At 47.3% G+C, this 57671-nt stretch carries 56 protein-coding genes and 2 pseudogenes (2 of these 58 running past the window's edge); 14 read left to right on the top strand and 44 right to left on the bottom strand.

Annotated elements, in window-relative coordinates:
* Positions 1-149: the 5' portion of an IS4 family transposase gene (locus OF158_RS12455; RefSeq protein WP_043052472.1), read on the bottom strand. It extends 1213 nt beyond the left edge of the window; 149 of the gene's 1362 nt are visible here — the first part of the coding sequence; it begins with the start codon at positions 147-149; its stop codon lies off the left edge, out of view.
* Positions 150-288: 139 nt separating this feature from the next.
* On the bottom strand, positions 289-999 hold the full coding sequence (locus tag OF158_RS12460) for an Rpn family recombination-promoting nuclease/putative transposase (RefSeq protein WP_052498230.1): 711 nt from the start codon (positions 997-999) through the stop codon (positions 289-291).
* Positions 1000-1794: 795 nt separating this feature from the next.
* Here OF158_RS12460 and OF158_RS12465 point away from each other — a divergent pair.
* Positions 1795-3003, top strand: coding sequence for an MFS transporter (locus tag OF158_RS12465; protein WP_035184169.1), 1209 nt, complete (start codon positions 1795-1797; stop codon positions 3001-3003).
* 68 nt (positions 3004-3071) lie between these two features.
* Here the strand turns inward: OF158_RS12465 and OF158_RS12470 are convergent, their stop codons facing one another.
* Positions 3072-3458 (bottom strand): PaaI family thioesterase, encoded by a 387-nt coding sequence (locus OF158_RS12470; RefSeq protein ID WP_013860109.1) that lies wholly within the window; start codon positions 3456-3458, stop codon positions 3072-3074.
* A gap of 90 nt (positions 3459-3548) precedes the next feature.
* Here OF158_RS12470 and OF158_RS12475 point away from each other — a divergent pair, with 90 nt between their 5' ends.
* Complete coding sequence (locus OF158_RS12475; RefSeq protein ID WP_225620905.1) at positions 3549-3920, top strand: YuzC family spore coat inner layer protein; 372 nt, start codon at positions 3549-3551, stop codon at positions 3918-3920.
* A 737-nt stretch (positions 3921-4657) separates the two neighbouring features.
* Here OF158_RS12475 and OF158_RS12480 read toward each other — a convergent pair.
* Genes OF158_RS12480 through OF158_RS12495 form a run of 4 tightly spaced genes read right to left on the bottom strand, consistent with a single transcriptional unit; the run spans position 4658 to position 8902 of the window.
* Entirely contained in the window at positions 4658-4837 is a 180-nt protein-coding gene (locus tag OF158_RS12480) for a hypothetical protein (protein WP_014097554.1), read from the bottom strand.
* 60 nt (positions 4838-4897) lie between these two features.
* The gene (locus OF158_RS12485; protein WP_035184166.1) at positions 4898-6019 is read right to left on the bottom strand and encodes a GerAB/ArcD/ProY family transporter; all 1122 of its coding nucleotides are present in this window, start codon (positions 6017-6019) and stop codon (positions 4898-4900) included.
* 16 nt (positions 6020-6035) lie between these two features.
* Positions 6036-7244 (bottom strand): Ger(x)C family spore germination protein, encoded by a 1209-nt coding sequence (locus OF158_RS12490; protein WP_225620906.1) that lies wholly within the window; start codon positions 7242-7244, stop codon positions 6036-6038.
* On the bottom strand, positions 7244-8902 hold the full coding sequence (locus OF158_RS12495) for a spore germination protein (protein ID WP_035184161.1): 1659 nt from the start codon (positions 8900-8902) through the stop codon (positions 7244-7246). The genes OF158_RS12490 and OF158_RS12495 overlap by 1 nt, the downstream gene beginning before the upstream one ends.
* 117 nt (positions 8903-9019) lie before the next feature.
* On the opposite strand from OF158_RS12495, the gene OF158_RS12500 reads away from it, so the two are divergent.
* Positions 9020-9247: a hypothetical protein gene (locus OF158_RS12500; RefSeq protein ID WP_035184158.1), complete on the top strand. Its 228-nt coding sequence runs from the start codon at positions 9020-9022 to the stop codon at positions 9245-9247.
* A 48-nt stretch (positions 9248-9295) separates the two neighbouring features.
* On the opposite strand, the gene OF158_RS12505 is transcribed toward OF158_RS12500, so the two are convergent.
* From OF158_RS12505 to OF158_RS12520, 4 genes are all read right to left on the bottom strand, one after another.
* Positions 9296-11314 (bottom strand): leucyl aminopeptidase family protein, encoded by a 2019-nt coding sequence (locus OF158_RS12505; RefSeq protein WP_035184156.1) that lies wholly within the window; start codon positions 11312-11314, stop codon positions 9296-9298.
* A gap of 74 nt (positions 11315-11388) precedes the next feature.
* A complete protein-coding gene (locus tag OF158_RS12510; RefSeq protein ID WP_080738171.1) occupies positions 11389-12003 on the bottom strand; it encodes a 3D domain-containing protein in 615 nt (204 codons plus the stop codon).
* A 256-nt stretch (positions 12004-12259) separates the two neighbouring features.
* Positions 12260-12577 carry a YuiB family protein gene (locus OF158_RS12515; RefSeq protein ID WP_013860119.1) on the bottom strand — a complete coding sequence of 106 codons (318 nt, stop codon included), beginning with the start codon at positions 12575-12577 and terminating at the stop codon, positions 12260-12262.
* Between the two features lie 80 nt (positions 12578-12657).
* Positions 12658-13878 (bottom strand): NAD(P)/FAD-dependent oxidoreductase, encoded by a 1221-nt coding sequence (locus OF158_RS12520; protein WP_035184154.1) that lies wholly within the window; start codon positions 13876-13878, stop codon positions 12658-12660.
* A gap of 354 nt (positions 13879-14232) precedes the next feature.
* Between OF158_RS12520 and OF158_RS12525 the strand changes: the two genes are divergently transcribed.
* Positions 14233-15228, top strand: a complete 996-nt coding sequence (locus tag OF158_RS12525) for an NAD(P)/FAD-dependent oxidoreductase (RefSeq protein ID WP_035184151.1) — start codon at positions 14233-14235, stop codon at positions 15226-15228.
* 44 nt (positions 15229-15272) lie between these two features.
* Here OF158_RS12525 and OF158_RS12530 read toward each other — a convergent pair whose 3' ends face one another.
* The 6 genes from OF158_RS12530 to OF158_RS12555 all read right to left on the bottom strand — a co-directional run bounded on the left by OF158_RS12530 (position 15273) and on the right by OF158_RS12555 (position 18942).
* Positions 15273-15575 (bottom strand): hypothetical protein, encoded by a 303-nt coding sequence (locus OF158_RS12530; RefSeq protein WP_226979844.1) that lies wholly within the window; start codon positions 15573-15575, stop codon positions 15273-15275.
* A 29-nt stretch (positions 15576-15604) separates the two neighbouring features.
* The gene (locus OF158_RS12535; RefSeq protein WP_225620908.1) at positions 15605-16408 is read right to left on the bottom strand and encodes a TcaA second domain-containing protein; all 804 of its coding nucleotides are present in this window, start codon (positions 16406-16408) and stop codon (positions 15605-15607) included.
* A 3-nt stretch (positions 16409-16411) separates the two neighbouring features.
* Positions 16412-17101, bottom strand: a complete 690-nt coding sequence (locus tag OF158_RS12540) for a DUF5105 domain-containing protein (protein ID WP_080666395.1) — start codon at positions 17099-17101, stop codon at positions 16412-16414.
* Complete coding sequence (locus OF158_RS12545; RefSeq protein ID WP_051357540.1) at positions 17022-17483, bottom strand: DUF4352 domain-containing protein; 462 nt, start codon at positions 17481-17483, stop codon at positions 17022-17024. The genes OF158_RS12540 and OF158_RS12545 overlap by 80 nt, the downstream gene beginning before the upstream one ends.
* A 579-nt stretch (positions 17484-18062) precedes the next feature.
* Complete coding sequence (locus OF158_RS12550) at positions 18063-18425, bottom strand: HesB/IscA family protein (RefSeq protein WP_013860122.1); 363 nt, start codon at positions 18423-18425, stop codon at positions 18063-18065.
* A 172-nt stretch (positions 18426-18597) separates the two neighbouring features.
* Positions 18598-18942 carry a YuzD family protein gene (locus tag OF158_RS12555; RefSeq protein ID WP_014097542.1) on the bottom strand — a complete coding sequence of 115 codons (345 nt, stop codon included), beginning with the start codon at positions 18940-18942 and terminating at the stop codon, positions 18598-18600.
* A gap of 141 nt (positions 18943-19083) precedes the next feature.
* On the opposite strand from OF158_RS12555, the gene OF158_RS12560 reads away from it, so the two are divergent.
* On the top strand, positions 19084-19320 hold the full coding sequence (locus tag OF158_RS12560) for a NifU family protein (protein ID WP_014097541.1): 237 nt from the start codon (positions 19084-19086) through the stop codon (positions 19318-19320).
* A gap of 336 nt (positions 19321-19656) precedes the next feature.
* Here OF158_RS12560 and yutH read toward each other — a convergent pair whose 3' ends face one another.
* Positions 19657-20667, bottom strand: a complete 1011-nt coding sequence (gene yutH / locus OF158_RS12565) for a spore coat putative kinase YutH (RefSeq protein WP_014097540.1) — start codon at positions 20665-20667, stop codon at positions 19657-19659.
* A gap of 131 nt (positions 20668-20798) precedes the next feature.
* Between yutH and OF158_RS12570 the strand changes: the two genes are divergently transcribed.
* A complete protein-coding gene (locus OF158_RS12570) occupies positions 20799-21302 on the top strand; it encodes a phosphatidylglycerophosphatase A family protein (RefSeq protein ID WP_014097539.1) in 504 nt (167 codons plus the stop codon).
* A 123-nt stretch (positions 21303-21425) separates the two neighbouring features.
* Here the strand turns inward: OF158_RS12570 and OF158_RS12575 are convergent.
* The 4 genes and pseudogenes from OF158_RS12575 to lipA all read right to left on the bottom strand — a co-directional run.
* Positions 21426-22189 (bottom strand): annotated as a pseudogene (locus OF158_RS12575) (TIGR01457 family HAD-type hydrolase).
* A 26-nt stretch (positions 22190-22215) separates the two neighbouring features.
* On the bottom strand, positions 22216-22656 hold the full coding sequence (locus tag OF158_RS12580) for a DUF86 domain-containing protein (RefSeq protein ID WP_014097537.1): 441 nt from the start codon (positions 22654-22656) through the stop codon (positions 22216-22218).
* A 49-nt stretch (positions 22657-22705) separates the two neighbouring features.
* Positions 22706-22984, bottom strand: coding sequence for a YutD family protein (locus tag OF158_RS12585; protein WP_014097536.1), 279 nt, complete (start codon positions 22982-22984; stop codon positions 22706-22708).
* Between the two features lie 145 nt (positions 22985-23129).
* A pseudogene (lipA, locus tag OF158_RS12590) lies at positions 23130-24053 on the bottom strand (lipoyl synthase); the annotation flags it as partial.
* 191 nt (positions 24054-24244) lie between these two features.
* Between lipA and OF158_RS12595 the strand changes: the two are divergent.
* Positions 24245-25228 (top strand): M23 family metallopeptidase, encoded by a 984-nt coding sequence (locus OF158_RS12595; protein ID WP_014097534.1) that lies wholly within the window; start codon positions 24245-24247, stop codon positions 25226-25228.
* Between the two features lie 27 nt (positions 25229-25255).
* Here OF158_RS12595 and yunB read toward each other — a convergent pair whose 3' ends face one another.
* From yunB to OF158_RS12670, 15 genes are all read right to left on the bottom strand, one after another.
* The gene (yunB, locus tag OF158_RS12600) at positions 25256-25978 is read right to left on the bottom strand and encodes a sporulation protein YunB (protein ID WP_035184145.1); all 723 of its coding nucleotides are present in this window, start codon (positions 25976-25978) and stop codon (positions 25256-25258) included.
* 287 nt (positions 25979-26265) lie between these two features.
* Positions 26266-26568, bottom strand: a complete 303-nt coding sequence (locus OF158_RS12605; RefSeq protein ID WP_014097532.1) for a YunC family protein — start codon at positions 26566-26568, stop codon at positions 26266-26268.
* Positions 26569-26753: 185 nt separating this feature from the next.
* Positions 26754-28124: a bifunctional metallophosphatase/5'-nucleotidase gene (locus OF158_RS12610; RefSeq protein WP_035184143.1), complete on the bottom strand. Its 1371-nt coding sequence runs from the start codon at positions 28122-28124 to the stop codon at positions 26754-26756.
* 264 nt (positions 28125-28388) lie between these two features.
* A complete protein-coding gene (gene sufB / locus OF158_RS12615) occupies positions 28389-29786 on the bottom strand; it encodes a Fe-S cluster assembly protein SufB (protein WP_035184141.1) in 1398 nt (465 codons plus the stop codon).
* Between the two features lie 6 nt (positions 29787-29792).
* The gene (gene sufU / locus OF158_RS12620; protein ID WP_014097529.1) at positions 29793-30236 is read right to left on the bottom strand and encodes a Fe-S cluster assembly sulfur transfer protein SufU; all 444 of its coding nucleotides are present in this window, start codon (positions 30234-30236) and stop codon (positions 29793-29795) included.
* Entirely contained in the window at positions 30226-31455 is a 1230-nt protein-coding gene (locus tag OF158_RS12625; RefSeq protein ID WP_026683851.1) for a cysteine desulfurase, read from the bottom strand. The genes sufU and OF158_RS12625 overlap by 11 nt, the downstream gene beginning before the upstream one ends.
* Positions 31455-32765: a Fe-S cluster assembly protein SufD gene (gene sufD, locus OF158_RS12630; RefSeq protein WP_017552017.1), complete on the bottom strand. Its 1311-nt coding sequence runs from the start codon at positions 32763-32765 to the stop codon at positions 31455-31457. Before sufD ends, OF158_RS12625 begins: the two co-directional genes overlap by 1 nt.
* Positions 32766-32781: 16 nt before the next feature.
* On the bottom strand, positions 32782-33567 hold the full coding sequence (gene sufC / locus OF158_RS12635) for a Fe-S cluster assembly ATPase SufC (RefSeq protein WP_035184137.1): 786 nt from the start codon (positions 33565-33567) through the stop codon (positions 32782-32784).
* Positions 33568-33900: 333 nt separating this feature from the next.
* Positions 33901-34257, bottom strand: coding sequence for a hypothetical protein (locus OF158_RS12640; RefSeq protein ID WP_035184135.1), 357 nt, complete (start codon positions 34255-34257; stop codon positions 33901-33903).
* 247 nt (positions 34258-34504) lie between these two features.
* Complete coding sequence (locus OF158_RS12645) at positions 34505-34813, bottom strand: thioredoxin family protein (RefSeq protein ID WP_035184133.1); 309 nt, start codon at positions 34811-34813, stop codon at positions 34505-34507.
* Positions 34814-34870: 57 nt separating this feature from the next.
* Positions 34871-35254, bottom strand: coding sequence for a glycine cleavage system protein GcvH (gene gcvH / locus OF158_RS12650; protein ID WP_017554848.1), 384 nt, complete (start codon positions 35252-35254; stop codon positions 34871-34873).
* A 70-nt stretch (positions 35255-35324) separates the two neighbouring features.
* A complete protein-coding gene (locus tag OF158_RS12655; RefSeq protein ID WP_014097522.1) occupies positions 35325-35684 on the bottom strand; it encodes an arsenate reductase family protein in 360 nt (119 codons plus the stop codon).
* 103 nt (positions 35685-35787) lie between these two features.
* Positions 35788-37572 carry an acyl-CoA dehydrogenase FadE gene (locus OF158_RS12660; RefSeq protein WP_014097521.1) on the bottom strand — a complete coding sequence of 595 codons (1785 nt, stop codon included), beginning with the start codon at positions 37570-37572 and terminating at the stop codon, positions 35788-35790.
* Between the two features lie 264 nt (positions 37573-37836).
* Entirely contained in the window at positions 37837-39015 is a 1179-nt protein-coding gene (locus OF158_RS12665; protein WP_014097520.1) for an acetyl-CoA C-acetyltransferase, read from the bottom strand.
* A gap of 178 nt (positions 39016-39193) precedes the next feature.
* On the bottom strand, positions 39194-41578 hold the full coding sequence (locus OF158_RS12670; protein WP_035184130.1) for a 3-hydroxyacyl-CoA dehydrogenase/enoyl-CoA hydratase family protein: 2385 nt from the start codon (positions 41576-41578) through the stop codon (positions 39194-39196).
* A 198-nt stretch (positions 41579-41776) separates the two neighbouring features.
* Here OF158_RS12670 and OF158_RS12675 point away from each other — a divergent pair, with 198 nt between their 5' ends.
* The 3 genes from OF158_RS12675 to OF158_RS12685 all read left to right on the top strand — a co-directional run bounded on the left by OF158_RS12675 (position 41777) and on the right by OF158_RS12685 (position 42899).
* Positions 41777-41908: a YuzL family protein gene (locus tag OF158_RS12675; RefSeq protein ID WP_013860151.1), complete on the top strand. Its 132-nt coding sequence runs from the start codon at positions 41777-41779 to the stop codon at positions 41906-41908.
* A 70-nt stretch (positions 41909-41978) separates the two neighbouring features.
* Entirely contained in the window at positions 41979-42233 is a 255-nt protein-coding gene (locus OF158_RS12680; protein ID WP_014097518.1) for a hypothetical protein, read from the top strand.
* Between the two features lie 318 nt (positions 42234-42551).
* Positions 42552-42899 carry a spore coat protein gene (locus OF158_RS12685; protein ID WP_014097517.1) on the top strand — a complete coding sequence of 116 codons (348 nt, stop codon included), beginning with the start codon at positions 42552-42554 and terminating at the stop codon, positions 42897-42899.
* Positions 42900-42934: 35 nt separating this feature from the next.
* Here the strand turns inward: OF158_RS12685 and OF158_RS12690 are convergent, their stop codons facing one another.
* A complete protein-coding gene (locus tag OF158_RS12690; RefSeq protein WP_014097516.1) occupies positions 42935-44089 on the bottom strand; it encodes an FtsW/RodA/SpoVE family cell cycle protein in 1155 nt (384 codons plus the stop codon).
* A 236-nt stretch (positions 44090-44325) separates the two neighbouring features.
* Between OF158_RS12690 and OF158_RS12695 the strand changes: the two genes are divergently transcribed.
* Positions 44326-44646 (top strand): thioredoxin family protein, encoded by a 321-nt coding sequence (locus tag OF158_RS12695; protein ID WP_035184127.1) that lies wholly within the window; start codon positions 44326-44328, stop codon positions 44644-44646.
* A 40-nt stretch (positions 44647-44686) separates the two neighbouring features.
* On the opposite strand, the gene OF158_RS12700 is transcribed toward OF158_RS12695, so the two are convergent.
* Complete coding sequence (locus OF158_RS12700; RefSeq protein ID WP_035184124.1) at positions 44687-46126, bottom strand: phospholipase D family protein; 1440 nt, start codon at positions 46124-46126, stop codon at positions 44687-44689.
* 124 nt (positions 46127-46250) lie between these two features.
* On the opposite strand from OF158_RS12700, the gene OF158_RS12705 reads away from it, so the two are divergent.
* Both OF158_RS12705 and OF158_RS12710 read left to right on the top strand, forming a co-directional pair.
* On the top strand, positions 46251-46406 hold the full coding sequence (locus OF158_RS12705; protein WP_014097513.1) for a lmo0937 family membrane protein: 156 nt from the start codon (positions 46251-46253) through the stop codon (positions 46404-46406).
* Between the two features lie 379 nt (positions 46407-46785).
* On the top strand, positions 46786-49983 hold the full coding sequence (locus OF158_RS12710) for an efflux RND transporter permease subunit (protein ID WP_017552014.1): 3198 nt from the start codon (positions 46786-46788) through the stop codon (positions 49981-49983).
* Between the two features lie 1115 nt (positions 49984-51098).
* On the opposite strand, the gene OF158_RS12715 is transcribed toward OF158_RS12710, so the two are convergent.
* Positions 51099-52130 (bottom strand): EAL domain-containing protein, encoded by a 1032-nt coding sequence (locus OF158_RS12715; RefSeq protein ID WP_014097510.1) that lies wholly within the window; start codon positions 52128-52130, stop codon positions 51099-51101.
* Positions 52131-52437: 307 nt separating this feature from the next.
* Between OF158_RS12715 and OF158_RS12720 the strand changes: the two genes are divergently transcribed.
* The gene (locus OF158_RS12720) at positions 52438-53931 is read left to right on the top strand and encodes a catalase (protein WP_014097509.1); all 1494 of its coding nucleotides are present in this window, start codon (positions 52438-52440) and stop codon (positions 53929-53931) included.
* 500 nt (positions 53932-54431) lie between these two features.
* On the opposite strand, the gene OF158_RS12725 is transcribed toward OF158_RS12720, so the two are convergent.
* The 4 genes from OF158_RS12725 to OF158_RS12740 all read right to left on the bottom strand — a co-directional run.
* Entirely contained in the window at positions 54432-55010 is a 579-nt protein-coding gene (locus OF158_RS12725; RefSeq protein ID WP_035184119.1) for an undecaprenyl-diphosphatase, read from the bottom strand.
* The gene (locus OF158_RS12730; RefSeq protein WP_014097507.1) at positions 55007-55750 is read right to left on the bottom strand and encodes a polysaccharide deacetylase family protein; all 744 of its coding nucleotides are present in this window, start codon (positions 55748-55750) and stop codon (positions 55007-55009) included. Before OF158_RS12730 ends, OF158_RS12725 begins: the two co-directional genes overlap by 4 nt.
* Positions 55726-57009, bottom strand: a complete 1284-nt coding sequence (locus tag OF158_RS12735; protein ID WP_014097506.1) for an MGDG synthase family glycosyltransferase — start codon at positions 57007-57009, stop codon at positions 55726-55728. The genes OF158_RS12730 and OF158_RS12735 overlap by 25 nt, the downstream gene beginning before the upstream one ends.
* A gap of 313 nt (positions 57010-57322) precedes the next feature.
* A protein-coding gene (locus OF158_RS12740; protein WP_013860166.1) for a hypothetical protein crosses the window boundary here: on the bottom strand, positions 57323-57671 show its final stretch. It continues 530 nt past the right edge of the window; 349 of the gene's 879 nt are visible here — the last part of the coding sequence; its start codon lies off the right edge, out of view; its stop codon occupies positions 57323-57325.

The raw sequence follows: 57671 nt of genomic DNA on the forward strand, positions 1-57671 counted from the left end.
CAAAAAATCAATTGAAAAATGTAGGCACAAGAAAAACCAAAGGACTTCGTAATACCGGCGATTCGCAAGTGTTTCAACATATTCAACTCTTTAAATGTTGATTTTATTTCATTTGGTAGTTGATTATTCAGGCTGTTTTTCGCTATCATAGTAGGAGACACCTCTTCTATTTGGTAGTGATTTTCGATAAATCAACTATACCAAAAGTAGAGGTGTTTTTTCATATATTAATTTTACTGTCAAGTGCTGTATCTGAGACGTAATAGACATTAGCCAGCACTGAATTTATTATGATTTTCTAGGTGCGAAAGTTGAGTAATGACTTTCGAGTTTTATCATGTGGTCCATGAAAATGAAAAGTGTCAGTAAATCCTTTTTATCGAGCTGCAAGCGATCTTTCATAACAGTTAAAACCCGGAGCAACTGCTTTTTCAATTCTAATTTGGTTGGCTGTGCAGCTGTTTTTCCATACAGGGCTTTTTTTGCCGCAAGGATTACAAAAGCAAATGGATTAGTCGATTGCAACAATTCATTTTCATCTTGTTCCGCTATTTTATACACATTGTATTCATAACTCAATTTTGTCCCGAAAAAGTTGTGTTCATAACGAGGTGGGGTATACGTTTCGGAGTAATCTTCGGTGTAAATCACAAGCGCAAATATCTTTTTATCATACGCATCAAAAATCCGGTAGAAGTATTGAAACATTCTTTCTGCAAAACCAGTATCTTTCCACCCCTGCACTTCGATATGGACAAGTATCCACTGTTCGCTACCATCTTTCAAATACACTTTAAAAAGCCCGTCTGCTTCCCGGTCACGGCTTTTGCCGTCCGGATTCAGCTTTTGGAACTCCTTATCCAGGTCGTCAGGTAGCTTGTCCCAATCAATCATCTCATACAAGCCTGGTGAAAAAAACGCAACAAAATCTTCAAACAGCGAATGAATAACCCGCTTCCAATGACGGTCATATTCATTGCGCCCAGTCCGCTTATCCATCCCATTCCCCCTTTTCAAGTATTAAAACTATTCCGTTTTTATTATACAACATTTTTGAAATGAAGGGAACACCAATTCGACAAAAATGTTGATTTCAAAATTTTTCGTCTTTTGATCCGAAACGTAGATGGGTGTGAAAACGCCGACTATATTTCAGATGTCTCCGCTGATGTCCGTGAAAGTAGACCAATACCCTGCAAACGCCACAGATTCTATAAATCAACCGTTCTTGATATCCGCTACAAACCTGCCGCCGACCAGCCCCTCCTGATAACCGGTTTTTTCCTTATCGCATTTCATCTGCAAGCGCCAGCAACTCGAGCCCACAATAACGTCCCCATCGATCACAACGCGACTATTATGAATTGAAAAAACAGATTTTCCACCTTTCCACATATGAAGATATACCTGAGCGGACTTGCTGAAAAATCACTTTTTTGCTTCATCTTCTTCCCGACTTTTTGGCAGGCCGCGTTTTTTTCCATGAGGGCTAAAATCTCTCCTAAAGCAGCGGCATATCATAGCTTGGCCGGAACAGTTTGTAGATGGAAACCAATCTTTTCCAAAATGGGATTTACGTTTCAAACATATAATAGATGTGCAGGCGTCCTATACGAGAGTGCGTTTCAAGCATACGATACAAGGGGAAAATTCTCTGTCAAAAAACGGACACTTTTTTACAAGCCGGTTTTGTTGAAGTTTCGGTGATAAGTTTTATAATAATATTTAGTTCAACGAAATATTTACTCCGTATACTTTTGTTTTCATTGCGCAAGGAGGCGATTTTCTCATCTAATGAGCCAGGAAAAACGCAATTTGTATATTATGTTTGTCTGTAACTTTTTAGTGGGTGCAAGCTTAACGATGATCGTTCCATTTTTATCGCTATATATTCAAACATTCGGCCATTTCAGCGATAACTATGTCCAGCGCTGGGCCGGATATATTTTTGGCGTGACCTTTTTGGTTGCTTTTTTTATGTCGCCAATCTGGGGACGTATCGGCGACAAATACGGCTTTAAACCGACGCTTATTATTACCGGGTTCGGTATCGCCGCGAGTCTGTTTTTTATGGGGCTTGCAAACAATGTCGCCACTTTATTTACGACCCGGATTTTCATGGGGATCGTGACCGGGTTTATCCCGACTTCTATGGCGCTCATTTCAAAGCAGACCTCTAAGGAAGAAGCCGGCAAGGTGCTCGGCACTTTGCAAATGGGAAATGTTTCCGGAAACTTATTTGGGCCGCTGATTGGCGGGTCGATTGCAGACAATTTTGGTTTTAAATACACTTTTATGATTACAGCCGTTGCCATTTCGATTGCCGCACTTGGCGTTGTTTTCGGCATTAAAGAAAAACGTTCCGATCCGGCCCGGCGAAAAGAGAAACCCGTTTCTCCCCTTGCTGTTATAAAACAAATTGTCAGCCGCCGGATTTTGATTACCGTCATGGTGATTGCGCTTTTGATCCAAATGGCGAACTTCTGCGTCCAGCCGCTATTGGCGCTGTATGTCAGCCATTTGACAAGTTCCGGCAATATTGCGTTCCTATCCGGGCTTGCTTTTTCCGCCACCGGGTTCGGCAACCTGCTTTTGACAAGGCAGTGGGGCATGCTCGGCGACAAATACGGGCATGCAAGGATTCTCTTGATTTTGCTTGTGCTTGCCTGTGCCTTCATGGTGCCGCAAGCACTCGTAAGCCATTTATGGCAACTGATTATTTTACGGTTCCTGTTTGGCATGGTGATCGGCGGAATGAACCCGAGCATTGTGGCGTTTATTCGTCTCGAAGCGCCGCTCAGCATGCAAGGTGAAGTGCTCGGTTATAACCAAAGTTTCCGGTTTCTCGGGAATGTAACAGGGCCGCTGATTGGCGGTTACGTATCCGTGATCTCCGGCATTTCATCTGTGTTTTATGTAACCGGGGTTTTGTTCCTGTTCGCATTTGCGCTCCTTCTTTACAGTGTAAAATCAGAACAGCGCCGCACCGTCCGGGAAAGCTAAAACGGCAAGATACCCTTTTGATGGTATCTTGCCGTTTTTTTATTTTTCCTTGCCAGGTCGCGAAACTTTTAGCTTTTTTTTGGCACGACCGCAATGGTACAGCGCGACAGGCAAATTAAGTTTTCGTCTTCGTCTTTGATTTTGATTTCCCAAACCTGGGTGCTTTTGCCCCGGTGCACGGCCTCGGCAACTGCGGTTACGGTGCCGTTTCGTTTTGAGCGGATATGGTTGGCATTGATTTCAAGTCCGAAACAGACTTCTTTTTCTAAATCGATCAGCATCGCAGCCCCGAGGCTTGCTGCGGTTTCCGCGAGTGCAACGGATGCCCCGCCGTGCAGGTATCCGAGCGGCTGTATCGTTTTTTCATTCACAGGCATGGTCGCCACTACTTTCCCGGGCTCCATTTGGACAAGTTTTATGCCCAGCGCGCCGATCATTGTATGTTCCAATTCCATCTCTTTCCCCCCGGTTCGGATTGTCCATACATCTTTCAAGCCTTTCTTTCATACGATGTAAAAAATGATGATCCCCGCCTGAGAAAGAAGGTGAGAATATTGTACTACAATCCGTATTATGTTGTTCCTTCCTTTCCATACTATTCCATGCCTTACCGCCAATATCCTGCCGTCCACCCGAAAAAATTTATGGATTCGGCCATGCGCACGCACGCGCTCTTGGCAGATGCACAGCTTTTGCTTAACCGCATTTCCCGCTCTACGGCTTTTGCCGGGCAACTGATGTCTGCTGCACAAAAATCAGATTCGACCGATGTCGGTCGCATGCTGACGGGTACCGGTATCCAGCATATACCGCGCGTGTTTTATACACCGGACGGCCTTGTATTGCAGTTTGTCCACCAGGCCGCGGGCAACCAGGAACCTTGCTGTGAGCTCCGGATGAAAATGCGCTGGTCATAACTTGCGGCTTGTCCATAGCTCTGGGATCCTGCCCCCCGAATTGTTTTTTATAAGCTGTATGAAGGACGAAACCAAAGACGCGGCTCTCTGATTTGTCCTTCATCGGCTGTATGAAAGACAAAATCAATGGCTCCGTGCTCCGAATTGTCCTTCATCAATCCGATGAAAGACAAATTTCAAATCCCAGAACGGCGAAATGTCCTTCATAGACTGAATGAAGGACAAAATCAATGGATCCGTACCCAGAATTGTCCTTCATAAGCTGTATGAAAGACAAAATCAATGGCTCCATACCACGATTTGTCCTGCATCAACCCGATGAAAGACAAATTTCAGATCCCAGGACGGCGAAATGTCTTTCATAAACTGAATGAAGGACAAAATCAAGGACTCCTTACCCCAAATTGTCCTTCATAAGCTGTATGAAAGACAAAAACAAAGGCTCCGTGCTCCGAATTGTCCTTCATCAACCCGATGAAGGACAAATTTCAAAACCCAGAACGGCGAAATGTCTTTCATAAACTGAATGAAGGATAAAATCAAGGACTCCTTACCCCAAATTGTCCTTCATCGTTTGTATGAAAGACAAAAACGTGGGCGCCGCTCCCCAAATTGTCCTTCATGTTTTATCATTTGAAGCCGTTCCAACAAAATCCTTGTTTCGGAACTTCTTGCAACCAAAGGAGCCGGGTATCTTTCCGAAAAAATAACCCCCGCTTGAGAAGCGAGGGTTATTTTTAATAATACGGGAATGGCGGATATCCCCCGTACGGAACCGGTGGATATGGCACCGGAGGGTATGGAAAATACGGGCGCGGCCTTACCAGTGCGCCGCCAAGCAAACCGCCGAGAAAACCACCCAGAAGCGGTCCTGCGAAAAACGGGGAACGTGCCGGGTAATGCGCATGCGGATACATCAAATGACCTCCTCTCCTTCTATTTTTAGTGTATGCATCCCGGCACTACCGGATTGGGCGTTACGCAGACGCTGACTTTTGCTGGCTCTTTTTTTTGCGCCTCTCTTTCCACAAAATCAGAAGAAGCGTTATCATCGGAAAAACCACTTGCATAGGGAGGTGAAGCAGAACAGGCACCACTTTGATGCCCTCATCAATATGTTCCGCATACGTTGACGCAATCATCACCGATGCGCACAACATGATCAGGCCGAGCGGATAAACTGTTCTCTTATAGCTGCTCACATGAAACAGCTCCGTAAACATTATGCAAGCCGCATATAAGAAAATCCCTACTTTAAAAAAGCCGCCAACGATTAAAGCCAACATAAAAAATACATCCAACCGCTCCAGAAAATGGGCGATTTGAATTTCCTGGATGGTCGTAAGCAGCGGAAACGGGGAACGCATCATTACATCCACGCCAAGTACACAGGTATTGATCAGCATCGAGATCGCCAAATTTGTACCGCTTAACCACATGGCGGACAGCCCGGCTACCTTTACACCCTTTATCTTGTCTACAAGCGGAAAAATGGACAAAAACGCAATCGTTTCGCCGAAAGGAATATAAATCGTCTCTGTCGCCATTGTTTTCATAATAGGCATGGGTCCGTTTTCCAGTATGGGTTTCAAATAATTAACGTTAATGAGCCCCAATGAAGTAATCAATACGAAACTCGTAATTGCCAAAAAATAAATAAAGATGAAAAAGATCTCCCCGGTTCTGGCCATCACTTCCATTCCTTTTTTCACTGCATACATGACGCAAAAAGCCATGATCACTGTGATAATAAATCGCGGTGTTTCCGGATAAGCCGATATAATCAGCATTTCTCCAAAGTCGCGCAGCACCCTGGCAGAAAGATACAAAAAGTAAATGCCCATGGCAAAGCCGAAAAACCAGCCAATGACTTTTCCGTAAATCGCCCGCAACCATTCGACCGGCGAAATGCCAGGATAGAAGGAAAATATTTTGTAATAAACGTAAAACAAGAAAAACCCAACGCTCAAGCCGCTTAAAACCGCAAGCCATGCATCCTGCTTTGCGTCCTTTCCGATCCCCAGCAAAAGGGCACTGCCTAGTTCAAACATACAAATTAACACAAATAATTGGTATGAGGAAATCTTCGCCTTTTCCATATATCACCAGGCCCTATTATTTTAAATTTGAAAGGAATGGATTTGTCCGTAGTTCAGAATTGGCGATGACGACATCTGCATGTACTTTCACTTTTAAATGGGCAAAACCATTTTCATTCCAATGATGCTTTAAACTGTGCCACTCTTTCGGGTACTGGCGGTAAATCATTTCCCCGAAGCCGAACACATCACATTGCTCGCGCTGCATATGTCGGATGCCTTTGTTGATTTGCTGCTCCACATTTTTTTCGTATGCTTTTTCAATCCGGACCATTTCCTTGGAATCCATTACATCAAGCGGCACATCGACTTCTTGTAGCTGACCTGCAAGGCGAATGTGAATATGCATTTCCGGCTTCCCGTTTTTCATAACCGGTTTCATTCCGATAATCGTTTTTCTTACCCGCAGCCCGAGCGCATTTGGATGATGAGCCCAGTCTATTTCTAGCGAAGACATCTTTGTTTTTTTCAATAGCCATGTAATCGTACGGGCATCCTGTCCGCCTACCCAATCAATCAATTTTCCATGTTTTAAGATCCCGATCCCTCCGCTCGTTAAGTATGCGTCCAGTTTTGTTTGATTCTGGCTGTCCTGCTTCCCTCCTTTTTTCGGATCCCCTATCAGCTTGAAGCTTCCCACTACCGCTTCTTTTCCTTCCGTTGTAAAGTCATATAAGATATCGGAAACATCTGTTTTTATTCGCCCACCGACATTTTCTTCCGCATCTTCCAATGTTTTATTGATTTTATTGGTCGGAATACGGTCAATCGGCGTCAGCACCTGAAGGATATCTTCCGCCTTACCTTTGCGGGCAATCAGAACGGAAGCAGTATTGCGGAATTCTTTATGCCTGTCAAAAGTATCAATAACCGGATAGATGCCATTTTCCGCCAAGTTTCTGCCAATCAAGAGAACGTTTGTATGAGAAAAATATAGTCTCCTGGAAATTTCCTGGTCTGAAGCGAGAATGGCTTCCTCAATCGTTTTGCCTTCCGTCTGATAGATGGTAACAGGAGGACCCTGCCCGCCGCCGATTTGCATGCCGCTTGGAATGTTTAAGTAATTAACAATTTGATAGGTCAGCAAATAATGCCCGTTCTCAAGCTGGTCAATGCCAATGGTGCTTACAAAGGCAATATCCGTTAACTCTTTATGGCTCCAGCAGCCTGTCAGCAAAAAAGAAGCCATAAAAAGGGCAACGGCCGTTTTCCATCGACTGCTCATCATGGTTGCTCCCCATTCGCAGCATTTTTTTGTTTCGGCGGCATTGGCTTTTGATTTTCTGCCTGGCGGACGATATTTTTCTGGCTGAAGAGACGCGGCCTGGCTCTCATCGACCACATTGGCACGCGGATCACCGTATCACCGGAGTTGGAACGAATGAAAGGGGCAATCGGCGCCGTGTATGGCACGCCGAAAGACCGCAAGCTGGTCAAATGGACAACAAGCGCAATCATCCCAATAATGATGCCGTAAAAACCGAAAGTAGCCGCCAGAAGCATAAAAACAAAACGATACAATCTGGCTGAAACAGCAATGAAATAAGAAGGGGTAGAAAAACTGGCGATGGCCGTGATAGATACCACAATGACCATTGCGGGAGAAACAAGCCCGGCCTGCACTGCCGCTTGCCCGATGACAAGCGCCCCGACAATCGAGACGGTCTGGCCGATCGGACGCGGCAGACGAAGTCCGGCTTCCCGGAGGATTTCAAATACAATCTCCATCCCAATTGCCTCGACAACAGCCGGGAAAGGAATCGTCTCCCGCTGCGCCGCGAGCGTGAAAACAAGCTGTGTTGGGATAAGTTCCTGATGATAGGTTGTCACGGCGACATAGACAGCAGGCCCAACAAGTGAGATTAAGTAGCTGAGCACCCGCAAAAAGCGGAGCGCTGTCGCAATGTCAAACCGTGTATAATAGTCATCTGCCGACTGGAAAAATTGGATAAAAACAGCAGGTGCGAGCAAAACGAACGGCGTGCCGTCCACAATGATGGCGAAACGGCCTTCCAATAAATTGGCCGCCACCACATCCGGCCTTTCCGAATGGTACATTGTCGGGAAAATGGTATACGTTCTATCTTCAATGAGCTGTTCAATATATCCCGATTCCAGAATGGCATCGATTTTAATCGTGTTTAACCGTTTACGGGCTTCTTCAAGGATTTTATCGTTTACAATTCCTTTTATGTACATGAGCGCAACATCGGTCTGAGTCACTTCCCCGATTTTAAAGTTCTCAATCCACAAATTCGGGTCTTTAATCCGTTTGCGGATCAATGAGGTGTTCACACGTAAAGATTCAGTAAAGCCTTCACGCGGGCCGCGTACAGTTACTTCGGTTAAAGGCTCTTCAATCGCCCGCTGTTTCCCGCCCCTTGTGCTGATGCTTATTCCGCCGTATACGCCGTCAATCAGTAAAATGGTCTCTCCGCTCAACAGCTCCGCAAACAAGTCATTCCAATTCATGACCTTTTTTACGCCGCCAATTTTAATGACATGCTTTATGATGCTGTCGAGTATATTTTCACCGTCCAAATACCCGTCGATTTCCGGATTACCCATCAAGATTTCAAGCAGGTTTTCATTGATCATTTTCGGATCATCCAGGCCATCAACGGATATAACGGCAGCCGGTAAATCATTGCCACTTCCAAGCATGATTTCATGAATCACAATATCAGAACTGTTCCCGGTTGTTTTTTTCAACTGTTGGATGCGCGTTTTTAAATCGGTGCCCATGGTCAAACACGGGATATCCGTTACAGTCCCGCTCGTATCATTCCCGCGCACAGGTGTTTTCTGCACATCCCCGCTTTTCTTTGCACTTTTGTTTTTATTTTTTGCAGCGCTTCTCTGTTTTTTCCACCAATATGGCATACCGATCCTCCTTTTCGCCCGTGCATGACTGTTTGCAACGGAGCACAAACTACTGATGAAGATATCTTGTTGTTAGTATGTTTCGATTCGAAAAAAATATGAAAGGAATTAGCATGCATGAAAATCGCTTTCCTGACCGGGATTGTCGCACTGGTCCTCTATGTCTTCATCGCTGGCATTGATTTTTATATGACGAGGGACCTTATTAGCTCTATCTACCATCCGATCGGTACCTTCGATACTTTTTATCCTATTGAAAAAGGCGTGCTGATGTTATGCATCATGGCGCTCATATTTAAAATCACAATCGGTGTGTTGAAACAGAAAGAACGGCTGCAAAAATGAAGAATCGAGTAGGAGGCTAATCATGATTCATTAGCCTCCTACTCGATTTTAATCCTGTTCTGCCATCTTCTCAGCCAGCACGGCCAGTGTCCGTACCATTACACCGGTTGCGCCGGCCGGGCCAAGATCGGTTTCTTTCCCTGTTAAGGCGGTTCCTGACATTTCCAGATGGACCCACGGGGTGTCTTCCGCAAACGCCCCGATAAAAGCCCCGTTTTCGATCACGCGGCCTTCGCTGCCCGGCCAACCGTTCAAATCGGCAATTTTGCTGCTTCGTACGTTCTCTATGTCCGCTTCCGTTACAGGGAAGCGCCAGATGAATTCGCCTGCTTCCTTTGCAGATTCCAGTACTCGTTCAAAAAAAGTATCGCAATTGGCAACAGCGCCCGTTTTATCACGGCCGAGCGCCGAGACCACGTCCATTGTCAAGGTGGCAACATCCACAATTTGACTTGCACCATATTGTTTCGCATACGTTACGGCATCTGCAAGCATCAGCAACCCACTGGCACCGTTATCCCGCACTTCAATCGTTTTGCCATTCATGCTCGTGATGACAGTGCCCGTTTCAACAGGCATTTTACCCTGTCCATCGTTTGCAGGAACGCCCCCTGTGGTACCGTTTATGCGATTACCGGTTACGGGAAGTACCGCCACCACGTTTTTTGCCGGTTTCCGTTCCCCGACCACTTCCATGGCACCCAGAATAGCTGCTGCCCCTGCCATGCCTACATTTGCACCGGGTGTGCAACCATCGATCACGGCGCCGGTTCCGACAAGTGCAAGCACATTGCCCCATTCTCGTTCGCCCGCATATCTCAGCACGATCATGTTCGGCGGCTCTTTTGATTCCCCGGCCGCAGCCAAAATCGCCCCCATTCCAAGCTTTTCCATCTCCGTTTTTTTAAGGATTTCCACTTCAAAAGCGTATTTTTCAGCAAGTGATGCGGCGTATTCCGCGAGACGGACCGGTGTCCAAATATTCACCGGCGTATTGACAAGCGTTCGTGCCGTATTCACGCCTTTGCCAAAAACGTACCCACGGTGCAGGGCAGTGCCCACTGTTTCCCCGGGGAGATCGGTATTACGGTATGTACCCGTTTGAAGACTGGCGTTTTTAACCGGCCGGCCTTTTGCTTTTCCGGCGGCACCAGCATGTCCAATGTTCTCCGGTCGGATCTCTGCTTCCCCAGCGACATTAACATGCTCTGCGTTTCCCGGCCGGCCTTTTGCTTTCCTGGGGGCATTAACATGCTTGGCATTTCCCAGCCGGCCTTCTGTTTTTCTGGCAGCACTCGCTTGTTCGGCGTTCCTCAACCTGCCTTCTGCTTTCCCGGCAGCACCCCAATGAGGATTGGCGTTTTGAATCGGTTGTGCACCTGCTTTTCCGTTGACACGAACGTGTTCGGCGTTTTCCAGTCGGGCCTCGGCTTTTCCGTTGGTACTAACATGTTCGACGTTTTCCGGTCTCCCGGGGCCACTAACATGATCTGCGTTTTCCAGTTGGGTTTCAGCCTTCCCGGCAACCCTGGAATGAACATTTGTGACGTTTTCCACCGGTTCCGGTTTTTTCCCGGCAGCCCGGATGTAAACCGCTACTTTTTCGAGCTGCACTTCCGGAATATTCGGCTGTCTTTTGTAACCGGCAAACTGGTATGCGGCCATGGGAGCGGCTTCACCGAGCAACTGCGCGGCTTCCTCCCCGTTGATTGTGCCGGCGCAAAACGTATCGAGAAAAACCGCTGCCGTAGCCCATCTCATTTTCAGGATGTGTTTCACTGCTTTTCCAAACATCCTTTTCAAATGTTCTTTTCTGATTTTTTTCGGGTTGCCAAGCCCGATAAACAAAAGCCGTTTTACAGGCAGTTTTCCGAGGGTATGAATGACAGAAAGGCTGCCGGCGTGCGCGGATAGATCGCCGGATTTTACCAGTTCCGTCAGTTCCCCGTCGAAACGGTTGTCGAGTTTTTCCAGCAAGCCGTCAAACTTTTTTGGAACTTGCTGCAAGCCGATTACAAGGCAGTCTTCCCGGCATTCAAACGGATCCCCTGTACAAATTTCAAACATACAACCACCTCTGTTCCATTATAGCCGTCCGCTTGAAAAAAACGCACAAAAAAAAGCGCAACCGGCATTTTGCGCTATTCTTCCGTTTCCGGTCTAATATATTGCTGCCGGAACACTTGCATCGTTTTGTTTTCGTTCAGTTCAGCCAGTTCCTTTTCAGTCAGGGACCCGTCCCCCATTTTAATAATATACACATCAAGCGTCTGTTTTCCCCATTTCTTGTAAACATCCGAAACCGTTTCAAAATACAGATCGAGCCGGTTCCCTTTTATGGCGGATCCTGTATCGGCCACAACACCGAAATCGTAGCCTGGGATATAAAGGACCGTCCCGATTGGAAAAATGGATGTATCGGCAGCAATCGTTGAATATAAATCCCGTTTCACTTTCACCCCGGAATAGGTGATGCCGTAGCCGGGATGGTCGGGACTTTTCCCGGTCGATTCGGCCCCTGCCGTATACCCCGTTGCTGTCACTTTCTTTTTCGGGTAATTGCTCCAGTCATAGGCATCAAGGGATGGCTGCGGCTGGCTCGCGGCAATGGCGGCCAATCCTTTTTCCAATGCCCGGGCAGGTGCCGCTTTTGCAGCTGCTGCTTTTATCCCCGAAATGGCCTGGAAAGTGGAAATCATTGCCCATATGAACAAAATGGCCATCAATAAGCGGATCATCCATTTTTTCATGTTCAATTGGTTTCACTCCTCTTAGGGCTATTGTTTCCCATGCCGTTACAAAATATGCGGGCATATTGGCAAAAAAACGACTGATCCGCCTGCCATTTTTTCGCGACAACTTATTCCGCCCACTCTCTGTTCTGAAAATGGCTCTTCCAAAAAGCGCTGGTTGATGTGCATTTTTTAAACGCTTTATCCGGGAATATTTGTGCCGGCTTTTGCCGGTCCGCCTCCAATTTGAAGGCAAAAAAAAGCTGCCCTCAAGGCAGTTTTAAAACATCCGGTATCCGTTTTTCCGGAGCGCTTTTATCGCAACACCAGCCAAAAGTGCCCCCGCAAGGCCGCTCGATAACACGAGGGCATCAGATAAATGGATGGAGCTAAGATGCTCCCCAAGTTGCCGGAAAGCCGTCCCGGGATCGGTAAAATACCGGGAAAAAGCGATCCGGTCAATCATCGAAAGCGCAATGACCGGGTAAATAAAACAGAGAATCCAGGTCATCCGCAAAAGCATATTGGCAATAAAACCGATACCGAAAAACAAAACAAGAAAAAGGACCATCGAAATAATCAATACCGGTATACTCATAAGCCCCTCCGCATCCCCGTTGTACATCCAGTTTACTGAAAAAACCGAATTTCGTCAAAAGTAACGCGATAATATTTTTGCTATATAAAATTAAATTTTCCTTTCTTTAAAACAAGCCTCGTGCCGCCGATCATAAACAGGGCACGGTCATCCACGACTTTTTTCATAACAGAAGCAGAAGTGCCTTTCAGCTTTTTGCCAAACACAATGCCGATCGCATTGTCTTCCCCAAGGGAGCAGACGGTGCCTTTGTCATTAAAAGTGAAAGCTTCCAGGCTTTCTTCACCGTGGATCTTTTTCAGGAGGTTCCGTGCGCATACTTCCCCATGCTGCATCGCCATCTGCGCTGTCGGCGGGTACGGGCGGTTTGTGTCCTTATTGATGATCAGCGCACAGTCCCCAATTACAAAAACATTTTCATGCCCCGGAACGGTCAAATCCGGTTTGACTTTCACCCGGCCGCGCACCGTTTCAAACCCGGACGCATCAATCACGCTATTCCCGCGCACACCCGCGGACCAGATGACGGTGCCAGACTTGATTTCGTACGGCTCTCCGCCTTTTTTGCAGGCCCATACCCCGTCTTTTGTTGCTTTTTTAACCGCCGTACCAATATGGAACTCGACACCTTTGCTTTCCAAATACGAAAGGGCATAATCGACAAGTTCGCGGTCAAATTGCGGGAGGACGACAGGATTGGATTCAATCGAAACGATCCGCACTTTATCCCGCTGGATCCCGTATTCTTTGCAAAGCGCCGGAATCCGGTTCACCAGTTCGCCAAGAAACTCGATGCCGGTAAAACCCGCACCGCCGACTACAATGGTGAGACGGTTGTCATCTTTATCGAGTTCCCTTCGATAGGCATCGAACTGGCGCTCAATATGTTCCCGTATTTTTTGGGCAGCGCTTACATCTGTAATCGAAAAAGTATGCTCTTTCAAGCCTTCGATTCCGAATGTTTCCGCGTTGGATCCAAGTGCAATGACGAGATAATCATATGGTAACACTTCCCCGCCTTTTAACTCAACTGTGTTCGCGTCTTTTTTTATCCGCTTGACTTCCGCCTGCTTAAATTGCACTTTATTCTTATTTAAGACGTTTTGAATCGGGTAGTGGACCCGGTCATGGTGCAATGTGCCGGCGGAAGCTTCATGAAGCCATGTTGTTTCGTAATGGTAATCATTTTTGTTCACAAGTGTGATGTCCGCTTCCCCTTTTACAAGCTGTTTTTGCAGCCGCGTCACGGTCATGAGCCCGCCGTAGCCGGCACCTAGTATCACCACTTTCGGTTTCTCCATTTTTCTCACTTCCATCTCTTTATTTTGGACAGGCCGGTGCCTGTATGACAACATCATCCATTATTTGTGATTTTATTCACGATAATTGACACGTCAAATTTGTCACATGATTTCCATCAAATTGTCACAAAAAATACATATTCTCCACTTCAATCATATGCTTTTTACCCGCTATTTTCAATTGAAAACTGTACTAAAATAATAATAAAAATATTCTAATATATCACATCGCACCACGAAATTTTTCCGGACGCATGAATACCTACCTCCTTGCCTCATAGAGTTTTTTTGCCTGTGCGCCTGTCCCAAAATGTGCTATGATGAAGGAGAATGAAGCGTATTGGAGGGGTTTCGTTGAAGGAAGATCAAACCGTTTATGATATAACCGTTATCGGGGGCGGGCCGACCGGCTTGTTTACAGCATTTTACGCCGGATTACGGAAAATGTCCGTAAAAATCATTGAAAGCCTGCCACAGCTTGGCGGGCAGCTGGCTGCGCTTTACCCTGAAAAGTATATATACGATGTCGCCGGTTTTCCGAAAGTGAAGGCGGCTGATCTTGTAAATCAATTAGAAGAGCAGGCCTCCATGTTCCAGCCGGTGATCTGCACGGGCCAGTCCGCAGAAAAGCTTGAAAAGAATGAAGACGGCATTTTTACGCTAACAACTGATAAAGAAATCCACCATTCCAAAGCGGTCATCATCACTGCCGGTGTTGGTGCATTCCAGCCGCGCCGCCTCGAAGTTGAAAATGCTGCACAATACGAAGGAAAGAATCTGTTTTATTTTGTGAATGATATGGACCAGTTTGCCGGCAAAAGTGTTGCCATCCTTGGCGGCGGCGATTCCGCGGTTGACTGGGCGCTTATGCTGGAACCGGTTGCCGAAAAAGTGACGCTCATCCACCGCCGGGACAAATTTCGTGCCCATGAACGTACGGTGGAACAATTGAAGCAATCGCGCGTTGAGATTAAAACACCGTTTGTCGCGAGCGAAGTGATGGGTGATGGGGAAAATATCTCCCGGCTTATGATTGAAGAAGTAAAAGGCGATGCGAAAGAAGCGCTTGATATTGATGCCCTTATCTGCAATTATGGCTTTATTTCGTCACTCGGCTCGATTAAAAACTGGGGCCTTGAGATTCAAAAAAATTCCATTGTCGTCAACTCCAAAATGGAAACAAATATCCCAGGCGTTTACGCAGCCGGCGATGTTTGCACGTTTGAAGGTAAAGTGAAGTTAATCGTAACGGGGTTCGGGGAAGCCACCACAGCGGTCAGCAACGCGAAAACGTATCTTGACCCGAAAGCCCGCGTCCAGCCGATGCACAGCACTTCGCTGTTTGAATAAGGAAAAATCAAAATCCCGGATGGCTGCCCAACCGGGATTTTTGATTAAATATTGCTCTTATCGCCGCTCCGGACCCATTTCAGGACGGGGGCATTTTTTTGTTTCAGTTCTTTTTTGTTCTCCCATGCACTGCTTTCTGATCCATCCGCTTTGGCGTCTGCCGCATCATCCACGAGCCATTTTTTTGAATTCTTGTCATATTTAAGCGTATATTTGCGGAGGGTCTTGTAGGAATAGTCCTCATAATTTTTTTCTCCCGTATATTTGATCTTTTCGTTATAGGAAACGAGTGCTTCAATTTCCGCTTTCCAGTCTGCATCAAAATGGTTGATGCTCAGTTCATCCATATTTACGACGGAACCCAAATACTGGGAAGTCACTTCTTTACATAATCTTTAATGGCTTCAAACTGCGCCTGTTCAAGTGAAAAGTCTTCCTTAAAAGAATCGGTCGCGTTTGAAAGCTTATTGGCATCCAGTCCGGAAGTCGTATATACGCTTAGATCCTCGTTGAACTTGCGGATCGCCTCCAAAATCCCTTTTTGTACGTTTTCGCTTTTTTGGGCAAGGCGGCTGTCATCAACAATCATGCTGACTTCGGAATTTCCCCATAAATCCTTTTTCTCTTTTTGGAAAAAGGTTCCCAAACTGTTTTTTACCGTTACATTCGTTTGGTAAGTTCCGGGCAAAAGTGGGCCGTAAGTATGACTTTCTTTTTTTTCCGGAACTTTCATATTTCCGATTGACACATTAAGCTGGTCGTTGTCGCTTTGCCCGGTCACTTTTAAGTGGACGGTCTTCACTTTCAGCTTATAGTCGGGGAAAAATCCCCATTTCTTTCCGTCTTGAACGAGGCTGATCTGCTGGTTCGTTTCCGCGTAATTTTCGTCCTTTATTTGGTTATGAATGCCATCTCTTATCACCTGATAACTGTTTGCATTGGTTTTTAAATACCGGATCATGGCCTGAAGGGAAGTATTGTTCACCAATGCATTCGGATTGTCGGCAACAATCAGCCCTTCCAGCTGCTTCGTATCCTTTGTTTTGACCGCATTCTCGAACTTTTCCAGTACCCGGTCAGGTTTTGAAGCCTGGGAGAGCGCGATCCATATAACCGCAAGTACAACAATCACGGCTGCAGCTATGGCAATCAGCCATTTATGTTTCGTGAGTTGCGCCATAGGTTAATACACCTCTCCGCCTGCAAAAGCTTCTTCCAGCTCATTTGTATAGTCATTCTCCTGCCAAACCGTCCATTTTCCGTCTTTTTTCACCATGGAAACTTCTGCCGGGTCTTCAGCTTCTTTTGGTTCCATGGAACTGACAATGGAATCGAATTTGGAGAGGGCATATTTTTTTGCTTTTTCTGAATCGTAATTTTCGCTGTTATCCAAATATTCATCTGCATATTTTTCCACTTTTTCAGAAATATCGTCCATAGAAATGGTGGAATAGGTCAACTTTACGACCGCTTTATTTTTGTAGCTCGCAACGGCTTCCGCATCCAGTTTCGCTTTTTCGGCAGCGGCCGATTTGTAGGCTTCATAATACTTTTTCATATCTGCATCTGATATATCATCGGTAATATTGTCGTTAAAGGCTTTTTTAAAGGTTTTATACGCATCTGTCTGGACAGCTTCCTTATTCTCTGAAACATATTTTTCATAATCGGCATTGTCCTTGTTTAAATAAATGGTGTCTATATATGCCTTTAACGCTTTTGCCTGGTCCTGCAGGGAATCGTACGATTTACTGTATTTTTTGGTATCCAGCGCAAGTTTCAACTCGTCACTGTCATCCCCGCTTTTTTCCGTAAACGGCTGGATGCCCAATGTATATGTTTTGCCTTTTTTTACTTTTACCAGTACGGTCATCTTTTTTTGTATTGCCCGCCCCGATACTGCCGCCGCGTGAAGTGCCCATATCGAGCCGGGTGCTGTATATGTCGTCTTCTATGTTCACTTCTTCGTTGCCATCGTATAATTTAATATTGCTATATGGAGAGATATGGACCGTATCCGAAGACACATTTTTGATCTTTAAGTCAACGGCCAGGAGGTCTTTCTCACCGTCTTCCGAAACATCCGCATCGTCATCCTTCAACAGGGCATAGGACGCGTCTGTAATTGAAGCTTCAATTAACTTGTTTTTATTGGAAGATCCCCCTTCCGCTTCTGCTTTTTTATCTGATTTCCCGCAAGCAGCCAATCCCCATACCAATGCCAGAACAACAAGCAGCACATGCCATTTTTTCACTGCAGTTTCCCCTTTCCAATCTTCATTCTGCAGCTGATAAATCGCAGAATTTCCTTAACTTTTTATCGAACCCGGGGTACGGTTTTTTTATGTATAATGCGGGTAAAGGAATACATAACGCAGCTTCCCCCTCGACATTCCTTTCTCCCCCATTATGCAAGGACCAAGTTCCCTTCCCCTTTTTCCGAAAAATCCGGGCAAATGAGCAGCTAAGGTATATCTACCCTTTTTTCCATGAATAAACATATTTACGAAAAAGTATTTTATTTTTAATGACTTTGTAAAAAGTTGTGGCTTTTTAGCGCAAGGAAGGCGTTTATAAATGCGGATGTACAAACAGCGAAGGAAATTGGCGTGCCCGGACAGGAAGAAAACCGGAAGACAGGCGCTGGCTGGATTTTTTGAAAAGATTTTTGTGAGGCTTGCGAATGAAAGGGACTTTGCCAAAAAGGAGCTTAAATCAATTCAGCAGCGCAAAAGCCCCGCCTGTCATTGGCGGGATATCCTGCGCTGCTGCAATGAAATGGGAACCTTGCTGGCGTATAAATATCCTGTTTTTGCAGCATCACTTTAAATGCTTCAGCATTTTTCCGGTGTGCCGGCTTTTGTTTTAGTTTTAAATGAGGAGCCGCATCCGCAGGTGACAATCGCATTCGGATTATCGATCGTGAACCCGCCCCCTAAAAGCGACTGCTTATAATCGATGACCGTGCCGGTTAAAATCGGGGCGCTCTCATGATCGACGAGAATCCGGATGCCGTGCTGTTCGCCGACCGCATCGCCTTCTTTGATTTCGTGGTCAAGCGACAGGCCGTACGACAGGCCGCTGCAGCCCCCGCCGTTTACAGACACACGAAAATATGCGTCCTGCTCATCGTTTTGCTCCATCATGTCTTTAATTTGAAACGCAGCTGCTTCTGTAAGATGAATCACTTCACTCATTTTCCGAACCTCCTTTCCTTGATTATAACCATTTACACCGTGCAAAACAATGATTGCGTATCTCCCGGGCGCCGGGCAGTCTTAAAATGCGGGCTGCTTTATTTTAAAATTGCATTGCAACTCGAAAAATTCAACAAAGTCGCTGCTGTAAACGTTTTTTAATGAAAAATTTTTAATCGTGCGCTGCAAACGCATTTTCCGGGATATAGCCGTATTGCTCCATGACCGCATAAATTTTCTTTAGCCTTGGATTGCCTTCTGCCACCGGCTCGCCTTCAATGACAACAACCGGGTAAAACAGATCTTCATCCATCACTTTTTGCGCAAAAGCACGCACTTTTTGATCATCACCGGGTGCAAAAATATCGATATACTGGATGTCAAACGGCTGGCCCGGGTATTTCCGCGAAAGTGCTGCTTTGAGCCATTCAAATGTATCTTTAGAAGACGGCGCACCGACGCAGCTTGCGCATATTTGCTCCGCCCCGTAAACTTGAATCGTCACTTTTTTCTCCATCAAACCCGCACCTCTTCCGGGGATTTCTTATTCATATTGTACACAACAGCTTGCAAAAAGGAAAACACTATATCCCGTTTTTTTATGATAGATTTTTCTTGTAATCCTGTTTATAATGAGAAGTAAGAAAGGAGCGATCATATGCCTGCAGATACAATTACAGAACAAGTTCAGGAAGTATTGGATAAATTGCGCCCGTTTTTGCTCCGTGATGGCGGCGATTGCGAGCTGATCGACGTGGAAGACGGCATTGTTAAACTCCGCCTTTTAGGGGCATGCGGCAGCTGCCCGAGTTCCACGATCACGTTGAAAGCCGGGATAGAACGCGCATTGTTTGAAGAGGTTCCCGGCGTTATGGAAGTAGAACAGGTTTTTTAACGGGCAGTACGCGGTTTCCTATCAAGGAACCGCTTTTTTACTGGAATAAATTTTACTTGGACGGGATGATTCTCTGGTTATTCACGCATCCGTGCTTGCCTTCACTACGGTCCGGCCCGGCATTCGAAACCTGGCCCGAGATGTGTTTCAAGTGCTTGCTGTCCTTTTCTACAAGGAGCCACATTTTTATTGAATATCTGCATGGTGAATGGTTTTCTGAAATGCTCACCATGCCTGACATCCACACTTGCCTTCACTACGGGCCGGGCTTCATTCGGAAACCTGACCGGAGATGCGTTTTAAACTAGCCGGCCTTTTCTACAAGGAGCCGCTTTTTTATCGGGCTTTGAGCCATGCCACCCTGGGAATATTGTATTTTCTTATCGGAACTTCCGAGAGCTCATAAAATTCAGCCAGAAATGCTTCGTATGCTTCTGCCCCCCGTACAATTTTCCAAAGCTGTTCCTCATGCATTTTTTGTTCTTTTTCGGACCGGGTGAGAAAATAGGTTTCTACACATTCAAAATAGTGAAGGGGAAACAGCAGGCGCGCGAAAATGAGCCGCCACGAAAAAGGCGAAAGCGGCGAAAGCGAAACATATTGCTGCAAAAACGCGCGGACATCAGGGCGGAACGTGTGTGTTTTCTTAAAATACTGCGCGCGGATCCACTCGGCAATATCCCTGCCTGCGTGGTCAAACACCCAGTCAAACGGGTGGTGGATGATAAATTTCCGGCCCCACGTTTCGTTTGAAAACCGTTCATGGCAAATGGTGCCGGCATCTCCCGGGCCAGGCGCCTCATCCATTTCCGTATCGACGACATACTGGATCGCATTTTCACAAAGCCCCATGTAATAGGGAAACGTTTCGGCAAACAGGCGTTCAAACGGGTGGTCGGGGTGCTCTTCTACTGTTCGGTACCATGCCTTTTCCATTTGTTCAAGGCGCATTTCCCAGTAATTTTTCCATTCGCCCATCCGGTTTGTTTCCGTTATCGTGGCGGAAAGCGTGCGGCCGCGCAGGTGGAATTTCGCAAGTTTCCTGCCCGTGCGCATATTTCCGGGCGCTTTTTTATAACGGTTTTCCAGTAAAACATAATCGCTATCCCCGTCTGTTACGAGAAATTTCTTTTCTTTAGATGGATAAAAGGCGGAAGCATAGCGGTCGCCATTCGTCACGAGGTGCCGGGACATTTCATATAATTCAACAAGCACATTTTCTGAAACATTTGTCACGGGAACGAGCGTATAAAGATTACCGTTTGCTTCATAGCGGACCTGTTTTCCGTCAAAAAAAGACTGCCCGGCGTCAATGCCGTAATATTTTTTCAAAATGGCTTGTGCCATCATCTTCCCTCCCCAAAAAATGCATTGCACTTTCTACATTATATGTGAAGGAACGTGTATTCTTGCTTGATCTCATAAAATCCATTAGAATGATCATGCTAAAGAAAATGTCGAATAATTGAGGTGAGAACATGGAAAACAAGAAAAATATGGATGTGTCAGAACAAATTGCAAGGCAGCGGCTGAAAGAACGGGGCGTAGAATTGGAAGATATTGCGAAACTCGTCCTGTATTTGCAAGAGAAATACTTTCCGGAAATGACGCTTGAGGATTGCATGGAAAGTGTCAACGCCGTTCTTTCCAAACGAGAAGTGCAAAACGCCATTTTAACCGGGATCCAGCTGGATGTGCTGGCGGAAAAAGGGATGCTTGATGAACCGCTGCAAAGCACGATTGCGGTCGATGAATCCCTTTATGGTATTGATGAAATTATGGCTTTGTCGATTGTAAACGTGTACGGTTCGATCGGTTTTACCAACTACGGTTATATTGACAAACAAAAACCGGGCATTTTGGCAAAGCTCAACGACCATTCCGACGGCTCATGCAACACGTTTCTCGATGATATTGTCGGGGCCATTGCCGCTGCAGCCGCAAGCCGCCACGCACACAGAGTGGCGCACGTGCAGCCGTAAAAACACGAAAAAAAGGCAAGATACGTTTTTGTATCTTGCCTTTTTTCGATATTCGTTTTCCAAACAAATCGGACTTTACAACAGGCGGGCATATGGAGCCTTCCTGATTTGCACCCGCGCTTGTCACACTTCCCACTGGTCAAGGGAATCAACCGTATAGGTCGGCAGGATTTCTTTTGTCTTCAACATTTCCTTCGTCGTTATGCCGGTATGGACGAGCAGGGTGTCAATGCCCGTGCGGATGCCCGCCAGAATATCGGTATCGTAATTGTCCCCAACCATGATCGTCTCTTCTTTTTCGAACCGAGGTATTCAAGCGCCTGCTCGGTAATGATCGGTTCCGGTTTGCCGATAAAGACCGGCTTGGTTTGGGTCGCAACCGCAAGCACCGAGGTTAAAGCCCCGTTTCCTGGTAGCAGACCGCGTTCAGTCGGAAGCGCAATATCGGCGTTAGTGGAAATAAATTTGGCCCCGTTCCGGATCGCAATGGCGCCGAGGGCGAGCTTTTCGTAAGTAATCTCCCGGTCAATGCCGAGCACGACATAATCGGGGTGATCGGATGTGATCGTAAAACCTTTTTCTTTGATGGCCGTTTTGATGCCTTCTTCGCCAATCACATATACAGAAGCATCCGGCTTTTCATCATAAATAAACCGGGCGGTCGCCATGGATGTCGTAAAGACCTGCTCCGTTTTTGCCGGGATATCGAATCCGCGCAGTTTTTCGGCAACCTGTGCCGGTGTTCTCGAAGAATTGTTTGTAACAAATAAATACGGAATCCCTTTTTCCTGCAACCGGCTGACAAAATCGCCGGCTTCTTCTATTTTTTCCGTTCCGCGATACATGGTACCGTCCAAATCAATCAAATAGGCTTTATACTTTTTCATGCTGAAATTCCTCTCTGTTTCGTTGCTTATTCCCCTTTAAAAGCGTTGACCGGGCCGAGTTCGTTTGCCAGGTAAGTGCGCACATCTTCCGGAAACCGTTCAAGCGCCTTGAAATTAGCCGCAAGCACTTCCTGAAGGGTGCCGTAATCCAGATCCATATACCCCCGGACAAGCTGCTTCCTGAGCGCGATGACAGCCGTCAGCTGCTTTGCCGATTCAGCGGAAACCACATTTTCATCTTCCAAAATGTCAATGATGTCTTCGTAGCTCCCCGGATCGCGCATAATAAACCCGTCAATGATCGCGTTTCCGACATCCAGAACCGATTCGATGACGGTTTCTGCAATTCTTTCCAAAGCAGCCTTTTCGATTTCCGTCTGCCAGGCCGGCTGCGCTTGAAACGAGGCAAGCCGTTTTTCCATAAATGACAATATCCCGTTTATTTTTTCACGATCGACAAAATACATCCTGTCACCTTCTGCCTAAAGTTTATCAAATGGCGGTGCCGGGCAAAACTTATTTGGCAACGATTTTCTTTGCGACAAAATAGGCACAGCCGAAATTGCAGTATTCATAAAGATATTCCGTGAGTGTACTGATTCTGGTGTCAAAAGTGGATTTCGGATTTCGGTCATCAAAAAAACCGCGCAGCCGCAGCTGTCCGTAACCCCAGTCGCCGACAATATAGTCGTACTTTTCCAGTATTTCACTATATCTGCTTCGGAATGCTTCTTCATTGTAGCCATTCCGGTAATTGGCAATAATCTCGTACGTATGGCGGTGGATGGTGACCAATTTCAATTCCTCCATTTTCCCCGTGTGCCTTCCTGCCTTATTTTATTATAACGAAAAACCGCCCAAATTCTAAGCGGAACGCGAAAAATTTTTTCAGCCCCATTGAACGGAAAAACTGCGCCCATTAAAGTGCGCAGCCCGTTTCTCAAATTTTTTGCGTCTGTTCCACGTTCCCTAAAATATGCTTTGCTTTTGCAGCGGCACTGACCTGTTCATCCGCATGGTATGAAGAGCGGACAAGCGGACCGGATTCGCAGTGGCTGAATCCTTTTTCAAGTGCAATTCTTTTTAATTCGGCAAATTCATCTGGATGGTAATATTTGACCACTTTCATATGTTTTTTCGTCGGCTGTAAATATTGCCCGAACGTCACGATGTCCACATCGTTGGCGCGCAGGTCATCCATCGCTTCCGCCAATTCTTCCATCGTTTCGCCGAGGCCGACCATAATGCTTGATTTAGTCGGAATCTCCGGCTGCATTTCCTTTGCCCGCCGCAAAAATTCAAGCGACCTGTCGTACGTGGCGCGGGCGCGGACCCTTCTTGTCAGCCTCCGGACGGTTTCAATATTGTGGTTTAAAATATCCGGTTTTGCATCCATCAATGTTTTTAAACTTTCGTACCGGCCCTGCAAATCGGAAGGCAGCACTTCAATGGTGGTAAACGGGTTCATGCGGCGGATCGCTCGGATCGTTTCAGCCATCACCGCTGCACCGCCGTCTTTCAAATCATCACGGGCCACCATCGTCACAACCACATGCTTTAAGTTCATTTTTTTCACCGATTCAGCAACCCGTTCCGGTTCCTGCCAGTCGAGTTCGGACGGCAGCCCGGTTTTTACGGCGCAAAAACGGCAGGCGCGTGTGCACGTATCGCCCAGAATCATGAAAGTCGCAGTCCGCCTTGTTCCCCAGCATTCATGGATATTCGGGCATCTCGCTTCTTCGCAAACCGTATGTAAGTTTTCCGTACGCATTAATTTCTTCAGTCCGGTATAATTTTCATTCGTATTGAGCTTGATTTTCAGCCATTCGGGTTTCCGCAAAATCTCTTCCTGTTTGTTCATTTTCCATCTCTCCCACCGGGTTCGTTCTCTCTCACTTTACCACATTCGTCCCTTTTTTGAAAAGAAAACGCCACCGGTTTTTCCAATATTTAATATTGATGAAAATCCGCTTCTCTTTCCACAATAAGCGTAAGAGGATTTTCATATTGCGGTTTTTCTGTTTCGACAACATTGATAGAAAGAGGGTTTTCGCATTGCGGTTTGTTTTGCTTTTCTGCCTTGTAACAGGGCTTTCATTTTCTGCCCTTCATGCCCAAGCAAAAGAAATATCCGATAAAGAAATGTACAAAAAACGGATGGAACTTTATCAGCATATGGAGGCATTTACCCAGATTCCGTGGTACAATTTGGCAGCCATCGACCAGTATGAACGGAGCATCCGGTTTGTCCGTTCCGACCTACCGAAACCAGCCGGCCTTATTTCCATTTATTTTCCCCCTGAAAAATGGTCCGGGCTTGCCAATCCGAACCACAATGATACCCATCCGCTTTCGATTGCGTTTTTCGGCGGGATCGGAAAGGACGGGAACGGGGATGGGAAAGCTGACCGCAACGATGATCTTGACGTGCTTTTTACACTGAGCGAGTATTTGTTGCGGTATGGAACGGATGATGATGACTTTGAAATTGCGCTGTGGCATTATTACAAACGGGATAAAGCCGTACAGCTGATCACGGAAAAGGCGAAGATTTACAAGACATTCGGCACCATTCAGCTGACAGACAAGGCGTTCCCGATCCCGCCCGGATACAATTACAGCTACCGGAGCACATGGGGCGACCGGCGCGGCTGGGGTGGCCGCCGTATCCACGAAGGGACGGATATTTTTGCCGATTATGGCGTCCCGGTACGCGCGACTTGTTACGGGGTGATTGAATTGAAAGGGTGGAACAAGTACGGCGGCTGGCGCATTGGCATTCGTGATTTAAACAATTCGTATCATTATTTTGCCCATTTAAGCGGTTATGCAAAAAATTTACATGTCGGCCAAGTCGTCAAACCGGGCATGTTGATCGGCAGCGTTGGCAGCACCGGTTACGGCCCGCCCGGCACATCCGGAAAATTTCCGCCGCATTTGCATTATGGCATATACAAAGACAACGGCCGAAGCGAATGGTCTTTTGATCCTTACCCGTCCTTAAAGAGATGGGAATTACTTGAGAAACAGCGGAAATAAGGAACGCTGGAGCGAGCGCAGCGCTTTTTATTTCGTGTTTTTTGGCAGTTCGATGAGCGGCTGCGCTCCGCCACCGTTTCCATTATAAAATTGCGGGACATCGCCATTATAGTTACCCATTGCAAGCGGGACATCATGTGTATAGGTGATGACATCCGATGCAAACGGGATAATGACCTGCATTTTGATTTTGATTTCAACATAAATATAAAAAAATGCGTTGTTAATGCCATATTCTTCTTTTTTCACTTTAATATTGGAGCTTTCAACATCCCCCACCATTTGAAAGGTCACGGGAATATCCGGACCCATGTTTCCGAGCAGAGCAATATCGGTCACTTTCCCAAGCGGAACGGAAAAAATTTCAGGTTCTGATTTTTTCTTTTTCCCGAGCATGCCGTCGTTTGATATTTCTTCAAGAGACGTAATGTCTCCTTCTTCCACTTCTTTAAACTGGCGGGTAATCTGGTTTTCAATTTCAGACTGGGTGGCGGCCAATTCCCGCGGGTCAATCGTATCCAACTTGCTGTTTTTTCCGCCGCTCACATGGTCTTTGATCGCTTCGTTCGTGACATATGAGGCGATTTTTTTCATTTCTGACTCGGCGTACCGCATTAAAGTAGGTTTTATGCCTTCATCAATAATAACAATGCTGATAATGGTGGTAACCGTAAAAAATGCGATGGAAAGCAAAAGCACGTACCGCGTCGGCAAGGGTCCCCGCCGTTTTGAGGTGCGGAATTTTCGCATAAAAAATCCCCCCTGCAAGCAAATGTATGTCTGCATAAGGGGGATTATGATCATATTAAAAAGCGTGGGTCCGGATTGTTGTGCTGAAGGACATTTTATGCTTTCAGGCACAGTGGTTTGTCTTTCATGATCTGGATGAAGGACATTTCGCTGGTTCTCGGCTCATGTTTTGTCTTTCATCGCCCTGATGAAGGACATTTCGCCACTCCTCGCACTCCGTTTTGTCCTTCATCACACGGGAAGGACGAATGCAACATCATCTTTAGTGTTTCAACCTAATCGAACGTTTAAATCATTTTTAACAATGCTTGTTTCCCGATCATGCCGGCGGTAACCCCGATCTTTTCCGCTTCATGGGTGACCGACTCGAGCGGTGCTTCCAGCAATTGTTCGATCGTCTTCACACCGACTGCCCTGCCGGCGATAATATGGCGGTCCTTTAGTTGATCATTCAACAAGCCCACATCGAGCGCGCCGCACATAATATAGCCTTTGTCGCACGATACGGCCAGCAAGGTTGTTTTCGGCAGCCGGACAGTTGTCGCGATAAACGTATGCCCTCCGATCTCAACAGGTGTTACGGTTACCATTTCCATCCGCCCCTTTCTTTCATATTTTATGAAAAGAGCGGTGAAAAGTGCCTGCCAGCCAATGTGCTGCCATATTACATCCCAAATTCGATCTTTGGAAACTCCATTGACCGTCGCTGCTTCTAAGAAGCCAGGAAACTGCCATTGATTCATTGCTACATTGCTTTGCACATGGGCATTTCATCCTACTGACCATATTCCTGCAATAACTTCCATTCCATCACATCACGCAAAAATTCCGGCATAAAATAATGGATTTTCGCCTCCCGGATATGCGGGAAAAAGTCGCCAAATGTATACATATCAATCGTACCAAGCCTGTAGATACGATCCGGTTCCAGCGGCCTGCCCCCCACCTCTATTTTCCGCAAAGCATGATTGAAACCGATATTCCGGTAAATAAACCGGCCCATGATTTTCCCGCGGAAGCCGAGCCCCTTCAGCTCCAGATGCGGCCATTTCGGGTCGAGCGTTGAAAGAAGTACTTCCTGAAGTTTTTCGCCCGTCAGCTCGATCAGACACGGGTTAATCGGATGCGGGAGAATCCGGTGGAGATCAAATTTCGTGACCGGCCCGTGTTCCAGACTGTCAAGCACAAGGCCGGCATTCAAAAATGCGCAATCGGCATCGCACCATTCCATGACCGCATCACAAAGCAGGCCCGTAAGCCGGTTTTCCTTGAACCAGTCCGATTCCAGTTTTTCCGGTAAATACACGAGTTTTTGATTCAATAATTTTTTTCCTTCAAAATAATAATGTTCAATCTCGGCCGCTTCTCCGGGCGGTTCCTGGAAGTTCCCGGTCGGTAAAGCACGGGCTGACTGATAGACGATTTTTTTGGCAGCCGGATCGATTTCAAGCTTGACATGCCCGATATAATAGCCGTATTTGCCGGCTGCCGCAAGAAGCGTCCGCCCGTCCAGTTCACCTTTTGCCAACACATGGTGCGTATGCCCGCCCAACACAAGGTCCACTTCCGGGTACAGCTTTGCAATAAGGCGGTCTTCATGAATGCCGAGATGCGATAAGACGATGAGGATATCCGCCTCTTTTTTTAAAATATTCATTTGTTTCCCTAGTTCTTCCAGTGGATTAGAAAGCTGCCAACCCAGCAGCCGGTACAGTTTATAAAATCCTGCTGTCACACCGGTTACCCCGATTTTGACACCGCTTTTTGTCGTGTACAGTTTCCGCGGCACTGCCCACTGCGGCCGTTTCCCGTTTTCATCGAACAGGTTGGCAAGAATCACGTCAAATTGTGCTTCCTCATACAATGTGTCTAGCGCCTCGTGCGGCATCGTAATCCCTTCATTATTTCCAATGGTCGCAGCCAAGTACCCCAGTTGATTTAAAAGCCGGACATTTGCCTTGCCCATGGTCCCTTCTGTATACGGATGCCATCTGTCGACATGGTCGCCGAGGTCAAACAGCAGCATCTCTTCATTTTGCCGGGCATGCTGCGCCTGTTTCCGCTCAAGAAAATGCCGGATTTTCGGCCAGTTTTCAAAATGGCTGTGGATATCATTTGTATGGTATATATGTAAAATTTCGTTCATATTTGGTCCCCTTATCATCATGAGGGTAATCTCGTCATGCGGTTTCATACGGCCGCTTTTTATCCTTTATGCTTATGCAGTTTATTTTACCACGATTTTCAAATTGGCGCCCCATGAAAAAACAGCCGTGCGGAATCCGCAAGCGGCTGTTTTTTCTGCCATCACCGTCTAAAACTAGGCTTTACAGCAATATATGAGGGGTGATTTGTGGGTAAATCGCACCCCTACGTTCAAAAACTCTCTATAACCGTTGATATATCAAGGTTATCCAATCGAACCTTCCATTTCAAACTTGATCAAACGGTTCATTTCGACGGCGTATTCCATTGGGAGTTCTTTTGTGAACGGTTCGATGAAGCCCATAACGATCATTTCCGTTGCTTCCTGTTCGGAAATGCCGCGGCTCATCAAGTAAAAGAGCTGTTCTTCCGACACTTTTGATACTTTTGCTTCGTGCTCCAAAGAAATATTGTTGTTTAAAATTTCGTTGTAAGGCACGGTATCTGATGTGGACAGGTGATCCATAATCAGCGTGTCGCATTCGACATTGGAACGCGCGCCGTCCGCTTTCCGGCCGAAATGCACCATGCCGCGGTACGTGACTTTTCCGCCGTGTTTTGAAATCGATTTGGATACGATCGTGGACGACGTATTCGGCGCAAGATGGTACATTTTCGCGCCGGCATCCTGGTGCTGGCCTTTTCCGGCGATCGCGATCGACAGCGTCATACCGCGCGCCCCTTCGCCTTTCAGCAGCACGGAAGGATACTTCATCGTCAGTTTTGAACCGATGTTGCCGTCAATCCATTCCATTGTCGCATTCTCTTCACATACGGCGCGTTTCGTTACAAGATTATAAACGTTGTTCGCCCAGTTTTGGATCGTCGTATAACGGCAATACGCATTTTTCTTAACGATGATTTCAACGACTGCGCTGTGGAGCGAGTTTGTCGAGTAAACCGGCGCCGTGCAACCTTCGACATAGTGGACGGAGGCACCTTCGTCAACGATGATAAGGGTCCGTTCAAACTGCCCCATATTTTCCGAATTGATCCGGAAATAAGCTTGCAGCGGGGTATCCACTTTTACACCCGGCGGAACGTAAATGAAAGATCCTCCCGACCAGACAGCCGAGTTTAAAGCCGCAAATTTATTGTCCGTCGGCGGAATGACGGTTGCCCAGTATTTGCGGAAAATATCTTCATTTTCTTTTAAAGCGGAGTCCGTGTCTTTGAACACAATCCCGAGTTTTTCGAAATCCTGCTTCATGTTATGATAAACGACTTCCGATTCATACTGTGCGGAAACGCCGGCCAGGTATTTTTGTTCCGCTTCCGGAATGCCAAGTTTATCAAATGTATTTTTGATTTCCTGTGGTACTTCATCCCACGAACGGCCGGCATGTTCCGTCGGTTTGACGTAATACGTAATGTCGTCGAAATTTAACGCGGAGAGATCGCCGCCCCATTGCGGCATCGGTTTATTGTAAAAGTGTTCAAGAGACTTCAGACGAAAATCAAGCATCCATTGCGGTTCTTCTTTCATTTTTGAAATTTCTTCCACAATTTCTTTCGTCAATCCGCGTTTTGCACGGAAAATGGAAACGTCTTTATCATGAAAGCCGTACTTGTAATCACCGATTTCCGGCATTTTTTTAGCCATCAGCCATCATTCCTCCAATCCTTTTTCGCTTCTTACCCCTTTTTCCATTGCTTTCCATGCCAAAGTTGCACATTTGATCCGGGCAGGGAATTTGGATACGCCGTGTAACGCTTCAATATCGCCAAGATCTTCAGCCTCTTCATAGTCTTTTCCCTGCACCATTTCCGAGAAAATGTGGGAAAGTTTCAGCGCTTCGTCTACTGTTTTTCCCTTTACGGCCTGCGTCATCATGGAGGCCGATGCCATCGAGATGGAACAACCTTCACCAGTAAATTTCGCATCTTGGATGAGGCCGCCCTCCACTTTCAATGTCAAATGAATCCGGTCGCCGCAAGTTGGGTTATTCATATCGACTGTCAGGCTTCCATCTTCCAAACTGCCCCTATTCCGCGGATTTTTATAATGGTCCATAATCACACTGCGGTAAAGCGCATCAAGATTAGAAGACATTTGTAAAATACTCCTTTGCTTTCACGATACCGGCAACAAGTTTGTCAATATCTTCTTTCGTATTGTATAAATAAAAGCTTGCACGTGCGGTCGCTGTCACGTCCAGCCATTTCATCAACGGCTGTGCGCAATGGTGGCCCGCGCGGATCGCAATGCCTTCCGCATCGAGGATGGTCGCGGCATCATGCGGATGCACGTTTTCTAAATTAAACGTCACAAGGCCGGCGCGTTCGTCTGCGCTTTCCGGGCCGTACACCGTAATCCCTTCTATTTCAGAAAACTGACTGAGGCAATAGGCACTTAAATCCTGTTCATGCGCCGTAATTTCATCAAGCCCGATTTCTTCGAGAAAATCGATGGCTTCCCCGAGCCCGATTGCACCGGCAATCACCGGAGTGCCGCCTTCAAACTTCCACGGAAGTTCTTTCCAGGTGGAATCGTACAGGCCGACAAAATCAATCATTTCGCCGCCGTATTCAAGCGGTTCCATCTCTTCAAGCAGCGCCTTTTTGCCGTACAGGACGCCGATGCCGGTCGGACCGCACATTTTGTGACCGGAGAAAGCAAGAAAGTCGCAGTCAAGATCCCTTACGTCCACTTGCATATGCGGCGCACCTTGGGCGGCATCGACGACCATGTAAGCACCATGGCTGTGTGCGATTTTCGCTATGTCTTTTACCGGGTTAATGGTGCCAAGCACGTTTGAGACAAGCGCTGCAGCCACGATTTTCGTCCGCTCCGTAACCGTTTTTTCCACATCTTCAAGTCGCAGCGTACCGTTTTTTTGCATCGGCACATATTTCAAAACGGCGCCTTTTCTTTTGGCGAGCTGCTGCCACGGGATGAGGTTGCTGTGATGCTCCATGTAGGTAATGACGATCTCATCGCCTTCCTGCACTTGTGCATCGCCGAAACTGTGGGCAACAAGGTTCAGCCCGGCTGTCGTCCCTTTTGTAAAAATGATTTCTTCCGTTGATTCGGCACCGATAAATTTGCGGACTTTTTCGCGCGCGCCTTCGTAATGGTCAGTCGCTTTTGTCCCAAGCGTATGGACGCCGCGGTGAACGTTCGAATTATATTCACGGTAGTATTGGTTGACGGCTTCAATGACACGGAGCGGCTTTTGTGAAGTCGCAGCACTGTCTAAATAAACAAGCGGGTGGCCGTTTACTTCCTGGTCCAATATGGGAAACTGCCGGCGAACTTCATTGATATCCATTATCTGACTTTCCTTTCAATGACTTCCGTCAATTGTTTTTTTACACTTTCGATCGGGAGCTGTGTGACAACCGGTGCAAGAAAGCCGTGGATGATCAGCCTTTCCGCTTCATTTTTCGAAATCCCGCGGCTCATCAAATAGTAAAGCTGAACCGGATCGACACGGCCGACAGATGCGGCGTGACCGGCCATCACATCATCTTCATCAATGAGCAACATCGGGTTTGCATCGCCGCGCGCTTTTTCGCTTAGCATGAGCACGCGCGATTCCTGCTCAGCGTCCGATTTGCTCGCGCCGTGCTCGATTTTGCCGATCCCGTTAAAAATCATCGTCGACGCGTCTTTGACAACGCCGTGTTTTAAAATAAAGCTTTCTGTATTTTTCCCGAAGTGGGTAATGCGCGTCGTAAAGTTTTGCGTCTGCTTGCCGCGGCTGACCACAACCGTTTTGGAATGGGAAACGGATCCGTCGCCCACAAGGTTGGTCGTATTATCTGAAATCGTATTGCCGTCGTTCATCATGCCGAGCGCCCATTCAATTTGGGCATCGCGCCCGGTGTAACCGCGGCGGTTCACATATGTGGTGACCCCTTTTGCAAGCGTATCAACCGCGCCGTATTCGATCTTTGCATTGGCGCCGGCAATGACTTCCGTTATGATGTTCACAATGCCTTTCGCGCCATCGTTTGCCGAAATATAGTTCTCCACATAGGTGACGGCACTGTTTTCTTCGGCAACCACCAGCACATGGTTGAAAAGCGGTGCCGTTTCATGGTCGTGCACATAAATGGCCTGAACCGGTTCTTCAAGCACAACATTTTTTGGCACATATAAGAATGTCCCGCCGTTCATGAGTGCAGCATGTAGTGCCGTCAAACGGTGTTCATCGACTTTAACCGCCTCTGTCATGAAAAATTTTTGGACAAGCTCCGGATGTACTTTGACCGCTGTCAATATATCGGTCAAAATGACGCCTTGTGCTTTTGCGCTTTCCGACAAGGACAGATAAGCCGGTGTCTGGTTATGCTGGATATACAAATTTTGCTTCGCGTTTTCGAGATCCACGAGCGCCTTCACTTTTTCCGGCAATTCGTTCAAAGCGCTGTAGGTTGTGCTTTCCACGCTAAAATCGGTAAATTGTGTAAAGTTCCACTTGTTCAGTTTTGTCTTGTCCACTTCCGGAAGCGGCAGGACCTGGGCCCGGGCGAATGCCTGGAGGCGGAACTCCTTCAGCCATTCCGGTTCACCGTTTTGTTCGGAAAAGGTGCGGACATCTTGCTCGTTCATTGCTAATTTCGTTTCTGTCATCAAGTCTCTCGCCCCCTGCTTAAGCTTCCTGGCCGACCGTTTCGTCTTCGATGCCAAGTTCCTGTTTAATCCATTCGTAGCCTTCCGCTTCAAGGCGGTTTGCCAGTTCAGGGCCGCCCGATTTGACGATGCGCCCTTGCATCATGATGTGGACAGCATCCGGTGTAATATAGTCTAACAAACGTTGATAGTGAGTAATGATGATGCATCCGAAATCTTCGCTGCGCATCGAGTTGATGCCTTTTGCGACAACTTTCAATGCATCGATGTCAAGGCCGGAGTCGATTTCATCGAGAATCGCAATTTTCGGTTCAATCATCATAAGCTGCAAAATCTCGTTCCGTTTTTTCTCGCCGCCGGAAAAGCCTTCATTCAAATAGCGTTGCGCCATATTTGTATCCATTTCAAGAAATTCCATCTTTTTGTCGAGCTCGCGGATAAATTTCATCAGCGGGATTTCATTGCCTTCGCCGCGGCGCGCATTGACCGCCGAGCGCAAAAATTCCGCATTTGTCACGCCGCTGATTTCGCTTGGATATTGCATCGCGAGAAACAGGCCGGCTTTCGCACGTTCATCGACTTCCATTTCCAGCACATTTTTTCCGTCAAGCGTGATGGTCCCTTGGGTAACGATGTATTTCGGGTGCCCCATAATCGCTGAAGACAGCGTCGATTTCCCTGTTCCGTTCGGGCCCATGATCGCATGAAATTCACCGCTGTTTACTTCCAGATTGACCCCTTTTAAAATTTCTTTTCCCTCTACTTCGACGTGAAGATCTTTTATTACGAGTTTTGATCCTGCCATAAAAAATTCCTCCGTTGTTAATATTCAGATCCAATTTATTCTCAATTTATTCTCATTATTATTTTATAACAAATGAAAACTATGCGCAACTAGTAAAAACCTGTGGATAACCATGGCATGCCATCTTTTTTCCGCGGTTTTCCGGTCTTGCTTATTCATTAATAATAGCACAAAATAGAGCCGGTATAAAATTCCTGATACAGATTTCTTGAATTTCCCTGGATTGCGCATTGGGAATCCAGGCAGCCGCCTGAAACGGCATAAAAAAAGCCGGGATTTGTTTTGCAATCCCGGTTATGCTGTGATTCTCATTTTCAGTCTGTTATTTGATAATCAGGCGGATCTGGCTTTGCTTTTTGGCACAGGTTGCGGAGCTCCCGCAAGCCAGAATAAAGATTCCAGCAATAAAAAATGGCGATACGTTCCCCTGTACCGGAGTTCGCCCATTTTCAGAAATGTCCCGAGGCGCGCACGGCGGGACAGAAGCTGTTCGAATTGCCGGAGCGCCATTTCCAGTTCAAAATCCGCTTTGCCGGTTTCAAGCTGCACGCAACACTCCTTGGAAAAAGCAACGAGCAAGCATTCTTCCCCTGTGCGGAACGATACGGTAACAGGCACCGCCGGCAGCAGCATCCGCAATTGTTTTTTCCGTGCCAGGCTGTTCAGGAAAAACTGGATGGTCCGTTTCATGGCAACACGCTCCAATCCTCATTTCCTTTACCTATTCTGCACGGGTAGCGCTGATCCTGCCGGAATCGTTCAACAAATCGCGCGCTTTTCCGGCCGGTTTTGGCGGCAATGCTCGAACAGTGTCTGAAAAAAGTTTTTTCTGCGGTTTGAACGGCGTTTTTGCGCAAAAGCCTGCCCGTTTTTTTCCGCCATGCAAGCGGTGTTTCCGTTTATGAATGCCCAAATCGGATGTTCCGCCGTTTTCTCATTAAAAAGAAGACAATTTTTCAAATAATGCCGGGACGGATTGAAAAGCGTACACTTTGTCTATTGCTTTCCCGTTTTCAAGGAGGAGCAGGCACGGCACGCTTTCGATCTTGTATTTTTCCGCCATTTGTGGCACGTAATTCAGATTGGCTTTGGCATAAGGAAAGCGGGTGACGGCCTGTTCTGCAATCTCCAGCATCCTCCCCGCCAGCTGGCATGTGCCACATAATGGCGTGTAAAAGTACAGGGCGAGTTTTTCTTCCTGCAAAATCCGTTCCTCCAGTTGTTTTTCCCTTGTCCAGTCCTGCATGGCAATCCATCCTTTACACAAAAAGGCACCGCAGCTTGGAGTGCAGTGCCAGTTATTTTATGCTTCGTTGATCATTTCCTCGTACTGTTCCGCCGTCAGCAAATCATCCAGTTCAGCAGAGTCGGCCGGTTCAACGACAATCATCCACGCTTTTTCATACGGGGATTCGTTGACGAATTCCGGGTTATCGCTCAAGTCGGCATTAACCGCAACGACTTTGCCGCTGACCGGCGCGTACAGTTCCGACACCGTCTTCACGGATTCGACACTGCCAAACGGTTCTTTCGCCGAAACTTCATCGCCTTCTTCTGGCAGTTCAACAAATACGATATCGCCGAGTTCGGCCTGGGCAAAATCAGTGATGCCGATCCGGACATGGCCGTCTTCTTCTTTCACCCACTCATGATCATCCGTATACCGCAGTTCTTCAGGTACCGCCATCTCAATCCCTCCGTTATGTATCCGTAATAGCCTTCAGTTTTAAATTACCGAAAAACAGCGCTTAAATCAATCACTTTTTCAGCAATTTTTCATACGCATCCTCTTTAAATCCGAACACGGCAAAGGCATCGCCTGCAAGAATCGGCCGTTTGATCAGCATGCCGTCGGAAGCCAGCAGTTCAAGCGCTTCTTCTTCGCTCATTTCCGGGATCTTGTCTTTCAAACCGAGTTCGCGGTACTTCTGCCCGCTCGTGTTGAACAGCCTTTTGATCGGCAGCCCGCTTTTTTCATAAAAGTCCTTAAGAAGTGCTTTTGAAGGGGGATTTTCGACAATGTGCACCGCTTCATAGGCAACGTCATGTTCGTCCAACCATTTTTTCGCTTTCCGGCAAGTCCCGCATTTCGGATACCAATAGAAAGTAAGGGCCATTTTTGTCCACTCCTGTCATCTTGTCTTATCTGTATGTTAGCTGATTTTTCCCGGCGATGCAAAAGAAAAGGGACTCCGGCCGGGCCGGAAATCCCTTCTTTTATTACAGCACATAGCGTTCTGCATCGATCAATTTATCCGCGGCTTCGCGTTTTTTCGCAATGACATTGGTTGGCGTATGGCGCGTCAGCTTGCGGAGGGCGGAAAGCGTCATTTGCAGCTGGTCGCCTTCAAGGCAGGCTGCGAGCGATTCTTTTGCAATTTGTTCGCATTGATTGAACGCTTCCTGTGTGAAAATTTGGGTATACAGCAGTTTTTGGTTCTGTTTTTCGGCACCATCTTTGTTGATTGCTTTTTCCGTCCGAAGCACGCACGATTCTGCCGCATATATATTCGAAACGAGATCTGCCACGTTGGCAAGCAGTTCCTGTTCGTTTTCGAATTTTTTGCCGTACGTTTGCAACGCAGTGCCTGCGACGAGCAGGGCGATCTTCTTCATGTTGCGGACGAGGTATTTTTCCTGTTCAAGCGGCGCGTCGCCGACTTGTTCCGGCATCATCATCATGAGTTCTTCCTGCAGGCTTTGCGCTTTTTGTAACAGCGGCAGTTCCCCGCTGAACGCTTTTTTCACGTATGTGCCCGGTACGATCAGGCGGTTGATTTCGTTTGTTCCTTCAAAAATGCGGTTAATCCGGGAATCGCGATAGGCACGCGAGACTTCGTATTCGTCCATAAAGCCGTAACCACCGTGGATTTGCACCGCTTCATCAACAACATAATCGAGCACTTCAGAAGCGAAGAATTTGTTCAGCGAGCATTCAATCGCATATTCGGCGATCGCATTGGCCACTGCCCGCCCGTCTTTTTCTTCTTCCGGTGTAAAGTGGCTCATTCTTTCATCGAACAATCCGACTGTCCGGTAGACGGAGCTTTCGGCTGCATACAGTTTCGATGCCATCGTGCCGAATTTTTCTTTTGTCAGGTTAAACTGCGAGATCGGTGTTTTGAACTGCTGGCGGCCGTTCGCATATTTTAAGGCGATTTCAAGCACGTGTTTGCTGGAGCCGACCGCGCCGACGCCTAATTTATAACGACCGATGTTTAAAATGTTAAACGCGATTTTATGCCCTTTGCCGATTTCCCCAAGCACGTTTTCAACCGGAACCGGTACGTCTTCCAGGATAAGCGTTCTTGTGGAAGAAGATTTGATCCCCATTTTCTTTTCTTCCGCTCCCGTTGAAACGCCCGGGAATGTGCGTTCCACGATAAAGGCCGTGAACTTGTCGCCGTCAACCTGCGCATACACGGTGAAAACATCAGCAAATCCGGCGTTCGTGATCCACTGTTTTTCTCCGTTTAAAATATAATGCGTGCCGGCTTCGTTTAATCTTGCAACCGTTTTGGCGCTCCGTGCGTCCGAGCCCGAGCTTGGTTCCGTTAAGGCATAAGCCGCAAGCCATTCGCCGGTTGCGAGTTTCGGCAAATATTTTTTCTTTTGTTCCTCGTTGCCGAACAAAACGATCGGAAGCGAACCGATGCCGACGTGCGCGCCGTGGGAAATGGCAAAACCGCCGACTTTTGCGAGCTTTTCGGAAATCAGGGCGGAGCTTACTTTATCAAGGGCGAGACCGCCGTATTCTTCCGGGACATCGGCGCTCAAAAGCCCGAGTTCGCCTGCTTTTTTCAACAATTTGACAGAGCGGTCAAATTCATGGTTTTCCAGATATTCAATTTGCGGGACCACTTCATTGTTCGTATAGTCTTCCGCCGTTTTGGCGATCATTTTTTGTTCTTCTGTCAGCTCTTCCAGCGTAAACACTTGGTCCGGTGTGATGTCCTCAATTAAAAAACTGCCGCCTTTTACAAATGCATCCGTTTTGTTTGCCATTTACAATTCCTCTCCTTTTTATCTATAATGATCGGCCGCAGATGTGCTCCGCGGCTCTTATTTCCATTAATAACGATTCAACAGGCGGATCCGGCTCCGGCGTTTTGCCTTTAGAAACAGCTGATCCGCTTTTTACCATGGTCCGGTGTTTTGCCGTTCGGAACCGGCTGCTCTGCTTTTGGCCCCGGCATCTATCCATTTCATGATCCGGTATCTGACGTTGCTATTTGAAACCGGCTAGCCGCCTGGTTCGGCTCACTGCAATCAGGACACGAGCTCAAACACACCTGCTGCACCCATGCCGCCGCCGATACACATCGTGACGACGCCGAACTGCACGTTTCTGCGCTTCATTTCATGGGCAAGCGTCAAAGTCAGCTTGGCGCCTGTGCAGCCGAGCGGATGGCCGAGGGCAATTGCGCCGCCGTTAACATTGACGATGTCTTCATTAAGGCCGAGCTGGCGGATAACCTGGATGGACTGGGAAGCAAAAGCTTCATTCAGTTCGAACAACCCGATATCCTCAAGGCTCAACCCTGCCAGTTTCAAAGCTTTCGGCACGGCTTCCACCGGGCCGATCCCCATGATTTCAGGCGGCACCCCGGCAACGGCGAACGAGCGGAATTTCAACAGCGGCTTAAGCCCGAGTGATTCAGCCTTTTCTTTATCCATGAGCATTACTGCAGCCGCGCCGTCGCTTGTTTGCGACGAGTTCCCGGCCGTTACGGTTCCGGTTACCGAGAATGCCGGGCGCAGTTTTCCGAGCGTTTCTACATTTGTATCCGGCCGGACCCCTTCATCCTGCGAAAAGACGACTTTCTTTTCAACAAGTTTGTTGTCTTCGCCGACCGAACGTAATGTGACCTCAACCGGCACAATTTCGTCTTTGAATTTGCCTTCTGCAATCGCTTTTGCCGCTTTTTGGTGGCTGCGCACGCTGAAGGCATCCTGGTCTTCGCGGCTGACGCCGAATTTTTTGGCGACTTCTTCGGCCGTATGCCCCATGCCCATATAATATTCCGGCGCAGTTTCTGCAAGTCGTACATTCGGGCGGACGACATGCCCCATCATCGGGACAAGGCTCATCGATTCCGCACCGCCGGCAATGATCGTGTCAGCGTGGCCGAGCATGATCCTTTCGGCGCCGTAAGCAATCGCCTGCAGCCCGGATGAGCAGTAGCGGTTGATCGTAATCGCCGGCACCGTATCCGGCAATCCTGCTAGGGCCCCGATATTGCGTGCCATATTGAGCCCCTGTTCCGCTTCCGGCATGGCGCAGCCGATAATCAAATCATCAATATTTCCTTCATAGTTGCCGGCGCGTTTTAACGTTTCTTTTACGACAAGTGCACCTAAATCATCCGGCCGTGTTTGTGCGAGCGTCCCTTTTTTTGCTTTGCCGACCGGTGTTCTCGCCCCTGCAACAATGACAGCTTCCCTCATCACATTCCCCTCTTTCCGTGTTTTTGTAAAAGGCCCCTTCATCACCGCATGGGGTGATGAATCGGGGTTTTCCCATATACAGCCGCTTTCCTTGGGAGAACCCCTTTATGTTGTATGCGAAAAATTTGGACGGAATCTTTTCCTGCCAGAGGATCGGCATTCGCCAATCCGTGTGGCTTTAATTCCGTAACGGTTTTCCTTTTAACAGCATGTGTTGCATCCGCTGCTGTGTTTTCGGCTGTGCAATCAGGCTCAGGAACGCTTCCCTTTCCAAATCGAGCAAGTATTGTTCATCCACTTTTGTCCCGAACGGCACTTTCCCGCCTGAAAGCACAAAGGCGATCTTTTTCGCGATTTCAAGGTCATAGTCGGAAATATAGCCCGACAGATGCATTTGCTGTGCCCCGAGCAACAGCGCCGCATAACCGGATTCACCTGTGACCGGCACTTTTTCGCGGACAGACGGTTTGTACCCTGCGTCAGCAAGGCGTAGCACAGCCTGTTTTGCATCATAAATCAGATGGTCCTGGTTAAAGCTGACGCCGTCCGTCCGGTCAAGGAAGCCGGACTCGCGCGCTTCTTCAGCAGAAGTGGACACTTTCGCCATTGCAATCGTTTCAAATACCTTGTTCACGACATTTTGCAAGTCAAACTGTACGCCTTCCGGAATGTTTTTCAAATGCTTGATGTACAGCTCTTTGTTACCGCCGCCGCCCGGAAGCAGGCCGACACCGGTTTCGACAAGGCCCATATACGTTTCGCTTGCCGCCTGGATATGCGCCGTATGCAGGCACACCTCCGCGCCGCCGCCCAAAGTCATCGCAAACGGTGCTGCAACAACCGGTTTTTGGCTGTATTTGATCTTCATCATCGTGTTCTGGAACTGGCGGACGACCATGTCAAGTTCAAAGATATTGTCATCCTGCGCTTCCATCAGCATCAAAGCAAGGTTTGCGCCGACACAGAAGTTTTTGCCCTGGTTGCCGATCACAATCCCTTTGTAATGATTCTCTGCTTCGTCCACGGCATAATTGATCATTTGCAAAATGTCGAGCCCGATTGCGTTGCTTTTTGAATGGAATTCAAGCAGCAGCACCCCGTCGCCGATGTCGATTAAGCTTGCGCCGGCATTTTCTTTCAGCACTTTGCCCTGCGTTTTCAAAGTTTTGAGATTGACTTCTTTCGGATTGGCTGGAACCGGCTTGTATGCTCCGTTGTCATAGTACGAGACAGCGCCGTTTTCTTCTTTGTAAAAAGACGTAAAGCCTTTTTCCAGCATGCCTTTCACCCAGCCGGGCACTTGAAGGCCGTCCTGCTCCATTTTTTGCACGGATTTTTCAACGCCGATTGCATCCCATGTTTCAAACGGGCCGAATTTCCAGCCGAAGCCCCATTTCATCGCCTGGTCGATGGCGAGAATATCGTCGGCAATCACGCCTGAAAGTTCTGCCGAATACACAAGGCAAGGCGCGAGAATATTCCAGAGCAGCTGTCCGGCACGGTCATCCGCATACACAATCGTTTTGATTTTATTGGCGGTTCCTTTTGCCTGCCGGGCCGCTTCCAAAGAAGCCGCTTTCATTTTCGTGCGTTCGCCGTATTCCAGTGTTTCCGGATTTAATTCATAGATTTCTTTTCCTTTTTTTTCATAAAAGCCTTTGCCGGTTTTGCTGCCAAGCCAGCCATTTTCAACGAGTTTGTGCATGAATGCCGGCACTTTAAAAACTTCTTTTTCTTCGCCTTCCGTTTTTTCATACACGTTATTCGCAACATGGACGAACGTATCGATCCCGACCACATCGAGCGTCCGAAATGTTGCGCTTTTTGGCCGGCCGATCACCGGGCCTGTCACGGAATCGACTTCGCCGACCGTGTAGCCGCCTTTCATCATCTCCCGCACGGTGACAAGCAGGCCGTATGTACCGATGCGGTTGCCAATAAAGTTTGGCGTATCTTTTGCAAGCACGACGCCTTTTCCGAGCACGTCCTCGCCGAACTGCTTCATAAATGAAGTGACGTCCGGGTCGGTGTCAGCGGTCGGGATCACTTCGAGCAGTTTCAAATAGCGCGGCGGGTTAAAAAAGTGGGTCCCGAGAAAATGCTTTCTGAAATCTTCGCTCCGCCCTTCTGCCATCGCTTCGATCGAAATGCCGGATGTGTTTGAACTTACAATGGTCCCCGGCCGGCGGAAGCGTTCCACTTTTTCAAATACTGATTTTTTAATATCCAAACGTTCTGTGACCACTTCAATTATCCAGTCTGCTTCTTTCAGCCGTTCAAGGTCGTCTTCCAGGTTGCCCGCTTCGATGAGCGCGAGGCTTTTTTTCGATGTGAGCGGGGCCGGTTTTTGTTTTAACAGCTTCTTGAGCGCAGACTGGCTGAAGCGGTTTCGGACGGCTTTGTCCTCCAATGTGTACCCCTTTGCTTTCTCCGCTTCCGTGAGTGCGTTCGGGACAATGTCGAGCAAAAGTACCGGAATCCCGATGTTTGCCAGATGTGCGGCGATGCCCGATCCCATTACACCGGAACCGATGACAGCCGCTTTTTGAATGGTATACCGCATAGTGCATCCCCTTTCTTTTTGAATGAATGCTCATTCATTAAGCGCTTAAAAAAATAACGCTTTCATCTTTAATAATAATATATACGAATTTTTTCATTCTATCAATCACTTCATCTCAAAAAATCGCCATTTTTTAAAATTTTTTATATGTCTAGCCGTTTTGGGCAAGCTAAACGAAAAGCGTGGGGAGGTGAACCAATGGCAAAGCTAAAGAAAAATCCGTCAAAAGCGGGTGTGAGCGCGGCAAGCGTAAAAGGCAATGCCGGCCCGACAGTGGAGCGTGACGGCGGCGGAAAAGTAAACAGCCAAAACAACCAGTACAAAAAATAAGCAGGCGGCTGCATAGGATCCGCAGCTCATTCAAACAATAAAGGAAGACTTGGATAAAGGAGGAAATGGAATGCAACAACAGCCTTTTTCACAGCAGCAAAACGGGCAAACGGTTTACAACGCCCCACCCGATGTCATGTCAACAAAAGATTTGGCCTATGTGGATGATATGCTGGCCTGGAATCTGCTGGCGATGAAAAAAGCGCATGATGCGGCAACGCGCTGCCAGGACAATGAATTGAAAGCTGTTTTTGAAGCATGCGGGCAAATGCACCAGCGCCACTACAACCAGATTTTGGGTCATTTGAAAAGCCACTTGCAATAACAAAAACGAATGCCAGCCCGCCACAAAAAGCGAACCCTGCTTTTCCCGTTCATAAAGGGCATGCGTTCGCAGCCGGAAAGGGGCAGGTACCCCGCTCCGGAATGCGCGCACAGCTCGGGCCAAAGAAAAAAGCAGGCTGTCCGTCCGGGGCAACCGCACTTCCCGGCCTGAATTGGCCGCCCCGGCAACCGTGATTAACGGAAAACGGGCGCTGCCCCGTCCGAGCCCTGGCAGGCGAATCTGCACGTGTCTCGCGGCAGAGATACCTAAATGCGGAACGCGCATAATACGACCATTTTAAAAAAGGAGGTACAACATTTGGATTCCCAACAACAGCAGCAGCAAAAAATTCAAAACCCGAAGACACAATTTCCTGAAACACCAGAAATGAACGACCGCGATCTTGCCAATGACCTGCTTTCGATGGAAAAATATATGACCGCTTCTTATAATACTGCTATGAACGAAGCGAGCCACGAAAAACTGTATCGCGATCTTCTGACCATTTTTACGGAAACGCAGAATGAGCAGCGCAAATTGTATGAGACGATGTTCCAAAAAGGCTGGTACAGTATGGAAGCGGCAGAACAGCAAAAACTGCAACAGTCTTTCCAGCAGCACCAAGGCTACGCTTCGCAATTCCCGTACGGCGGGCAGGTGCAATAGCCGCAAAAAACAGGCGGCACGATGCCGCCTGTTTTTTATTTTTCGTTAGAAAACATATATTTTCTGTAATGGTAACGGATTGAAAAAATAAATCCGACCGCAAGCATATTCCCCATCAGCGAACTCCCACCGTAGCTGATAAACGGCAGCGGGATCCCGGTAATCGGCAGCACCTGGATCGTCATGCCGATATTTTCAAACACATGGAACGTAATCATCGCAATGACGCCTGCGCAAATGTAGGAATAAAAATCATTTTTCGTCTCAAGCCCTGCTTTTATAATATGGTAAATAAGCATAAAAAACAGGCCAATAACAATGCTCCCGCCGATAAAGCCGAACTGCTCGCCGATCACGCTGAAAATAAAGTCCGTCTGGTTTTCCGGAAGGCTCACTTCAGTTGTGCCAAGCCCCTTTCCAAACGTCTGGCCGGAACCAATGGCCAAAAGGGACTGAATCAGGTGGTAGCCGTCTGTATTGGAATAGTTATAAGGATCAATCCAGGCATAGATCCGGCCAAACTGGTACGAACGGACGCCAAGATATTTTTCGAGAAGTGCCGGCTGCCAGAGGACGAGATAAAAAATCAATCCTGCCAGTGCCGCGCCGCTGCTAAAAATCGGAAGCAATAGTTTCCATGTGATGCCTGACACAAATACAAGCCCGAAAAATATCGCAATAAACACAAGTGACGTTCCCAAATCCTGCCCAATGGTCAACATGAGCGGCACAAACAAGCAGATGCCGAGTTTCACAAACAGCCAGAAATCCGATTTTACTGACCGGTTCAGCACTTTTTCATTATGATCGGAAATAAGGCGCGCCATTGCTAAAATTAAAAATGGCTTCATGATTTCAGAAGGCTGGAATGTCCCAATTACCGGAAACACAAACCAGTTTTTCGCCCCATTACGCTCCGGGGCAATGCTGGCTGGTGCCAGGATCAGCAAAATCAACAGCAAAATCCCGAACCCGTAACCGTACCACGATATTTTTTTCAGCTGGTCGGAGTCAAGGCGGATCACCAATGCGATAATGATCGCGCCGACCACATAGTTGATGACTTGTTTTATCAGAAAGCTGCTGTCAGCCGTATAAATGGCAACAAGGCTGACAATGCAGAACAACATCAGCGTTAAAACCAGCCCGTAATCAATTTTAGAACCTTCATCCCGCGAAGACAATTCCATCACCTGACTTCTCAATGCCGGAACCGCCGGCCGTAAAATAAAATAAATGATACGGATCCTTCAAAACAACTGACCCCCATCATTTTTTCATACAAGCTTTATTATACATCATACGTGAAGAAGCACAATCCTTTTCGTTTTGGAAATATTTCTTTGGCAGGTTGAAAAATGTTGAAATTCCTCTGCTGCTCTATATACAATAAGAAAGAATGATGAAAGGATGGAGATGGTCTGGAGTGGAAGCGATTAAAAGTGCGGAAGAATTTAAAACGGTAACGGGAGGAGAAGCACCGGTTATCGTGAAATTTTATGCAGATTGGTGTCCGGATTGCAAAGTGATGAATATGTTTATTGGTGATGTGATCAAGGACTATCCGCAATATAAATGGTATGAAATCAACAGCGACGCGTTCCAAGCGATTGCGGATGAAAACCAGGTGATGGGGATTCCGAGCCTGCTCGTTTTCCAAAACGGCGAGAAAAAAGCGCATCTGCACAGTGCAAATGCAAAGTCGCCGGAAGAAGTACGCGAATTTTTAAATCATGTCGTATTGTAAAAAAAGGACCCGGAGCCGGGGAAGGCGTTCCGGGTCTTTTTTAATACGTTGTCAGTTTCAGCACTTCCTGGAGGCGGTAAAGGACTTTTAACAAATAAGTGGAGAAGCCTTCGTGTTTTTTGTACGGGACGGTAAAAGCGCCGTCTTCATTGTTCCACAGCCGCCCGAAGTACCGGCGGATCTCTTTTGTGATGGCCGCATCATTCGGTGCCTTCACAAATAAATCGGTCTCCAAATTATAATCGTCCAGGTTGCGAAGCGTTAAATTGGTCGACCCGCCGAAAAAGAGCGAGCGGCCGGGCTTTTCAATCCAGACCAGCTTCGGATGGAATTGCTCGAGCCCGGTATTATACCAGCGGATTTTGATCTTTCCATCCGTTTTCTTTACGAGTTCCTGTGCAACAGGCTGGTTGGGAAGCCCGATTTTTTTATGCCCGAACGCGTTTAAATTCGGGTCGAGGATAAGCCGGATGCGGACGCCGCGGGAAGATGCCTTCTCAAGCGCACGGACCACTTTCCGGTCAGCCAAATAAAACATCGCCATCGAAATCGAATCGCCTTTTTTTGTCGCCTTGATTTCTTTCATCATCCGGTCGTAAACTTTCCCCTCCGTTAACAGCTGGACGGCAATCCTGCCTTTTCCCCTCTCTTTCCCTTTGTATTGCGGCAGCTCCGGGCCGTCCGACATATCGGAAGCCGCCTGCTCCGATTCCAGAACATCCCGAATGACCGGCCCTTTTACAAGAAAAGCGATATTGGAATGCCAGCCGCTTGCGTCATGCGGGTTGCCGGATGCAATGACCGTGCCGTTTTCAGTCGTAAACGTTTTGCGGTGGTTCGCTTTAATATTAAAAAGTTCAAGATACGAGCGGAGCGTCATCTTCGGCGCATTGTCCCCGAAAGCATTTGGCAGCCAGCCGGTCCCGCCCTGGCCGAACCACTGGAAAAACATATGCCAAATCCCGGAATAAAGCGGCGTCGGGTCACGCAGCGAGTCCAAATGCGTAAAGACCACACGGATGCCATGTTCCTTTAGCCGTTTTAAAATGCCAGCTTCATGGGACCCGTAAGAAGTATTGATCGGATCGGTGATGACGATGATGCGGATACCAGGTTCTTTTTCTTTTTTGGCAATCAGCCTGTCCACGAGCCTCTCAGCAAGCGGCGGCACTTTCATCTTTTGATCATGGTAGCCGTTAAAAAGGAAGAGATCGGCGACGATATATTGATGGGCTTGGTCAATCATCCGGTAAATTTCAGGATAGACGGTCTGCTCCACCTTTCTTTTTCCTGTCCCCTTTTCCCGGTATGTTAAATCCGAAAGAAAACGGATGTCTTGATCGTGAACGTTATATGTTCTGCCTTCATAGGAAATCCCTTTTGGCAGCGGCTTATATGTATGGTACAGCATGACAGCCGCATAAATGGCAATTAAGACAAGCAACCCATAAGACAGCCATTTCTTTCCGCTTTTTTTCATTATAACCCTCCCGTTTTCCTGTATCTTTCCCTTACACCACGCCTGGCAAACATGCAGGCAAGCGTTTGAAAAGCAACGGAACGGGTAACATAAAAGTACTTTAATTTAGAAAGGAAAAGGCTATATGATCTGGACAATTATTGGGATTTTGCTCGTACTTTGGATTTTAGGCATTGTTTTTCACATCGCCGGCGCTTTTGTGCACCTTCTGCTTGTCATCGCCGCCATTGTGCTGCTGTTTAAAATTTTTTCAGGCATGCGCGGAAATAACAGCCGATAGAGGCTGAGGGTATAGATATATAAAATAAACATAAGTTTTTACATCAAGCCCGAGCACCAATTTGCATCATGACTACTTTTTACAGTAGGCAACAGAGCTAAAGAAATTTTGTTCATTTTATATAGAAGGTTGAGCCGCACCAAAGGCTTTAACCTTCTTTTTTTAGGCAACCCTTTCTTTATCCAATATTCCTTCCTTCCGAAAGCTCCGCTCTTTTTCCAAGCGATGCATCAAGTACTGCAATTCTATCCTGTATCTATAGAAGATGCCGGAAAATACTGGCGCATTTCCGGGTTTAAAGGTATAACTATAATGGAGATAGGCTAGCCCATTTCTATCCGGCTCTAGAACGAAAAGACAAAGGAGTGTTGTAAACACTGTGAAGAAAATCATCCAGTTTTGCCTAAACAACAAATTTGCCATTTGGCTGATGACCCTCATTGTGGCGGGTGCTGGGATTTATGCCGGCATGAATATGAAAATGGAAACCATTCCGAATATCGACGCGCCATACATGCTGGTGACAGCCTCTGATCCGGGTGCCACACCGGAAGAAGTCGAAAATAAAATTACGCAACCGATCGAACAACGGCTGAAAAACCTCACCGGCGTCAATACGGTCTCCACTTCCTCGACGGAAAGCAATTCCCAGATCCAGCTTGAGTATAAATATGGCACGGATATGGATCAAGCGAAAAAAGACATCCAGGATGCGCTCGAAAAAGTGGACCTGCCGGATAATATTGACAAGCCGTCCGTAACAAGGATCAGCATCAATGATTTTCCGATCCTGTCTTTAAGTGTGTCGGATAAAAGCCGGTCTTTTCAGCACTTAACGAAAATTGTCGAAGAGGATCTTGTTCCAAAACTGCAGAGCATTGACGGCGTGTCCGATGTGCAGGCTTCCGGCCAGTACGTGCAGGAAGTCCAGCTGACCTTTAAACAGGACAAGTTGAATGCACTGGGGCTCGATGAGGACACTGTCAAAAAAGCGATCCAGGGCGCAAACGTTTCGGTACCGCTCGGCCTCATCAACTTCGGAAAAGAAAACAAATCGGTAGAAATCGATGGAAACGTGAAATCGCTGAAGCATTTTGAGAATCTGAAAATCCCGTACACCCCGAAAACGGGTGCAGCTTCCGCTTCGTCCGCAGCCGCGCAGGCTTCAGGGGCACAATCCCCAAATGCGGCGCAGACTTCAGGAACGCAGGCCTCGGGTGCGCACGCTTCAGGGGCGCAGCAACCGGCGAATGCAGGAACGCAAGCGACGCAAGCCAACGTCGGTATGCCAACCGTTGCGTTAAAAGAGATTGCCGATATCAAAGTTGTCGGCAAGCATGAATCGATTTCTAAAACGAACGGGAAAGATTCAATCGGCATCCAAATTACAAAAGCTCCGGATGCAAACACGGTGGATGTTGCCGATGCAGTAAATAAAAAAGCCGCACAGTTTAAAGCGGACTATAAAGGCACACAAATTTCCACCATTCTGGACCAGGCAACACCTATCAAAGACTCCGTCAAAACGATGTTCGAAAAAGCAATCATCGGGGCCGTATTTGCGATTGTGGTCATCCTGCTGTCTTTGCGGAATGTGCGTTCCACCATTATCGCGGTCATCTCGATCCCGCTCTCGGTGCTGATTGCTTTTATTATTTTGCACCAGCTTGACATCACATTAAACGTGATGACACTCGGAGCCATGACGGTGGCAATCGGGCGCGTTATTGATGACTCGATTGTCGTCATTGAAAATATCTACAGACGCCTGACGTTGCGGGAAGAAAAACTGCGCGGAAAAGCGCTGATTCGTGAAGCGACGGTTGAAGTTTTTAAACCGGTTATGTCTTCCACGATCGTAACCGTCATCGTCTTTGTCCCGCTTGCACTTGTGAGAGGGATGGTCGGGGAACTGTTCATGCCGTTTGCCCTGACGCTAATTTTTGCCTTGCTAGCATCGCTTCTTGTGGCGATCACGGTGGTGCCGATGTTTGCCCATTCGTTATTTAAGAACGGGTTGAAGAAAAACACGCGGACTACGAACGAAGGGCACGGCCGGATCGCTTTATTTTACAAAAAGATTCTGAACTGGTCGCTCAACCATAAGCTGGTCACGTTCGGCATCGCATGCCTGCTTCTTATCGGTAGTTTGTTTTTAATCCCGCTTATCGGCGTCAGCTTTATTGAAAACGAAGGCCAGAAAGTCGTGTATGCCACCTATGCGCCGGAACCAGGGGAAACCCTTTCCGATGTGAAGAAGATAGCAGGAAAAGCGGAGGATTACTTAATCCACCGTAAAAATGTAAAAAATGTGCAATATTCCATTGGGGAGTCGGCTTTCAGCACCAACAGCAACTCCGCCATCTTTGTTGTCGAATATGACCAGGATACCAAAAATTTCGACCGCGAACCGGAAAAAGTCATTAAAGCCCTGCAACAAAGGACGGACCAGGGTACATGGAAATCACAGGACTTCGCATCTATGTCGAATGATGATTTAACGATGTATGTCTATGGCAACAATCTGGATGAAATCAAACCGGTCATCCATAAAATTGAAAAAGTCATGAAAAACAACGACAACTTGAAAAATGTTGAAACCAGCCTTTCCGAAACTTATCAGCAATACACGCTTGTCGCCAACCAGAACAAACTGGCTGCTCTCGGGTTAACAGCCGGCCAGCTCGGAACCGGCCTTGCGCAAACCGGCAACCGGACCGTGCTTACAACCGTTGAAAAAGGCGGAGAAGAATTAAATGTTTACGAACAGAACAAAACCGGGCATTACGACAATATTGGCGATCTGACCAATCAAAAAGTCACGTCGCCCCTCGGCACAAAAGTAGCGCTAAAAGATGTCGTGGACGTGAAAAAAGGCGAAACACCGGATGCAGTCTCGAAACGGGACGGCAAAATCTATGCCAGTGTAACCGGCAAGATCAAGACAGCTGACGTTGCGAAAGTGACACAACAAGTTCAAAACAAAGTGGATAAACTCGATATTCCAAAATACATCCATGTCGAAACCGGCGGCGTAACGGAAGACATCAATGACTCGTTTACAAAGCTCGGTTATGCGATGCTGGCTGCTGTTGCGATCGTTTATCTTGTGCTCGTGATTACATTCGGCGGGGCCCTCGCGCCGTTTACCATTCTTTTCTCACTGCCATTTGCCGTAATTGGTGCACTGGTCGCCCTGTACCTGGCGCATGAAACGATCAGCGTCACCGCCATGATCGGCGCCCTGATGCTGATCGGCATCGTGGTGACGAATGCCATTGTGCTAATCGACCGGGTGGTGCATAAAGAAAAGGCGGGGCTGTCCACACGCGAAGCATTGCTTGAAGCAGGCGCGACAAGGCTGCGTCCGATTTTAATGACCGCTTTTGCAACAATCTTTGCACTGATCCCGCTTGCTCTGGGCTACGGCGGCGGCGGGCTCATTTCGAAAGGGGTCGGCATCACAGTAATCGGCGGCTTGACCAGCTCCACTTTACTGACACTTATCATCGTTCCGGTTGTTTACGAATTTTTAATGAAGTTTAGGAAAAAAGAAAAACATCCGGAAGAAGTATGAAAAAAGAGGTTGCCCAGGGGCAACCTCTTTTTTCTGCATGTGGAAGCATCACCAGCGCTTGCGTCGGAGAGGTAAAACTTGGGAAAGCCGGGATTTACCTGCAAACCCCAGTTCCTGTTCGATTTAGCTTCTTTCAAGTAGGGATGAATAAGCAAAATTCTTAAATTTGGTAAGAATGCTGGAGGCCGGTTTTTTTCGTGCTTCTTTAACGTAGACGCGCTCTATGTGAAGGAAGACCCTCGTTTTTGCTTGCTTCCTTAACGTAGACGGGGTCTATGTTAAGGAAGGTCTTCGTTTTTCCATGCTTCCTTAACGTAGACGGGGTCTATGTTGAGGAAGGACTTCGTTTTTCCACGCTTCCTTAACGTAGACGCGCTCTATGTGAAGGAAGGACTTCGTTTTTCCACGCTTCCTTAACGTAGACGCGCTCTATGTGAAGGAACGCCTTCTTTTTTCCATGCTTCCTTAACGTAGACGTGCCCTATGTTAAGGAAGACCCTCGTTTTTGCTTGCTTCCTTAACGTAGACGCGCTCTATGTGAAGGAAGGTCTTCTTTTTTCCACGCTTCCTTAACGTAGACGTGCTCTATGTGAAGGAAGGTCTTCTTTTTTCCACGCTTCCTTAACATAGGGCTTGCTGAATCACCAAACTTCCTAGATTTGGAAAAACTTAATACAATGTGCAAGGGTTAAAGATGGATTCTTCTATATTTTGAAAAAGAGCTTGCTGACAAATTGGGTACAAATTCAGAATCGGATTCGTTCACCAAGCCCCAAGTAGGACATTTCGAGCCAGGATGCAGCTCCTTTTGTCCTTTTGGCAGATTCAAAAGGACATTTCGGGCTCGGATGCAACGTGTTTTGTCCTTTTGACAGCTTCAAAAAGACATTTCGGACCCAAACGCGACTCCTTTTGGTCCTTTTACATCACGCAAAAGAACAATTTGACCTCACTGTACGGCTAGTTTCTCTTTTTTTGCCAGGTCCGCTGATTCGCATCCTTGCTGAAGAAATTAAAAAAGCCGACCTATCTTTCAGGTCCAGCCTCGTAAACGCAATGAAGATTCATTTTTTAGCAAACGCTACAAAAACGGCCATTGCAAAACCCGAAAGCCCCTAATTTCCCCCAAGAATGATCGCAGCGGGTTCGGGAGCGGGTTTTCCAATATAGTACCCTTGCGCCAAATGCATGCCGATCGATTTGCAATAGAGCAGTTCTTCTTCGCGTTCAATTCCTTCCGCTAGCACATAAATACCGGTTTCTCCCGCAATTTCCATGACTTCCTGCAAAAAGCGCTGTTTGACCTTATTCTCGTCGCAATGGGAAATGAAAAAACGGTCGATTTTCACATAGTTCGGATTTAAAATTTTCAAAGTTTCAAGCGTTGCGTACCCTGAACCGAGATCATCAAGCGCCACGCCGACGCCAAGATCACGGTAGATCCCGAGTATCTTTTTTAAAAAGTGGACATCATTGATCTTCTCGGTTTCCACAACCTCAAAGACAAGGTCCTCCGGGGAAATATCGTACTGTTCGATCAAAGTAAACGTATGCCGCAAGCAAAACTTGTAATCATAAATCGAAGCGGGCAAAAAATTGATAAAGCTCTTCACGCCGCGGGGCAGTTTCTCAGCACGGGCTTTCAGTGCCGCTTCCCTGGCGCGCAAATCCAATAACGAATGCAGTCCGGTTTTATGGGCGACATCAAATAATAGGCCCGGGGGAATGTTCCGGTTCGGCAAACGGGTGCGCAGCAAAGATTCATAGCCGTATATTTGGTTGTCCTGAATGCGGATGATCGGCTGAAAATAACTCGTCAGGCTGCCGGAAATAATTACTTTTACAAGCATCTCATAGCGGATGCGCTCTTTTAATTGAGAAAGCGGCAGGGAGAGCACCGAAAATCCGGACCCGGACGGATGGACACTGGTGAACAGATCAACCGTTTCGGGCATATCTTTTATGATATCAAATAAAGTATCCTTTTCTTCAAACGGAACCATTAAATGCTCGGAAAGGACTTCGTATACACAGGATTTCTGCGTCATATATTCAATGACAGCCTGTGTTTTTTGTATGTATAATAAACCGCTTTCCGGAATATAAAAAGATGCATCGTTCTCCAGGTTTGGCTTCTCATTCAGCATATGATTCATCCTTATCCAGTCGTTTAACTTATTTATACCAAAAAATGCCCGGCAAAGCCACTATTAAAAGCAGGCGGCATCATCCCGGCCGGAAAAATCGTCCAAAAGCGCTTTTTCTCCCTTTCCTATTCCGCAATTGAGAATTAAATATCGAAAATGAAAATAGAAAATTTCTATCTCACTTCTATTTCCACCCCTTTTCTTTTGATATAAAAAACTTTACTTTAAATTTATTATAAATAAATATTGATTTTTATAATGAATCAGTTATAATATAGACATCAAAATAGCAAAAGGTGGGAAAATGATGAGTGATCAAAAAGACAACAAAAAAATGACAACTGCATTCGGTGCCCCGGTTCCGAATGACACAGATTCAAAAACTGCCGGCAAAAGAGGGCCGTTATTGATGGAGGATGTCTGGTTTATTGAAAAGCTGGCCCACTTCGACCGAGAAGTGATCCCGGAGCGGCGGATGCATGCAAAAGGTTCCGGCGCCTACGGGACATTCACGGTGACAAACGATATAACGAAATATACGAAGGCAAAACTTTTCTCAAAAGTCGGCAAAAAAACCGATATGTTCATCCGTTTCTCAACCGTTGCCGGCGAACGCGGCGCGGCGGATGCCGAACGCGATATCCGCGGAACGGCCATGAAATTTTACACAGAAGAAGGCAATTGGGACCTTGTCGGGAACAACACGCCTGTATTTTTCCTCAGAGACCCGAAACGTTTCCCGGATTTGAACCATGTCGTCAAACGCAACCCGCGCACCAATATGCACAGTGCACAGGCAAACTGGGATTTTTGGACGCTGCTTCCTGAAGCGCTCCACCAAGTAACGATTACGATGAGCGACCGTGGCATTCCGGCAAGCTACCGGAATATGCATATGTTCGGCAGCCATACGTACAGCATGTTCAACGCAAACAATGAACGCGTCTGGGTCAAATTCCACTTTAAAACACAACAGGGCATCAAAAACCTGACGGATGAAGAAGCACAGGAAATCATCGGCCGCGACCGCGACAGCCATCAGCGCGATTTGTACGAAGCGATTGAAAGCGGCGACTATCCGCGCTGGACGATGTACATCCAGGTGATGACGGAAGAAGAGGCGAAAAACCTTCCGTATAATCCGTTCGATTTAACAAAGGTATGGTACCATAAAGATTTTCCGCTGATTGAAGTGGGTATCGTGGAACTGAACCGCAACCCGGAAAACTATTTTGCAGAAGTCGAACAGGCCGCGTTCGCCCCGACCAATATTGTGCCGGGCATCGGGTTCTCGCCGGATAAAATGCTGCAGGGCCGCCTTTTCTCTTACGGCGATGCGCAGCGTTACCGGTTAGGCGTCAACCACTGGCAAATTCCTGTCAACTATCCGAAAAAAGCGGAACACTTCCATCCGTACCACCGCGATGGCGCAATGCGGGTTTTCAATCCGGCTGAAGGCGGCTCCGTTTCATACAGCCCGAACAGTTACGGCGAATGGGAAGACAGCAAGGAGCACGCAGAACCGGCACTCGATATTTTAGGTACGGCTGACTATCACAATTTCCGTGAAGATGACGACAACTATTATGAACAGCCCGGCAAACTGTTCAGGCTGATGGCGCCGGAAGAACAGCAACGACTATTTGCAAACACCGCCCGCAATATGCAGGGAACGACAAGAGAAGTCCAGCTCCGCCATATTACGAACTGTTATTATGCAGATCCGGCATACGGCGAGGGCGTCGCGCGCGCACTCGGCATTCCGATGAGCGAAGTAGAGGCGGCTGTTTCGAGGAAATAACTGGCGGATGAAGGTTTGCGGTGCCGCTAAATGCACATTTATAAAATGCTCTTCAGTTTTTGCATCAAGCCCGCGCACCAATTTGCCGGATGATGACTTTTTGCGGCAGGCAAAAGAGCGGCAACATTTTGTTCACTTTATATAGGGCTTGCTGAACGAATCCGGTTCTGAATTTGTACCCAATTTGTCTGCAAACTCCATCGCAAAATATATGCGAAAATGCGTGAGTTTGTCTTCTCCATACGTTGAATCGGCTTTCGCGTGCAGGCATTTCCCTGGATTTGTTGTAAAACCTTTGCATTTAAATGGTTGCCAAAGCTGTCAGCATCCTTTCCAAATCTAGGAATTTCGCTTATTCAGCAAGCCCTATATAGATATAAAATACAAAAGACGTTGAGGCACCATTTCGATTTGTGCCTCAACGTCTTTTAAATTGATTTAGAGTGACAGGGCACAGTGCTAGATGGTGTCCCGCCCTCTTTTCGATTGATTTTGCTCGTTCATTTATATCCTTTTTTTGTAATTTTCGCCCATATGTCATGATACCAGCCGATCAGCATGCTAAAAGCCGGGTCAAACAACCCTTTCATTTTTTGGATGGTCCATACTGTGAACAAGGCAACAATAATGCTTGCCGCAATATCCCCCGGATAATGGTGCCCGACCCATACACGGGAAATGCCGGTCAAAACGGCACAGAGCATCATCGCTAATCCGAGTTTCCGGTTCCGCACCCATAAGGCGAAAGCCATGGCAAACGTGCCTGTCGCATGGTCGCTCGGAAATGAGTCGTCGGCCGCATGCGGAATTAAAATGCTGGTATGATACGTGACAAATGGCCGCGGTTCATAATAAACAAGCGTAATCACATAATTGACCAGCAAAGCGGCAACACCGGCAATGCCGGCATAAAGCACCATGTTTTTCATTTTATCATTGCCTAAAAACCACACAATCAATAAAACAGCGGCAAAAAGCGGCAAGGCATCCTGTGTAAAAAAAATCATGATGTCATCCAGTAATTTTTCATGCCCTGACAAGTTGTGGACCATAAAAAACAATCTGGCGTTCTCATTCATGGCTCTATTTCCTTTCTTCTATGGCTGGTTTTGATAGAAAAATGTTTGTCAAACATCTCGTCCATCCGCACGAACCGGAAGCCGCGCGCTTTTAATGCCGGAATCGCAACCCGCAAACCTTCAATTGTATACTGCGGGGCATCCTCATCTGCGCCCGGCGTGACGCCGCAATCATGCAGCAAAATCACATCGCCGCTTTCCACCCGGGTGATCAGGCCGTTTGAAACCTTTTTCGAACCGCCTTTTCTCTTCCAATCGCGGAACATTTTCGACCAGTGCACCATGCGGAACTGCTTGTGCAGAAAAAAGTCCAGCAGATGCATCATTCCCCACGGCGGGCGGTAAAAAACCGGTCTCTCGCCGGTGATGTTTTCAATAATCCGTGCCGACTGCTCAAGCGTGCGCGCATTTTTCCAAGGGCTGATCAGCCAGTTGCACTGGTGCTTATAATTATGAAGGCCGATACAATGCCCTTCACGCGACATGCGCAAAACGAGTTCCGGATACCGGGCCGCCCTTTCCCCGACGAGAAAGAAAGTGGCCTTAATTCTTTCCCGCTTTAAAAGATCAAGCAGTACCGGCGTATAGACCGGGTCCGGCCCGTCATCAAAGGTGAGCGCAATCTCCGCATCTTTTTTTCCTTTCCAACATACCCAAAAACCGAGTTTGGCCGCTAAAACATATGGAATAATAGCATATATGAGAATGAATAAAATCAATACCCAGATGATGACTTCCAAACCGTGCCGCTCCTTTCATCCAAAGATTCATGCGGGTGATGCACAAGCAAAGCCTTTTTTCGCATCCTTGCATACTTTCCGTGCGCGGTATCCGGCATTTCCGGATCAGACGCATGAATGAGCCGTGCATATTTCGCCTGGTCAATAACGGAAAGCACCCGAAAAGCGGCCTCTCTGTTTTGAATCGATAGCGTGTTTCTTTTCATCTTCGCAAGCTGTGCCCTGTTTTCATTCAGGCGGGCTAAACACCGGATTAACGTGCCTTCATCTGCTGCCTCAACTGCTGCGCCCGCTTGTGTTAAAAAGGCTGCGTTATCTTCTTCCTGGCCCGGCAGCGCTTTGTATAAAATCATCGGCAGTTCCATGGCCAATGCTTCCGCTGTTGTCACGCCGCCCGGTTTCGTAATCATCACGTCCGAGACAGCCATTAAATCACGCACATAATCAATATAGCCGAGCACGAAAACCTTGTGTTTCGTCCCTTTCAGATCATCCATCAGGCGGGCGCGTAGTTTTTCATTATGCCCGCACACGATCAACAGCTGCATGCGGAAAGGTACCTCGTCCAGTTTTTCAGCCGTGAACAGCCCGTCCCCGAACAGGCCTTCCCCGCCGCCCATGACAAGCACGGCCGGCAACGCCGGATCGAGGCCGTATTTTTTGTACAAAGCCTGCTTGTTCACCGGTTTCAGGAAACTCGGTTTAATCGGGATCCCTGTACAGGAAATTTTTCGGCCGGGAATGCCGAGCCTGATCAACTGCCGGCGCAACATATGCGAACCAACGACATAGTGATCTGTGTACGGGTGCAGCCATGAACTGTGGTGCGTATGGTCGGTAATGACGGTAACGAGCGGAATATCCGTAAGCCCGTATTCCTTTAATTTTGAAATCATAGAAGACGCAAAAGGATAGGTGCTGACAATAACGGATGGGCGTATCGTTTCGAGCATCCGCAGCGTCTTTCTCATCCCCGTTGAAAATAAGCCGGTCAATGTTTTTGACAGGGCATTCCTTCCATACGTTTTACGGTACAAATACCCGTAAAGATTCGGGAACTTTTCAATACCTTTCATATAAACATAGTGGCTGACCGGGAATAAGGTGGGATGGACCCATTCCATGAAATCGACGACAACCGGGTCTGCTTTTGGGGAACGAATTTTCATCGCCTGTTCAATTGCCCGGGCGGCCTGCAAATGCCCTTCCCCAAAAGCGCCTGTTAATATCAACACTTTGTCTTTTTTCTTGTTGGCCATTCTCTTTTCCCCCCTGCTTTTCGGTCTGTTTACAGAAAACGCGCCGCTTCTCCTTCTCATGCGGCCTCTTTCGATACAATACAATAGACTTTGAGGGTAAAAGAAAAGTTCATTTATAGGCGATAAAAATTTGCGGTCATTGTTTTCCTACTCTTCCATTTAAACGAATTATGGAAAACACTGTAAAAATTTGCTTCGAAAAAAAGAAACAGGCAAGGCTTTTTTCGGAAACAAAAACCCCGTTTGGAATTTTTTTTCAACAAGGACAGGCAAAAAAACGCAACCGGGTACTCACAAAAAAACATGCGGCTCCTTATTTTGCGGCCGCATGTTTTTTCCTGTTTCTCCATTTTTGAAATAGCCATGTGACCGAAAGCCCGAGCGAGTACCAGAACAAAATCAGGAAAATGACTTCCCCGACGAGTGGGATGCTGCAAAGGGCAATCAGGATCGTCACACCCGTTAACAGTTTCAGCCATTCCTGCCTGCCGTTTAAAACGGCAAAGGTGCTACCGATTTCCCGGCCAAGAAACACGAGTCCTGCCAGGAGGGATACAAAAACAGCAAGGCATAACAGAAGGACAACCGGTATTAATACCACTGTAATCGTCAAAAACAGGCTGAGCGCAAGGACGACAAGCGACAGCAGGCAGCCGGTAATG

Source organism: Weizmannia sp. WK01, assembly GCF_025905465.1.
Taxonomy (GTDB): domain Bacteria; phylum Bacillota; class Bacilli; order Bacillales; family Bacillaceae_C; genus Weizmannia; species Weizmannia faecalis.

Bases quoted from the DNA above. Each gene is read 5' to 3' on its own strand.
- OF158_RS12520 (WP_035184154.1), bottom strand. From the start codon at position 13,878: ATGGAGAAACCGAAAGTGGTGATACTAGGTGCCGGCTACGGCGGGCTC.
- OF158_RS12505 (WP_035184156.1), bottom strand. From the start codon at position 11,314: ATGTTTGAAATTTGTACAGGGGATCCGTTTGAATGCCGGGAAGACTGC.
- OF158_RS12655 (WP_014097522.1), bottom strand. From the start codon at position 35,684: ATGGCCCTTACTTTCTATTGGTATCCGAAATGCGGGACTTGCCGGAAA.
- OF158_RS12580 (WP_014097537.1), bottom strand. From the start codon at position 22,656: ATGTATTTTGTCGATCGTGAAAAAATAAACGGGATATTGTCATTTATG.
- OF158_RS12570 (WP_014097539.1), top strand. From the start codon at position 20,799: ATGGAAAACAAGAAAAATATGGATGTGTCAGAACAAATTGCAAGGCAG.
- OF158_RS12625 (WP_026683851.1), bottom strand. From the start codon at position 31,455: ATGGATATCAATGAAGTTCGCCGGCAGTTTCCCATATTGGACCAGGAA.
- OF158_RS12705 (WP_014097513.1), top strand. From the start codon at position 46,251: ATGATCTGGACAATTATTGGGATTTTGCTCGTACTTTGGATTTTAGGC.
- OF158_RS12675 (WP_013860151.1), top strand. From the start codon at position 41,777: ATGGCAAAGCTAAAGAAAAATCCGTCAAAAGCGGGTGTGAGCGCGGCA.
- OF158_RS12485 (WP_035184166.1), bottom strand. From the start codon at position 6,019: ATGGAAAAGGCGAAGATTTCCTCATACCAATTATTTGTGTTAATTTGT.
- OF158_RS12470 (WP_013860109.1), bottom strand. From the start codon at position 3,458: ATGGAATTGGAACATACAATGATCGGCGCGCTGGGCATAAAACTTGTC.
- sufU (WP_014097529.1), bottom strand. From the start codon at position 30,236: ATGTCTTCTAATCTTGATGCGCTTTACCGCAGTGTGATTATGGACCAT.
- OF158_RS12725 (WP_035184119.1), bottom strand. From the start codon at position 55,010: ATGAATGAGAACGCCAGATTGTTTTTTATGGTCCACAACTTGTCAGGG.
- OF158_RS12735 (WP_014097506.1), bottom strand. From the start codon at position 57,009: ATGGCCAACAAGAAAAAAGACAAAGTGTTGATATTAACAGGCGCTTTT.
- OF158_RS12515 (WP_013860119.1), bottom strand. From the start codon at position 12,577: ATGAGTATACCGGTATTGATTATTTCGATGGTCCTTTTTCTTGTTTTG.
- sufB (WP_035184141.1), bottom strand. From the start codon at position 29,786: ATGGCTAAAAAAATGCCGGAAATCGGTGATTACAAGTACGGCTTTCAT.
- gcvH (WP_017554848.1), bottom strand. From the start codon at position 35,254: ATGGCGGTACCTGAAGAACTGCGGTATACGGATGATCATGAGTGGGTG.
- OF158_RS12465 (WP_035184169.1), top strand. From the start codon at position 1,795: ATGAGCCAGGAAAAACGCAATTTGTATATTATGTTTGTCTGTAACTTT.
- yutH (WP_014097540.1), bottom strand. From the start codon at position 20,667: ATGGCACAAGCCATTTTGAAAAAATATTACGGCATTGACGCCGGGCAG.
- OF158_RS12535 (WP_225620908.1), bottom strand. From the start codon at position 16,408: ATGGCGCAACTCACGAAACATAAATGGCTGATTGCCATAGCTGCAGCC.
- yunB (WP_035184145.1), bottom strand. From the start codon at position 25,978: ATGCGAAAATTCCGCACCTCAAAACGGCGGGGACCCTTGCCGACGCGG.
- OF158_RS12700 (WP_035184124.1), bottom strand. From the start codon at position 46,126: ATGAAAAAAAGCGGAAAGAAATGGCTGTCTTATGGGTTGCTTGTCTTA.
- OF158_RS12665 (WP_014097520.1), bottom strand. From the start codon at position 39,015: ATGAGGGAAGCTGTCATTGTTGCAGGGGCGAGAACACCGGTCGGCAAA.
- OF158_RS12660 (WP_014097521.1), bottom strand. From the start codon at position 37,572: ATGGCAAACAAAACGGATGCATTTGTAAAAGGCGGCAGTTTTTTAATT.
- OF158_RS12610 (WP_035184143.1), bottom strand. From the start codon at position 28,124: ATGAACGAAATTTTACATATATACCATACAAATGATATCCACAGCCAT.
- OF158_RS12490 (WP_225620906.1), bottom strand. From the start codon at position 7,244: ATGAGCAGTCGATGGAAAACGGCCGTTGCCCTTTTTATGGCTTCTTTT.
- OF158_RS12560 (WP_014097541.1), top strand. From the start codon at position 19,084: ATGCCTGCAGATACAATTACAGAACAAGTTCAGGAAGTATTGGATAAA.
- OF158_RS12480 (WP_014097554.1), bottom strand. From the start codon at position 4,837: ATGTATCCGCATGCGCATTACCCGGCACGTTCCCCGTTTTTCGCAGGA.
- OF158_RS12530 (WP_226979844.1), bottom strand. From the start codon at position 15,575: ATGGATGAACTGAGCATCAACCATTTTGATGCAGACTGGAAAGCGGAA.
- OF158_RS12460 (WP_052498230.1), bottom strand. From the start codon at position 999: ATGGATAAGCGGACTGGGCGCAATGAATATGACCGTCATTGGAAGCGG.
- OF158_RS12550 (WP_013860122.1), bottom strand. From the start codon at position 18,425: ATGAGTGAAGTGATTCATCTTACAGAAGCAGCTGCGTTTCAAATTAAA.
- OF158_RS12555 (WP_014097542.1), bottom strand. From the start codon at position 18,942: ATGGAGAAAAAAGTGACGATTCAAGTTTACGGGGCGGAGCAAATATGC.
- OF158_RS12720 (WP_014097509.1), top strand. From the start codon at position 52,438: ATGAGTGATCAAAAAGACAACAAAAAAATGACAACTGCATTCGGTGCC.
- OF158_RS12500 (WP_035184158.1), top strand. From the start codon at position 9,020: ATGAAAATCGCTTTCCTGACCGGGATTGTCGCACTGGTCCTCTATGTC.
- OF158_RS12640 (WP_035184135.1), bottom strand. From the start codon at position 34,257: ATGAAACGGACCATCCAGTTTTTCCTGAACAGCCTGGCACGGAAAAAA.
- OF158_RS12715 (WP_014097510.1), bottom strand. From the start codon at position 52,130: ATGCTGAATGAGAAGCCAAACCTGGAGAACGATGCATCTTTTTATATT.
- OF158_RS12680 (WP_014097518.1), top strand. From the start codon at position 41,979: ATGCAACAACAGCCTTTTTCACAGCAGCAAAACGGGCAAACGGTTTAC.
- OF158_RS12645 (WP_035184133.1), bottom strand. From the start codon at position 34,813: ATGCAGGACTGGACAAGGGAAAAACAACTGGAGGAACGGATTTTGCAG.
- sufC (WP_035184137.1), bottom strand. From the start codon at position 33,567: ATGGCAGGATCAAAACTCGTAATAAAAGATCTTCACGTCGAAGTAGAG.
- OF158_RS12495 (WP_035184161.1), bottom strand. From the start codon at position 8,902: ATGCCATATTGGTGGAAAAAACAGAGAAGCGCTGCAAAAAATAAAAAC.
- OF158_RS12690 (WP_014097516.1), bottom strand. From the start codon at position 44,089: ATGGAATTGTCTTCGCGGGATGAAGGTTCTAAAATTGATTACGGGCTG.
- OF158_RS12540 (WP_080666395.1), bottom strand. From the start codon at position 17,101: ATGACCGTACTGGTAAAAGTAAAAAAAGGCAAAACATATACATTGGGC.
- OF158_RS12670 (WP_035184130.1), bottom strand. From the start codon at position 41,578: ATGCGGTATACCATTCAAAAAGCGGCTGTCATCGGTTCCGGTGTAATG.
- OF158_RS12605 (WP_014097532.1), bottom strand. From the start codon at position 26,568: ATGGTAACCGTAACACCTGTTGAGATCGGAGGGCATACGTTTATCGCG.